The following is a 52,892-nucleotide window of genomic DNA, read 5'->3' as shown; positions in this document are numbered from 1 at the left end:
CCCCCCCCCCCCCCCCCCCCCCCCCCCCCCCCCCCCCCCCCCCCCCCCCCCCCCCCCCCCCCCCCCCCCCCCCCCCCCCCCCCCCCCCCCCCCCCTCCTCTTCGGCCGTCAGGACATACTCAGGACGTGTTCAGGACGCGTTCGCGCTCGACGGGCCGAAGAACTCGATCTCGGCTATCGACACCTGCTTGGTCCCGGACACCGAGTACGACGACTCGATCGTGAAGCGGACCTTGGTGACCTCGCCGACGCGGAACGCGCGCCGTTGACCGCCCGCGCTCTGGTCCAGCGTGAGCTCCCGGGTCGTGGTCCTGCCGTCCTTCAAGGTGATCGTCGCCTTGATGCGGTGGGGCAGGGCGGAGTCGTCGAGCTGGTCGGGCCGGATCGACGTGCCCGAGGTGATGATCAGGTCCAGCAGTCGCGTCGGCTGGTCGAAGCTTGCCTCTATCCACTCGCCCTCGCCCGACTGCGAGACCCCGGGACCCCACCAGGTGTTGTTGAGCTTGTCGAAGGCCAGTTCCGGCTTGTGCCCCGGGTAGGAGCGCGACGCCGCGAACGAGTCCGGGGTGACCGGCGCACGCTTGGCGAAGTGGTCGCGGGTGGCCTGGATCGCGTCCGGGGTGTTCACCCCGGCGATGATCACCAGCGTGAGGACGACCGCGGCCACCAGCCAGCTGACGATGCGGTCGAACGTACGGCGCAGGCGCGGGCGGTCGCCGGCCCAGGGCGTCTCGCCGTTGCGGTTGAACAGGCGACGCCACCAGGGCAGGCGGATCGAGGAGCGGTCCTCGAGGGTCATGGGCATCGCGCAGCGGACGCAGAAATGCCGGTCGGGGTTGTTGGGCGTGGCGCACCAGGGGCATGCGACGCCGTGCTGCTCGCCCTGGACCGGTCCGGGCGCGCGGACCTGCGGCCGGTCCGCGACCGGCCGGCCCGGCAGGACCGGCGCGACGGACGGGGGCGCGGCGGGGCGGGGCTCCGCGTCGGCGACGGGGACGAGGAGGGAACGGGCCCGCGCGGCCATCGTGTCGCCCAGCGCGGGGGGTGTGGGGGTGGGGGTGGCGGTGGGTGTGGGGGTGGTTGGCGTGGGTTCGCCGGGATTCGGGGTCGGGGTCGGTGCGGGGGGCGATGGGGCGGCGGTGCCGTCCTCCGGCGGGATGGCCGGGAGGGGAGTTTCCGTGGTGTCCTCGTCGTCCGAGTCGTGGTCGTCGTCCGCCGGGGCGGTGGCGGTCGTGGCGGTCGTGGTGGCGGGGGGCGTACGGAATACGGCACCGGCACCGGAACCGGCACCGGCACCGGCGTCGGCAGCGGTACTCGCGGTGGCCTCCGGCCCGGGCGTAACCGACGGTGGGTGCGGGGCCTCCTCGGGCGCTGACCCGTTGGCCGAGCCGGTGCCGCCCGATCCCGCGCCTGCCCTCGGACCTGCACCCGTGCCGGCACCCGTGCCGGCACCCGTGCCGGCACCCGTGCCGGCACTCGCACCGGCTGCCGAGCCCGAGCCCGAGTCGGCCGCCGCTTCCGACCCAGCCGCCGCGCCCGCCCGTGCCGTCGCTCGGTCTGTCCAGCTCAGTACGGCGCCGCAGGCGTCGCAGAAGGACTGGCCGGGCTCGGCGCGCGTGCCGCACTCGGGGCAGTTCTGGGTGGTCATCTCTCCGGGGTCCTTTCAGCGGCGGTCACCTTGACCGTGTACGGCATGTGGGCGGGTCGGGCGGCGGCCACCAGGGTGTCCAGGCGGTGCTCGTCCGCCGGGGAGGGGTCGGGCAGGCGGAGCGTGACGTGCAGGTGGGGGCGGTGGTCGCCCGGGAACGGGCCGAGGGGGCGGGCGCTCCAGCCCGATCCGCCGCTCTCGTCGATCTCCGGTTCCACGCCGAAGGCCAGCCGGATGGCCTCCGACAGGCCTCGGCGGGTGCCGCGCACCCGGTGCAGATACGCGGCCGCCGCGACCGCGGCCCGCAGCCTCGGCTCCGGTTCCGTGCCGTCGGTCTCCGCGCCGACCCAGCCCGTCAGCCAGCGGGTGAAGTCGATCGGGGCGAGGGCCGGGTCGAAGTAGGCGGGCAGGCAGTCCAGGGCGTTGAGGATGGGCGCCATGACCTCGTCGAGGCCGGCGACGAAGCGTTGCGCCAGGTCGTCGTCCGCGAAGACGGCCGGCAGCATCGCGCCGATCGGGACGGACGAGCCCAGCCCGTCCACGGAACCTCTCAACGCCCCTTCCCCTTACGTGAGTTCGAGCCCCTCACGAGCCGTCTCCGATCACGCGGACCCGGTGGTCGTAGGAGAAGACGAGGGCCGGGGCGGCCAGGTCGAGGCGGTCGGTGGCCTCGCCGCGCTTGCCCGTCAGGGGGTCGGCGGGGTGGAGGGTGACCTGGTCGACCAGCTCCACTCCGGGTACGCGTTGCAGGACCGCGAAGACCTCGCCCGACTGGACCGGACGGCCGAACGGCCAGCCCTTGCCGTCCGCACCGCCGGTCAGCGGGTCGAGGTGGCGGTAGAGGGCGTCGTGGGCCTGGCGGCGGACGCGGTCGGTGTCGACGCCACGGAAGGCGTGCACCGTCGCTACGACCGTCACGCCCTGGTAGTACGGCGGGCCGACCGCCAACCGTGTCCCGATCAGGCGGCGTTCGTCGAGGTGGCGGGTGATGCGGTCCAACAGCGAGTCGCCGGGCACGAGTTGCTCGAAGCGGAGGCGGCCGCCGGGGTCCGGTACGGCCTGCGGGACCACCAACACCCGTACGGCGTAGGAGCCGTGCTCGTCGGGCTCGCCCTCCAGGCAGGTGATGCGCGCGGTCTCCGGGGCGGCCCGGCGGGCGAGTTCCTCGTAGTCGCGCAGGGTCACCGCCCGCTCCTGGGCGCGCAGGGTGATCGGGGCGCGCAGCTTCGCCTCCTCGACGGTCTCGCCGTCCACCCCGCCGCGCGCGGCCTCGCGGTTGACGACCTCCGAGACGTACGGGACGGACGTACGCAGGACCTGGACCGCGCCGCGGGCGACGTTGCCGGACCGGCCGCCGCCCGTGCGGTAGCGGCGGGCGCGGATGACCGAGCCCTTGGGGGCGACGGCGCCGTACTGGCGCAGCCGGCCGTCGGGTTCACGGACGGACGGGCCGAAGGCGATCTCGCCGGTCGCCGCGTCGAGGGTGACATGGCGGTCGTGCGGGCCGGACGCGGCGAAGTGCGGAACCACCTGCCAGTCGGTCCAGCCCTCGTGTTCCGCGGTCTGGAGCAGCAGCGGCGGGTCGTCGCCCACGACCGGGGCGTGGGCGAGGGTCAGGCGCTGGCCCGGCAGGCCCGTCGACTCGCCGAGGGCCTCGTCGTGGACGGTCTCCGCGTGGACGGTAGGGGCGGTGCCGCCGATCGTGAAGACCTCGGCGGAGCGCACGGTCGGCGAGGTGGTGTAGAAGGGCTGGCCGGGGAGGGGCTCGGTGACGCGGCAGCGCAGCCAGCCGGCCTCCTGGCCGCCGGAGCGGGACAGGACATGGCCGCCGGGGATGTGCAGGACCACCTCGCCGGGGCGGTTGAGGCCGCCGGTGCCGTCGCGGTCGACCTCGCAACTCTGCCAGCCGTCCTCCGTCCAGGCCTCCCAGACGAGCGGGGGCTGACGGGGGTCGACGCCGACGCCGTCGACGCGGCTGTCGAGTTCCAGGACCACCGCGCAGTGCGGGACGGCGGCGCTCAGCCCGAACAGCATGCAGTCGCCGGGCTGCGGCGCCTCGGCGAAGCAGAGCAGGTCCTTGCCCTCGGTGAGGTCGGTGGTCCGGTCGGTGACCGGCTCGCCCCGGTGCTGCACCACGAGATGGCGCAACTGGCAGGGTACGACGGTGAGTTCGCGTTCCGTCGCGAAGACGACGGCGTCCTCGCTCTCCGTGCGGACCGTCGCCACCTCCGTGCCGACCGGCAGGAGCACCGGCTCCTCCTGGGGCGCCGACAGCCAGAACGTCACCTCCGTGCGGGCGGCGGACGGCGGGAAGAGGCGGATGCCGACCAGGTCGAGGAAGGCGAGGTGGTTCTTCTCGGGGACGCGGTTGAGGCGGTAGACGATCTGGTCCGCCATGTGGGCGACCGTCTCGACGAGCGTCACGCCCGGGTCGGAGACGTTGTGGTCGGTCCACTCCGGCGCACGCTGCTGGATGTAGCGCTTGGCGTCGTCGACGAACTGCTGGAAGCGGCGGTCGTCCAGGTTGGGGGAGGGCAGGGCCATCAGCGGTCGCTTTCGGAAGCCGTACCGGAGCCGGGCAGGTCCGGCTCGTCGTGGGACGGAATGACGTAGAAGGGGAAGACGAGGCTGCGCGGGTTGTTGGTGCCGCGGATCGCGTAGCGGACGTCGATGAAGAGCACGCCCTGCTCGGCGCCCGCGGTGACCTCGACGTCGGTGACCTCGATACGCGGTTCCCAGCGGTCCAGGCTGGCGTACACCTCGTGCTGGATACGGCCGGCCGTCGCCTCGTTGACCGGGGCGAAGACCAGGTCGTGGATGGCGCAGCCGTACTCCGGGCGCATGGGGCGCTCACCCGGGGCGGTGGCGAGGATGAGCCGGATCGCCTCTTCGATCTCGCGCTCCCCGCTGACCAGGGCGATGCCCCCGGTGGGGCCGATGCGGAGCGGGAACGCCCAGCCCGATCCGACGAATTGCTCGGCCATCAGACGGCCACCTGCCTTCTCCTCTTCCGGTGCCGCTCGGCCGTCCTCACGGGATCGGATACGGCTTGTTGTTGACCATGACGACGCCCTGCAGCAGGAGGGTGGCGGCCCGGATGCCCACGTTGGCGGTGGCGTTGACCTGGATGGTGCCGCCCGCGCTGACGGTCGCGGCGCCGCCCGCCTTGAGGCTGAGCGCGCCCATCGCGTCCACGTTCACCACGCTGGTCAGCGACTTGACGTTGACCATGCCGGTGCCGCGGATGTCGAGCAGCCCGCCGCTCTTGATGGTGAGCCTGCGGCGCGCGCTGAGCGTGAGGTCGGTGCCGGCCTCGATGGACACCGACCTGCTGCCGGTGATGCTGACGGTGCCCTTGCTGTCGACGGTGATCTCGGTCTTCGTCCGGTCCAGGTTGATGACGAGCCGGTCGTCGCCGGACGTCACCCGCACCCCCTGCTTGCGGCCGCCGGTCTTCTGGCTGAGCAGGTCGACGCGGTTGCCGTCCCGGTCGGACAGGGTGTGCCGGGCGGCGCGGCGGCGGGCGCCGTCGTGCAGCGGCACGTCCTTCACGGGGGTCGGCTTGTCCTTGCCGTTGTAGAGGCCGCCGATGACGTACGGGTGGTCGAGGGCGCCTCGGTCGAAGGCGACCAGCACCTCGTCGCCGACGTCGAGCGGGAAGATCGACCCGCCGTCCTTGCCGCCCCACTGCACGACCCGCGTCCAGTCGCTGATGTAGGCGTCGTCGAGCCAGGGGAACTGGAGCTTCACCCGGCCCTGCTTGAGGGGGTCCTGGACGTCCGTGACCAGGGCGTTGGTGGTGCCGGGGAGGTTCAGGCCGTTGGCCGCGTTCCCGCCGCCGGAGGACAGCCCGTACAGGGACCGCCACTGCCGTCCGCTGACGGTGACCCAGGCCTCGTAGTGCTTGCCGTCGCCGAAGACGTGCCGTACGGATGTCGCCGTGTACTTGCCCTCGAAGGGGTCGCCGACGTCGGCGAGGGCGACGGGCAGGCCGGGGCGCAGCTTCGGGGTGCCGCGCGCGATGACCTCCAGCTCGGCGAACGAGCCGGTGACGTCGTCGGCGAGGGCCTCGGCGGCGAACTTCACCTCCGACTGCCGGTCGTACGGCGTCTGCGCGTCGACCAGCTTGGCCGGCTTGAACTTGGCGGCGGCCTCGCCGGGCGTCGTGCCGATGCTGATGCCGGGGTTGGTCTTCGCGGGCGCGGTGGCGGTGAGCTTCTTCTTCGTCGTCACGTCCCAGCCGCGCGCCTCGACCGTGCCGACCTGCTCGGCGGCGGTGACGGCGGCGCGCAGGCGCAGGATGTCGGTGCCCGCCTCCAGGACGAAGGGGCTCTTGTCGCCGGGCGTGGAGGTGGGCGGCGCGCCGGACGCCGGGTCGGGCTTGAGGAACTGGAACTTGCCCTTCGCGTCGACCGACATGACCATCTCGTTCTCGTCGGCGAGCCGGGCGAGGAAGTCCCAGTCGGTGACGTTGGCCTGGCTGATGAACTCGTAGACCGTCTTCGTCGACTGGATCTTCCCGATGGGGACGCCGTCCTGCGCGGCCAGCTTGCGGGCGATGTCGGAGGCGCTCTGGTTGCGGTACGCGGCGACCCGGCGCTGGCGCATCAGACGGTGGCCGAAGTCGTAGCCGCGGATGACGGTGAAGGTGCCGGTGCCGTCGTAGTCGGCCTCCAGGCCGCACACCTCGCCGGTGAGGAGCGGGTCCGAGGCGCCCTTGCCGTCGGCGATCGGCGCGAGGACGACGGGCATGCCGAACTTGACGCCCAGTTTGCCCAGGACCTGACGGTGGGGGTCGCGGAACGTCAGCCGGAAGGCGGCCGGCACACCGAGACCCTGGTCCACCCAGCCCTCGACGAGCAGCGGCGCGAAGTCGACGGGGAGGGGACGGCCGCCCAGCGTGACCTGGATGACGCTGGAGAACGCGGACTGGACCACTAGGAGCGCACCTCCTCTGCGGCCGGCATGACGAGCTCGATGCCGGTCGGCAGCCGGGAGGGGTCGTCGATGCCGTTGACCTCGGCGATCGACCGCCACGCGGACGCGTCCCCGTACTCGCGCCAGGCCAGCGACTGGAGCGAGTCCCCGGCGACGACGCGGTGCACGCGTTGCGCGGTCAGCGCGCCCGAGGTCGGGTTCTGGCCCTTCGTCTTGCTGGGGATCTCGTGCAGATGCACCTGTGCCGTGGCGCGGATCGGGACGCCGGTGGTGCCGAACAGCGAGTACGTGACGTCGATGCTGCTCACGTAGGCGGTGAAGCGGGCCGTCGAGAACGAGCCCCACTGGAACACCACCCACGGCGGCGAGGGCTGCTTGGCCGCGATGCTCTTGGTCGTCACCTCGCAGCACTCCAGCAGCGACTCGACCTTCTTCAGGACGGTGTTGCTGCCGGGCTGGTCGGAGGAGTCGAGAAAGATCTCCACGGTCATCTGGCGCGGTTCCGGACCCATGAACTCCGGTACGGAGCCGTCGCGGACGGCCGCGGTCGGCGTGACCTTCCACTGGGCGCGGCGGCCGAGCTGGAGCTGCGCCGGGTTGAAGTCGAACCCGAAGGACTTGATCAGCCCGCCGGGGGTGGTGCTGGTGCCGACCGGCGGCTCGTGGATCGCGAGAGTGGCACGGACCAGGCTCTTGCCGGCGCCGCCTTTGCTTCCCTTGGCCATGTTCTGTGCCTCTTCCGTCCCGTTAAGTTCTGTTTCGTTCCGACCGGTTCCGACCCGTTCCGAACCATTTCGATCCGGCCCGTTCAGGTCCGTTCAGGTTCGTTCAGGTACGTTCGGATCCGTTCCGATCCGCTCGGTTCCGGCCTAGTCCGTGAAGCCGTGGTGGGTGATCTCCAGGACCTCCGTGGCCACGCCCGGGTTGTCCGGGCTGAGCGACGGCCCCTGCCAGCTGACCGGCAGCACGTCGATCAGGCCCCACCGGGCGACCTCCGAGCCGTCCGCCCGCAGCGCCGCGATCTGGGCGGTCGGCCGGGTCACGCCGGTGGTCACCGAGGAGATCCACTTGGCGACCTTGGCGGTGTCCGGGGTGAGCGGGCGGGTCAGCCGGATGTTGGAGAACGTGACGCGGGAGGGCAGCGCCCAGACGAAGCCGTTGTTCCCGCCCTCCTGGCGGTGCTCGATCTCCACCTGGGACGAGAGCCCCTCGCACCCGTTGAAGTAACCGAGGCTCTCGCCGTCGATGGTCAGGGTGAAGAAGATCGTGGAGCCCGGGTCGAGATCGGAGGGCATCGGAGCCGCCTGGCCTTTCTGGGAGAGGGGGAGGGGTGGGGGACTGGGGCCGGGGTGGAGGGGCCGGGGTGGAGGGGCGGGGGCGCGGTGATTCGGGTGACCGCCGGGTCAGCGGCGGGGGTCGCGGAGTCTGCCGATTCGTTCGCGGTCGAGTCGGAGTTCGGTGCGCAGGAGTCGGGTGATGCGACCGGTCAGACGGTGCGTCAGCTCGTCGAGCTGGAAGTCGGTGAGGGCGCGGGGGTCGAACGGCCGGTGCGGCTCGCCGCACTTGGGACATGCGGAGTGCGGGTCGCCGCCAGGAGGGGGCGGGGGAGCCTTCGGGGGGGTGGGTGCCGCGGTGGCGGCGGCCGGGAGGGCGGGGGCGACGGCGGTACGCCGCTGGATCGTGGGGGGCTGGGGCTGGGGCTGGGGCTGGGGTCGAGCCTGGCGGGTGGGGCGCGCGGGGGTGGCGGAGTGAACGGGCGGGAGTGGTGCGGCGGGGAGATGGGCTCCCGGGAGGAGCGGTGCGGCGTTCGGGAGGAGCGGTGCGGCGTTCGGGAGAGGGAGTGCGGGAGCGGCTGCTGCGGTTGCGGGTGTGGGGTACGGGCGGGCCACGGGACGGCCTGCGGGTGCGCCGGGTGTGGGGCGGCGCAGTGGTACGGGTGCGGTGGCCGCGCGGCGCTGTACGACGGAGGGGGAGGGGGAGGGGGATACCGGGGATGTGCCGGTTGTCGTCGTGGGGCGGACCGCGCGGGTGACGGAGCTGGTGGGGGAGCTGGTGCGGGAAGTGCTGGTGGTCGGTGTCGCCGGGGCGGGCAGCGGCAGCGGCAGTGCGGTGGACGCCGGCAGCGGGGTTGGGGCGACCGGGGCGGCGGAGGTGGGCGGCGGGAGGAGTGAGGTCGTGGGTGTTGCCGCGGTGCGTTGTACGACGGCGGGCGTGGCGGTCGGGGCCGTCGTCGTACGGGGGGCATCGGCCTTGGGCGCGACGGGGGCGGCGGCGCTCGGTGCGGCGAGCGGCTTGGCGTCGGCGGGGCGGGTGGAGAGGGGACTGCCCAGCACGGGGCGCGCGGGCGCGGGGCGGGAGGGCGGCGCGGGAGGCGTCGGTGCTGCGGCGCGCTGTACGGGGGCGCCGAGGGGGGTGGAGCGCTGGAGCGGGGGGAGCGGCTCCGTCCGTGAACTCGGGGTACTGGACGCGGGAGTGGTCGTACGGGGTGACGGCGCCGTGGCGTTGGGGGGTGTCGTCGGGCGCGGTCGGTCCGGGGGGAGGTTCGTGGGGGCGCCGAGGCCTGCGCGACGTCGGGGGGTGGGCGTGACGGAGGAGGACGGGGACGCTGCACCGGTACGGGGAGCGGGGGAGTCGGCTGCCGGGCGCACGGGTATCGCCGGACCGGTGTACGTCGGCGACGAACCGCTTGCGGCCACGGGCCGGGCGGGGCCGGCCGGGGCGGGCGGGGTGTTCGAGACGCGTGGCGTCGCCGCGGGCTCCCCGGCGGGGGGCGAAGTGCGGCCACCCACACTTGAGGCTGAACCCGAGTGGGGGCCCGGGGCGGCGGCCAGGTCCGAGGTCGAGCCGACTGCCGTTGCCGTCCGTTGCACGGCGGGGGACGACATACGGCCGACGTCGTTCGGGGCCGAGCTGGATGCCGAGCCCGGGGCCGAGCCCGGGGCCGAGCTGGATGTCGAGCCCGGGGCCGAGCCCGAGGTCGAACGGGGGGCCGAGGCGGATGCTGAGCTGGGGCCTGGGCCTGGGCCTGGGCCCGTGGTCGAGGCCCGACCGCTGTCGCTCGGGGCGGGGGCTGAGCTGGGGCCGGTGGTCGAGGTCGGTGTCGTCGCCGTGCGTTGGACGACGGGGGACGACGTCCGGCCGCTGTTGCCCGGGGCCGGGGTGGGGCCGGAACTGCGGGTGGCCGACGACCCGGTGTGGGTGTCGGCGGGGGTGGGGCGTCTGCTCGCGGCGCGGGGTGTGGCCGCGCTGGGCGGGTGCGCTGCGTTGGGCGCGACCGGCGTTGGTGACGGGCTGCCGCTCGGGGGCGACGAAGCCGTACGCCCCGTGACAGCGCGCTGCACGCTGTGCCCGACAGTCGCTGCAGGGGATCCGGCAAGGCTTACGGGCGGAACCGTCGCCGCCGACGACGCCCCCGGAGACGGCGAACTTCCCGACACGGCAGAAGAGGCATCCATGGTCGCCGGGGTCGCCGGGGAGGGCCGGACGGATCCGGTCGGCGCGGCGGGCGTGGCACCGCGCGCCGCCGAGGGACCGACGTCACCCGAGCCCGGCACCGCACGCCGTACTCGGACCGGGTCCGGACTGGGCGCCGTCGGACGGGAGTTGCCGGGCACGTCCTCCGCACGACGGGGTACTGCCCGCTGGAGTCGAACCGGCTGCTGAGCGGAGGGGGAGGTCGGGCCGCCCTCCGCCGGGCGGGAGTTGCCCGGGGTGGGGGCGTCGTGGCGGGGTCTCGCCCGCTGGAGTCCGACCCGTTGCTCAGCGGAGGGGGAGGTCGGGTTGGCCTCTGCTGGGCGGGAGGTGGTCGGGATGGACGCCTCGTGCGGGGGTATCGCCCGCTGGAGTCCGACCGGCTGCTGAGGAGCCGGGGAGATCGGGTTGGCCTCTGCTGTAGGGGAGTTGGCCAGGGTGGAAGCGGCGTGGCCGGGTATCGCTCGCTGGACGCCGACCGGCTGCCGTGCGGAGGGGGAGGTCGGGCTGCCTTCCGCTGTCCGGGAGTCGGTCGGCGTGGAGGTCTCGTGACGGGTTACCGTCCGCTGGAGTCCGACCGGTTGGTGAGTGGTCGGTGCGGAGACCTCGTGCTGGGGCGTCGCCGCCCGCTGCAGCGCCACCGGCTGTCCGCCGGCCGGCGGGGTCGGGGCCGCAGGGGTCGGGGCCGTCCTTGCCGCTGCCGGCCCCGCGACGGCGGCCGAGGGGGCCGGTCGCGGGCCCGGCGCGGGTTCCTCGCCGGTCGTCGGGCCTGCGCCGTCGGTGTCCGTGCCCCGGCCGGAGGCCTGCGCGGAACCGGTGCCGGGGGACGTCGACGCGGGTGCGGGCGTCGGCCGGGCAGGCAGCGTACGGCGCTGGACCGGTGCTGACGAGGACCTGGTCAACGGCGTCGGGGCCGATGTCGTCGCCGGGCCTGCCGGGGACACCCGGATGCCCCGCGCCGGGAGGGCGGCAGCGGGGGTGGGAGCGACCGGCGCCGTCGGTTGTGCCGACACCACGGGCACCGCCGGCCTTCCCGGGGGAACCGCGGCCGCCGGAGCCGCCGGACCTGCCGGAGTGGTCGGAACCCTCGCCGCGGTCGGAGTCGCCGGAACCCTCGCCGCAGTCGGGTACGCGGGTGCCGGCCGGCCGGACGGCACCGGTGCCCCGGTTGGAGGCGTCGTGCGCTGTAGGGGCGTCGGCCGGGGCGGCGCAGCCACCCGCTCGGGTTGCTCGACCGGTGTCGCCGTCGCCAGGCTGCTCATCAGGCCGCCCGGCCGCGCGTCCAGTACCGCGGGGGAGCGGGTGGCGGTGAAGGAGGGGTTCTGCCAGGTGGCCAGTCGGCCGCCGAAGCCGGCGTCGGCGACACCCGACGTACCCCCGGCCGCCGTCCGCTGGATGGGCGGAAGCGACGGCCAGGCGGCTGTCACGACGCGCGGTGCCGGTGCCGGTACTGACGTCGATGCCGGCGTCGGCGTCGGTGTCGTGTCGACCGCGCCGCCCGCCGCAGCCGACGGCGTACCCGAGCCGTCCCCGCGACCCTCACGATCCCGGCGATCCCCGCGTCCGCCCCGCAACCGTTGTAGGAACCCCATGGCTCAGCCCTCCGCCCGGCCCCTGGTCACCAGGGACGCGATCTGGTCGGCGTAACGGCGCCGGTCGTGGTGTTCCAGGTCCAGGATGTCGTCCTGGCTCCAGTGGAAGTGGTAGGCGACGTACGCGATCTCCTCGTGCAGCCGGTCGGTCGCGTACGTCACGATTCCCCCAGGCGGCTCCCGCCGAGTTCCACCTCGAAGGGCTCCGAGCAGTGGGGGCACTGCACCGAGGCGCGGGTGTGCCCCTCGGCGTTGATCTGGCGGTAGAAGTCCTGAAGGAACGCCAGGTCGGAGGCGAACATGTTCTCCACCACCCCGTCGTGGACGAGTGGGAGCGTGCCGAGGCGGGTGATGACCCGGCCGAGCAGGACCACCGAAAGGTAGGCGGGGTTCTCCTGGACGCGGATGTCCCGCAGCGGGACGAGTTCGTCCCGCGCCGTCGCGAGGCGCATCACGCCGTCGCGGTGGACCGTGCCCGCCTCGTCGACGTAGCCGCGCGGCAGCTCGAAGGGGAACTCCGTCTGCAGTCGCTGCTGCTGCACCGGGGCCGGCATCGGCGCGGGCGTGGGCGCCGCCGGCAGGAGCAGGGCGGCGGCCTCCTGAGGCTGCGCCCCGACGACCGTCTGCGCTCCCGCGTCCGCTCCCGCCACCGGCCCCCGTACAGCCGTACGCCGCATTACTCGATGACCAGTTCTTCGAACGTGATCGTCACGGTCTCGGTCAGCGCGGAGGCCTCGCCCGCCTTCACCGAGCTGGTGTCGATCTTGCTGCACCAGGCGTTGCGCATGTTGTACCGCTTGACCGGGTTGTTCTGGTAGTCCATCACCATGATCGTGGCGTTCTTGCGGGCGGTGCCCATGACGCCGTTGATCGACTCCGTGATCCACTGGTTGAACGCCGCGGACTGGGTCATGCCGCGCACGACCGTGCAGGTGCCCGCCTTCTTCACGCCGGGCAGCTTCTTGGTGACGGGCTTGCCCTGCGCGGAGACCTGCTGGTACTCGATGACGTCCTGTTCGAGGCTGAGGCCGCTGACCTCGGCGAGGTACTCGACCATCACGCCGTCGATCTGCAGGCCGAAATTGTGTGAAGTAAGGGCGTCACCCGGCTGGAGACTCATCTTCGGTTCCTTCTAAGGGAGTTGACTGCGGTCTGCGGTCTGCGGTCTGCGGTCTGCGGTCTGCGGAAGTGGAGGGGCGCGGCGCGGCGCGGCGCGGCGCCGTGCGCCTACTCCTCCAGCTCGCCGCTTCCGCTCTGGAACTGGGCCAGCCGGAAGATCACGAACTCGGCCGGTTTGACCGGCGCGATGCCGATCTCGCAGACCACCCGACCGAGGTCGACCGACTCCGGCGGGTTGGACTCCTCGTCGCACTTGACGTAGTACGCCTCCTCCGGGCGGGCGCCGAACAGAGCACCCGAACGCCACTCGTTCACGAGGAACGCGGAGACGTTGCGCCGGATCCGGGCCCACAGGGCGTGGTCGTTCGGCTCGAACACCACCCACTGGGTGCCGATCAGGATCGACTCCTCCAGGTAGTTGAAGTACCGGCGGACGTTCAGGTAGCGCCAGGCCGGGTCGGAGGACAGGGTGCGGGCGCCCCAGATGCGGATGCCCCGGCCCGGGAACGCCCGGATGCAGTTCACGCCGATCGGGTTGAGGAGGTCCTGCTCGCCGCGGGTGATCTGGATCTCCAGGTCCACCGCGCCGCGCACGACCTCGTTGGCGGGAGCCTTGTGGACGCCGCGCTCGGAGTCGTTGCGGGCCCACACGCCGGCCACGTGACCGCTCGGCGGGATCAGCCGGGCCTGGCCGGACGCCGGGTCGAAGGACTTGATCCACGGGTAGTACAGGGCCGCGTACTTGGAGTCGTAGCCGGCCGTCTCCTGGCGCCAGACCCGGATCTGACGGGCATTCAGGCCCGGCGGCGGGTCGATGATCGCCACGCGGTCGCCCATCAGCTCGCAGTGCGCGATCAGGCCGAGCTGGACGGCCTTGACCTGCTCCAGGTCGATCGCGCCGCGCTGGTAGGCGGCCATCAGGTCGGGCACCGCGACCATGGACACCTCGTCGACGGCCTCCAGGCCGCCGAAGCCGGTGCGGTCGGAGCTGTCGCCCAGGTACTGGGCCGGGCCGGCCGTGGCCGCTTCCTCCGACGGCACGGCGGGCGCGGCGGACGCCGGGGCCGACGGCAGCGCGACCGTCTGGTTCTCCGGGCGGGCCAGCTGCGCCGCCGGCGCGGCCTCGGTCACGGTGATGAGCTTGGAGCGCTCCTTGACCTGCGTGACGACGTAGGAGCGGTTGCCCTTCTTCGCCGACACGTCGAACGTCTCGACGGCCTTGTCGCCGTCCTTGACGATCAGCTTGAAGCGCTCGGCGGGGCCCTCGCCCTCCGCGTCCGCGACCTCGACGCTCAGGTTGCCGGGCGCCACGGCCGTCACGGCGAACGTGCCGAGCTGCCGGGGCTCGCCGGCCGGCAGCGCGGCGGGGGCGGCGGAACCGGTCACGGCCGCCGGGGACTTGGCGTCCCCGCCCGCGCCCGCCGGGGAACCGCCGACACGGACGACGTAGGCGGCGGAACCGCCGTTGTTGAAGAACCCGTAGACGGAGTGCGCCAGGTAGTAGCCGTCGGTGAAGTCACCGAACGCCGCCACGTACTGGGTCCAGTTGGTCACCAGGGTCGGCTCGTTGAGCGGGCCGGTCGGGGCGAGCCCGACGAAGGCCGCCACCGAGGTGCCCACCCCCTCGATCGGGCGGGAGCCGCTGGCCACCTCCTCGACGTATACGCCGGGCGACAGGTAGGACGGCATGCTGTGCTCTCCTCGGGGTACGCGTCAGGACGTCTTTCACCGTCACGCGCGAAGCGCGTCCGTCGAAACGGCCCCGGGTGCACGTCTGGGGGCACGGTTGGTGTCCTTGGGGGCAACCCTGCCTGGCCGTACCCCGGTGGGCGGCTTCCTCAGTCGGTCGGTCCACGCTCCTCAGGCGCGTCGCCGGGTGGCTGTTCGACGACGAAGGACCCCTTGCCGCGGACAGTGACGATCAGCCCGCGCTCGCGGAGTTCCTGTGCGGCCCGCCGTGCCGTCAGTCGCGCTACGCCGTACTCGTCAGCGAGGTGGTTCTCCGAGGGGATGGGCCTGTCCGGAGCCAGTTCCCCAGACGCGATCTTCTTGGCGATGACGTCGGCCAACTGTGCGTAGAGCGGTCTCGCGCTCATCGGATCAAGGATGGCTTCCGACTCTTCTGCATCGCTCATATGTCCAACGTAGAGCGATAGCGACCTGCACGATCGTGTGGATCCCTCTGTACTTGTATGTAGAGGTCTGTATCTCGGTGTAGCTTCGAAACAGAACAAGACCCCGGCGAGGTGGCTAGACCTCCCGGGGCATGGCCAACGCTGCTCAAGGAGCGTCGACATGCACGACCTTATCCGCCGCGCCCTCGAATGGGTGCGCCTTCTCTTCGCGCCCGGCACAGGCAAACGGCGCCGTACCCACCGTCACCCCCGCCTCTGCCTTCACATCACCGCCGTACGTCACCACCCCACCCCCCTGCCCCCGCAGCTCCCCCTCCACCGCTCGCCGTACGGCCTCGTCACCCCCCTCGACGGCACCGACTCCCTCCTCGTGCGCCCCTACCTCGCCGCGCACGACCGGGAAGCCGCGCTCCAGCAGCGTCGCCGTCTCGCCCTCGTCCTCGCCGCCGACTTCGGGATCGACCTCGACCAGCACATCGTGGGCGCGCAGGAGGTGGCTGCCTGATGGAATACATGAACGGCGTGAACGGCGTGACCACCCCCCGACTCCTGCCCTGGCCGTCCCCCGAGGGCAAACCCTGCTACCTGGTGACCGAGGACAAGGGCAGCCGCCTCTCCCGTCTCGCCGACGACCTGGAGGCCGTCCAGCTCGCCACCGGCAGCGCCGTGCTCGGCCTCGCACGCCAGGTGCTGGACGACTCCGCGTCGCCGTACACCGAGGTCCGCTACGCCGGCATCCGGCTCGCCGAGTGCCTGACCGACGCCCTGCGCGTCGCCGAGTCCCGCGGCATGCGCTTGGCCGTAGCGGACACCGAGGATGCCGTAGAGAACGAAGGCGGACGATGACCTCGGAAACGCGCTCGCTCTGGAGCTCGTAGCTCGTTCATACCGCCAGGGACCGAAGTTCACGACGAGGTGTATCTCACCTCTTGGTTCGTGGCGGGAACCTTCCGTGCGGCGTAGGAGGTGCGCAACATGGCCTCGCTGCCGGAGCGCACTGCTCTCAGAGGCACTCAGGAAAGCAGGGCCGCGTCGAGGTACTCCCTGGGGCACCCAAGCGAGATCGGCCAGATTCTCGATGCCAGCGACATGGGCGGTGCGGCCCGGAACCTGGCAGGCCGTGTACGACATCAGCCGGGCGGTCTTCGGTTGACCCCGCTCGCGGAGCAGTTGCACAGCCGTCACGGTCAGGCCGTCTCCTCCTGAGGATCCCGTACGGCCGCATCCTCGTCCGACTCGACCTCACCCAGTTGGAGGCCGGCTGGGCCCGCCGCCACGTGCGGCCCGGATACGGGCATCCGGGTCGTACGGGGGGCGGGCCGCGTGTTTCGCCGGTGTCAGAGTGGTCGTGGCCAGTGGGTTAGCCGATGGCCTGGTAGCCGGTAAAGGCTTCGGATGCCACGGTGACCTGCTCTGTTCCGCTGGCGGTTATGCCACGGAAGGCTCGGATCCTGCCGGAGTTCGGCGTCATGGCCCAAAGGTCGAGTTTGCCGTCGTTGTCGGCATCGGGTGCGGCTGTGAAGGTGGGCACGGTGCTGGTGCTCCAGTTGGTGCCGATCGTTGTGCGGTTGGTGACGCCGATGTCGTAGCCGTTGTCGTCTTGCACGCCGTGGAAGACCCAGAGTCCTCCGACGTCGGGGCGGTCGTATCGGACGACGAGGTCGGCTTGGCCGTCGTTGTTCCAGTCTCCGGGTGCGGCCAGGGTGATCTCGTTGATCTTTGAGGTTCCTGTGGCGAGGGGGTCTTCGGGGCCGCCCAGGAGGACCGGGTCGCGGTCGCTGTCGAGGCGGTCGTCGCTGTTGCCGTAGTAGAGCCAGACGAAGGTGCCGTCGTTGACGACGAGGTCGGGGTAGCCGGGGGTGTCCGGGGTGCCGTCGGCGTCGATGTCCAGCGGTCCGTCGACGTCGCCTACGGCGAGGATCTGCTTGACGCCGTTGCTCCAGTGGTTGTTGGCATCGTCGTAGACGGTGAGTTCGCGCTGGTCCTTGCCTGTGCCGGGGCAGTCGGTGCAGGCGAAGCCGGAGCCGTCGTTGGGATGGATCCGCAGCCGGTTCGTGTCTGTGGTGGCGTCGTGTTCGAGGGAGATGAGGTCCTCGTAGCCGTCGCCGGTCCAGTCACCTCGTCGGGTGATCTTGGTGCCGGTCCAGTTCCCCGTGGCGGCGGCCTCGGCACCTTGTGTCAGGGTTCCGTCGCCGGCGCCGTAGAAGCGGTTGAGGGTGCCGTCCTTGGCGATGCCGTACAGGTCACTGTTGCCGTCGCCGTTGACGTCTCCGGCCTTGTCGGCTGTCTTGAGACCGTTGGCGTAGAAGGGGTAGTCGGCGGTGTCCGACTTGTTGCCGGCCCTGTCCAGGCTGCGGGCGTAAAGGTGGTTGGTCCCGGCGTTGGTCGGTGTGAACGTGACGTTGACGTTGCCACCGGCGCTGCCGGGTGTGGCGGTGCGTACGGTGGGGTCGGTGTCCGTCCAGTACTCGTACTTGGTGACGTCGGTGATGCCTGCGCCGGAAAGGGTGAAGGTTCCCTTGGTGCGCACGCTGCCGGTCACGGCGGGCCAGCCGTCGCTGCCGTCGGGAAATTCCGTGGAGGTCACCCCGGGCGGGTTGGAGGGGCGGGTGGAGTCGAAGCCGAACCCGCAGGTGGTGGTGGGAGTCCAGGCCGAGTAGGCCGCGCCGTCGTAGGCGCGGACTTTCCAGACGAAGGTGCCGTGCGCGACGGTCTCCTTCGCGGCCAGTGTGGCCTTGGGGACGCGGGCTCTGGCGACGGTGCCGGAGGTGACGGACACGGTCTGGTCGAAGATCTCGGAGCCGCTGGAGAGGTTGTTGCTGCCCCACAGGCGGAATTCGGCCTTGACGGTGCCGCCGTCGGCGTCGGAGACCTTGGCGGTCAGATAGACGTCGGTGTTACCGATCACGGAGTACGGCGCAGCAGTGTCACAGCCGCCGACGCTGGGGGAGGTGTCGAGGCCGGTGGGGGCGTTGGGGACGGTGTTGTACTCGGTGGAGAGCACGGCCGACTTGGCGTCGAACTTCTTCCAGCCGTACACGTCGGACTCGTTGGAGGCCGCGAGTTCGAAGGTGATGGTGCTCCACTTGCCCGCTGCGGCGTCCTGGGCTCCCCCGGTCACGTTGAAGGCGAGGTTGCCGGCCGGGCAGCTGGAGCTCCAGCCCTTGGCATCGGTGACGGTGGCCATCTTCTCCTGCCGGGCGGGGCGGTTGTTCCACGTGGTGGAGGAGGTGATGGCGGAGGTGCGCCACAGCTCGACGGGCTTGGCGGTGCAGGACCAGGACCAGGTGTTCTTGATCCGGAACGTGGACTTGGTGACCTGCTTGTTGGTGCTCCACAGGTTCTTGGTGTTCATGCGGAAATAGGAGCGGGCCAGGCCGTTGGTCTCGTTCTCGTAGCCTGCACGGGCGGTGGTGGTGCCGCCGTTGAAGCCCGCGCCGTTGTAGTAGGCGGTGGTGGGGGTCTTCTTGTAGGCGATGGTCCAGGAGTAGCGCGACCCTTCGACGTAGGGGTCGATGTACACCGGGTAGGTGGTGTCCTGGCCAGTCATGACATCCGCGTCGGGCGTGAGCTTGAGCTCATGGGCGGTGACGGCGACGGGTACGGCCGCCTGCTGGGCGCCAGGCCCGGGCTCGAACTCATCGGTGGTTTGCGGTCCGGACGAGGATTCCTGCGCCGTGTGGGCCAGTGTCTGTGTGCTGGCTTGGGTGGTGGAGCTGTCCCACATGCGGGGGGTCGGCGCGGTGAAAACCTCCTGCCCTGCCGGGTTGGTCACTCGCAGGTTGCCGTGATCGTCCGCGGCTGCGGTCAGACCTGCGGTGCTCAACGGCAGGCTGATCGTAGCGAGCGCCGGGTCGTCGGCGGCCGCCGCGCTCTTGACCACCAGAAGTTCGTTGAAACCGGCTGAGTTCGCTTTGAGCTTGAGGTCGACGTCGTTCAGCACGTTCGCGTATGTGATCGTGTCTCCGTCGACGACGGGCTTGGGCAGCGGCTTGGGCCAGCCGATCGACAGGCTCCGGCCGTCCCGGGTCACGGTCGCCAGCGGGCCCTCGCCCCCGCCGGAGAACTTGACCCCGACTTCGGTGGCGGCGGGGGAGAAAGTTCCGTCCGCATTCGCCTTGAGGGCGGTGTCGATCGGCACCAGTTTGCGGTCCTTGCGCACGAACTGGGCCAGCGCATAGGTGTCCTGGGTGAAGGAGCCGTCCGGATTGGCGAAGACCTGCACTGTTTCCGTCCGGTGGGCGATCACCTCCACCGGTTCGCCCGACGTGACGGCCTTCGCCAGCGCGCGGGATTCCGCTGTGCTCTGAGCAGTCGTAGCTGCGCCGACGGACGCGGCGGAAGCACGGTCCGCGGTCTGGGTGGCCAGCAGCGAGGCGGCGAGTGCCAGTGCGGCGGCGACTGCCGCGGTTGCGGGCCGTTGCCCGCCGATGCGGCGTCTACGACGCCGTTGATGCAAGGTCGGCATTTATTTCCTCTCGCGAATTAGATGTCCTGCTGTGTGGCAAATTTCTCGGCCAGCCTGGGGCGCAATGGTTCTACGCGAATCCCGGACCACCCGCAATGTCGAATTTCTGGAGGAATTAATTCCGCTTTCTGTCGTCCCCGACGCGTATGCCATTGATAATCAGCCAATCATCGAGCAGATCTTTTTTATCGACCTCGGACATTGATACCTTCCGTTCGATCTTCATGCAGGCGGGCTTCCGGCGGGGGGAATTGTGTCCGGTTTACGAGTGAAAGGGACGAGACGTCCCGGCCGTACGGTGACGAGACATGCGAAATGGGTCCGCCGGATCGCCGTGTCTTTGGTCGCCTATCTGACGGTCGGCCTGCTGGGCGGCCCGGTGGCCGAAGCGGCAGAGCTGTCGCTGGCCAAGCTGACGAACCCGCACCCGGTACCTGTCGCATCGGCAGAGCAGCACCGGATCTCCCGTCCGGATGAGACGGCTGCCCACCGCTGGAAGGCGGTGCCGAAGCCGTCCTGGCCCAAGCCGGCCACCGCCACGGTCACTGTCCCGGCAGAGGGCAGCACGAAGACCGAGGCGGGCACTCTTCCACTGAGCGTCAGCTCCCCCCAGAGCAAGGCCGACGAGAAGACCCGTGCAACTGCCCCGGTGCAACGCAGGGTCCAAGTACAGGTGTTGGACCAGACGGCGGCCAAGGCCGCAGGCGTGACGGGCGTGCTGCTGGCGGTACGCCCGCTGCAGAGCGGCAAAGGCACGCTTGATGTCACCCTCGACTACTCCGGCTTTCAGAACGCCTACGGCGGCGACTGGGCCTCGCGGCTGACGCTGCACCGTCTGCCGCCGTGCGCGCTGACCACACCCAAGGCCGAAGGCTGCCGCACATCGGCTGTTCTGCAGAGCGACAACGACGTCAAGGCCGCGACGCTGTCGGCCGCCGTCCCCATCGACGCCGCGGCTGAGGACACGCCGTCCACTGTGCCGGTGACGAAAGCACCTGCCGCGACGCCCTCAGCCAGCGGCCTGGCAGCGAGTGACGGCACGGTCCTCCTGGCCGCCACCGCCGCCGCCTCGGGCGCATCCGGTGACTTCAAGGCCACCCCACTCGCCCCGTCAGCGTCCTGGACGGCAGGCGGCTCCAGCGGCGGCTTCTCCTGGAACTACGGCATCGACACCCCGGACGTGCCCGGCGGTGTCGTGCCTGACCTGAGCCTGTCCTACAGCTCCCAGTCCGTGGACGGCCGTACTGCGGCGACGAACAACCAGGCCAACTGGATCGGCGACGGCTGGTCCATGGAGCCCGGCTCCATCGAGCGCCGCTATGTGTCCTGCTCCGACGACACCAAGGACAGCAACGGTACAGACAAGAGCGGGGACCTGTGCTGGAAGAAGGACAACGCGGTCCTCAACCTCAACGGTCAGTCCAACGTTCTCGTCAAGGACGACACCAACGGTGAGTGGCACCTGGAGAGCGACGACGGCACCAAGATCGTCAAGCTTGCCAGCAGCGACCGCGGCAACGGCGACGACAACGGCGAGTACTGGCGCGTGACCACCCCGGACGGCACCCAGTACTACTTCGGCTACAACCGTCTGCCGGGCTGGGCCGACGGCAAGGCCGAGACGAACTCCACCTGGTCCGTCCCAGTGTTCGGTAACCAGACCGACGAGCCGTGCCATGCCAGCGCGTTCAAGGACTCCTGGTGCCGGCAGGCATGGCGGTGGAACCTCGACTACGTCGTGGACCCGCACTCCGACGCCATGGCCTACTACTGGAACAAGGAGACCAACTACTACGGCCGCAACGTCAATCCGGACACCAGCGCCTCCACCGCCACCGCCTACGACCGAGGCGGCTACCTGGATCACATCGAATACGGGCTGCGGTCCGACTCCGTCTACAGCCAGAAGGCCGCGGCCAGAGTCGACTTCGCCGTTGCCGAGCGCTGCCTGGGCGGCTGCGACGCTTTCGACAAGGACCACGCCAAGAACTGGCCCGACGTACCGTTCGATCGATCCTGCAAGTCGGGCGAGGAGTGCAAGGACCGCTACTCGCCCTCGTTCTGGACCCGCAAACGCCTTATCAAGATCGACACTTCCGTGCTGACCGGAGGCGCCTACAAGAGCGTCGACACGTGGACGCTGGCGCACCAGTTTCCGTCCACCGGCGACGGCACGGATCCGGCACTGTGGCTGGCCTCCATCACCCGCACCGGGCACACCGGTACCGGTGACGCGTCTCTGCCCGCGGTCACCTTCAAGGGTCAGCAGCTCGCCAACCGCGTGGACGGCGCTACCACGGGCGGCAAGCCGGACCCTGTGCCGCCGCTGGTGCGCTACCGCGTCTACGGCATCGACACCGAAACCGGCTCCACCATCGGCGTCACCTACTCGGCACCGGACTGCAAGGCCGGCGACGTTCCCACGCCCTCCTCCAACAACCGCCGCTGCTATCCGGTGATGTGGTCGCCGCCGGACGCACCGGCCGCCGACTACGAGCCGTACCTGGACTGGTTCCACACCTATGTGGCCACCCAGGTTCTCGAGGCCGACAACACCGGCGGAGCACCGGCGAAGGAGACCGACTACGCCTACCTGGGCGGCATGGCCTGGGGCAAGGACGAAGACGAATTCACCAAGGCCAAGTACCTCACCTACGGCGACCGCAAGGGATACGGCCGCGTCCAGGTCCGCATCGGTGCTCCGGCCACGGATAAGCAGACGCTGAGCGAATATCGCTACTTCCGCGGGATCGACGGCGCTGGCGTCGCCGACCACTCGGGCGTCGAGATCACCGACCACACCGCGTTCGCCGGAATGACCCGCGAGGAAGCCGCGTACGACGGGGACGGCGGAAAGCTGCAGAAAACCACCAGCTACACCCCCTGGCACTCCGCAGCCACCTCCACGATGACCCGCACCGGCCTGTCCGCCCTCAAGGCATACGCCACGGGAACCCAGGCAGAGGAAGCCCGCACCGCCGTCGGCGACACCTGGGACACCACCCGCATCGTGCGCACCTTCGACGACTACGGACTGGTCAAGACCGAGTCCGAACTAGGCGACACGGCCAAGACCGGTGACGAGGAGTGCACCACTACTGCGTACGCCCGCAACGAGGGCAAGAACATCCTCACGCTGGCCAAGGAGGTCCGGACGGTCGCGGTGGCCTGCGGCACAACGCCGCAGTTGCCCGCCGACCTGATCTCGATCGAGCGGCACTACTACGACAAGGCCGTCAGCCTGGACACGGCCCCGTCCAAGGGCGACGTGACCCGCCTGGAGGAGCAGGATGACAAGGGCACTGGCTACCTGACCACCGCCACCCACACCTACGACATCCACGGCCGTGAGCTGACCGAGACGGACGCGGAAGACAACACGACCACCACCGCGTACACGCCTCTCACGATCGGGGCCCCCACCTCGATGACCGTGACCACAGCACTGGACCAGACCACGAAGACCGAGTACGACCCGGCCCGAGGCGTGCCCACGGCGGTGATCGACGCCAACGGCAGGCGCACCGACGCGACCTACGACGGTCTGGGCCGCACGCTGCAGGTGTGGAAACCCGGCTGGGCCAAGACCGACCACCCGGCCCAGCCCTCGGCCGAGTACAGCTACACCATCTCCAAGACCGTAGCCAACGCCGTGTCGACGAAGTCACTGCAATACGACGGCTCGTACGCCACCAGTCACCAGCTCTATGACGGCCTGCTGCGCGCACGCGAGACCCAGGCCCCGGCCATCGGCACCTCGAACCGGATCGTGACCGAGACCCTGTACGACACCCGCGGCTGGGCGTGGAAGACCTACGCCGCCTACTACGCCGACGGCGCGCCCGCCAAGAGCCTGAAATCAGCAGCCGACAACGAGGTGCCGGCGATGATGGAGAACGTCTACGACGGCGCGGGCCGCGTCACCGACGCGATCGCACGCAAGTACGGCGACGAGCAGTACCGCACCAAGACCGTCCACGACGGTGACCGCACCACGGTCATCCCACCCAAGGGCGGCACAGCCACCACGGTGATCACCGATGCCCGGGGCCGCACGACCGACCGCCTCGAATACAGCGACGTGGCCCGTACCTCCTCGCAGAAGACTCACTACACCTACGGCAAGTGGGACGAGCCGCTGACCGTCACCGACCCGGCGGGCAACATCTGGTCGTACACCTTCGACGCCCGTGGTCAGGAGACCGACGTCGACGACCCCGACAAGGGCAAGAGCCACACCGGCTACGACAAGCTCGGTCGCCCCGTCACGGTCACAGACGCCCGCGGCATCACCCTGACCACCGACTACGACGCCCTCGGCCGCCAGATCGCGCTGAAGAAGGGCAGCACACTGCTGGCGAAGTGGACCTACGACACCGTCGCCAAGGGCCAGCTTTCCAGCAGCATCCGCTACATCGACGGCAAGCAGTACGTCTCCGCCGTCGACTCCTACAACGACGCCTACCAGCCCACCTCCAGCACGATGACCATCCCTGCCGAAGCGGGCGCCCTGGCCGGCACATACACCTGGACCTACGGCTACAACGCCTACACCGGCCAGCAGGAATGGATCAAACACCCGGCCGTCGGCAACCTGCCCAGCGAGCGCCAGACCACCGTCTACGGCGAGGGCAACCTCCCGCAGAAGACCACCGCCGGCCCCGTCACCCTCGTCAACGCCACCAGCCACGACGTCTTCTCCCGCCCCGTGCGCACCGAATACGGCACTCTGGGGAAGAAGGTCTACAAAAGTCAGGCCTACGACGAGTTCACAGGCCGCCTGGCGCGACAGACCACCGACCGTGATCTCGCCCCACAGCGCATCGACGACGTGACCTACGCCTACGACGACGCGGGCAACGTCACCGGCCTCACCACTGCCAGCGGCCAGGACTCCAGCAAGACGGTCGACATCCAGTGCTTCACCAACGACGCCCTGGACCGTCTGACTGAGGCATGGACCGCGAAGGCCGACTGCACCGCCCAGCCTTCCGCCACCACCGTGGGCGGCCCCGACGCCTACTGGCAGTCCTTCACATACGACCCGGTCGGCAACCGCATCGGACGGACCGACCACGGCACCGGAGCACTGGCCGGCGCGGACGCCACCACCACCTACACCCACAATGACCCCAAGACCGACCTGCCGCACGCCGTGCGGACCGCCACCGTCCGCGGCGGTTCCGACGACGGACAGAAGAGCAGCTTCGACTACGACGCCGCGGGTAACACCACCAAGCGCACCACCGGCGCCACCACCCAGGACCTCACCTGGGACGACGAAGGACACCTCGCCACCCTCACCGAGGCCGGCAAGGCCACCAGCTACCAGTACGACGCCGACGGCAACCGCCTGATCGCCAAGGACGCCGACGGCACCCAGACCCTCACCCTGCCCGGCAACAACGAGTTGAAGATCAAGGCTGACGGAACCAAGGAGGGAATCCGCTACTACACCCACGGAGGGGAAACCGTCGCCGTCCGCACCAGCAGCGGCTTCTCCTTCCTCCTTCCCGACCAGCAGGGCACCGCCATGGCCGCCGTCGCCATGACCACCCTCACCGTCACCCGCCGCAAGCAACTCCCCTTCGGCCAACTGCGCTCCGCCCAGACCGAAACCATCCCCGGCACCCGCGGCTACGTCGGAGGCACGACCGACCCCACGGGCCTGGTCCACCTCGGCGCCCGCGAATACGATCCTGAACTCGGCCGCTTCCTCTCCGTCGACCCCGTCATCAATGTGGACAACCCGGGCCAGATGAACGCCTACAGCTACGCCCACAACGACCCCGTCACCAACTCCGACCCCACCGGCGAGTGCGCAGGGCCCGACTGCCCGACCCGCAACTGCCCCTACTGCCTCAACTACACCCCAGGCGACAAAAGCGGGGCCAGGAAGGCAATGAGGGACCGCCCGGGCTCGGGCAGCACCCCCAACAACACCAAGGCATACGCCAGGAAGTACGCCAAGCAGTACAAAGCCGATGTAGCCGCCGCAGGCCACTACAACCCCCAGGCAGCAGCAGCACGAGCCAAAGCCGAGGCCGCCGCAAAGGCCAAAGCCCAGGCCATCGAACGAGCCAAAGCAGCCCAAGCCGAACGCCGTAAGAAGGACGGGATCTTTGGCAGCATTATGAAGGGCCACTTCGGCGATGCCTGGCAGAAGACAAAGGACAAAGCTTCAGACAAGCACTGGTTGATTGACAAGGGAGTGGGATTCATTGCTGCGACAGGCACGGGCTTTTGTATCGTTTCCGTGTACTGCGGTGCCGCCCTCCTCACCGTCGGAGCAGCTGCTCTATTTGCTGGCGGACTAACGGCACATTATGCCGTTTCGTCGAATGCAGAGCGACGCGATGGAATGTCGAACTACCTCGCAAGTACAGCCAAGGCGGAGGGCGTAGGAATACTCTCCGGAGCCTTGTGCGGAAGAGGTCCGGGGGGTTGCTTTGCTTTTGGATCCAAAGCCGGACTCCCACTTCAAGGCACTGCACGCGCCGCCCTACCACGCGCAGCAACAAGTCAAATCGGAAGAACTTTGAAGGACTGGATGTTCTGATATTTTCCGCGGTTTCCGCGCTCCTCTGGGCAACGGGGAGCGCGGTCTCCGATATAGGAGGACGTCTCGGACAAGATAAATCCGAGATCTGACAAGATCGAAACAGTTGAGGATGCCATGCCTGAACGTTCATACCCGCGCGTGATGAAAGGGTGGAGCAATCCTCCGATCTCATGCCCGGATGGGAAGTGGGTATCCCAACATGAGGCTGCCCAACTACTGGGGATCTCCGTGGTCCGGGTAGGATGGAGAATTGTTTGCGGTTATTTGACCCCTGCCGAAAACAGTCGGGGCGAGGCCGGAGTCACGCGGGCGAGTGTTTACAGGGACCGAGAGTGGCTCGCGTCGGCCTCACTGGGGGCCAAGGCTTTCAGGATATTCAAAGGACTGGTGCGCTGGTTCTGAGCCTAGATTCACCGCGTGACGATCGGCCTGTGGATGGAGAAATAGGCGCGATCCACTACATCGACGTCGCCCACCCCGGATACTTCACCGTCGACCCCACGCAGGCGCGAAAAAAGGACGCTGTTTAATTACTTCGCTCCGTTACTCCTCAGAACAGTAAGTATCAGATCCAACTCATCCGGCATCACGGCAATGAGAACAGCACCTTCGGAAGAGGTGCACTCAATTACCCTGGACCTACCGTTGATCTTCATAGCTTCGCGCAACGAAGGTGAACGCAGGCCTACTTGCCGCAACCCTGCCGGAAGTGATATTGCTGCACCGGCCCTGGTGCGGGGCTTCCAGGCCATCGTGGTGGGGCCGATCAACATCCGCCCTCGCAGCCACCGGCCTTCAAGTGAGGGATGCCTGAGCAGGCAGGGAACATTGATCGCATTTCCCTGAGCGACGCTGTCTGCGCGCTGCTTCACCTTCCGGCGCAACAACCAGGCCGTCACCCCGGCCGCTATAAGAAGACCCACTAGTTCGATCACTGGAGCATTCAAGCAGCGCTCAACCCAAATGCCCACCCCCTCCTCAACGACCGGCTCCTGCCAGCAACTCAGCTTCCGGCCCGCTACCGCCCCTGCTCACCGCGTTTCGCTCCCTGCCCTCTGACGCCCAAGGCCTGGTCCGGTACGGCGTGGTGGAGCGGGAGGCCGTCGACCACACAGCCGCCCTGGTCGGCATGACAGCGCAGGACGTCACATACGGAACGGCCCCCCGCCCTGGCTCAAACCGCTCTCCGCCTGCGCCTCGCCACCTCCGACGATCCGCGCTGCGCGGGCTTCCGCCGGCCGATCGAGGAGTCGCCCCGTCCGCGGGGCGCGCGAAACAGCCTCGATCTGGACGCCCATCGCCCGTACTGCGCGACCTCTCCTACGAGGAGCAGCGGACATTGCGTGACGTTTCGCGCGGGGCGCTGGCAGAGGGGACCAGCTGCGGGGTGGGGGGAGAGCCTGACCCTTTACGCCGCGTTCAGTTCGCACCACACCAACTTGCCTCGATGCCCCATGCGGGACAGCGGCTGCCAGTGCCAGTCGTCGGAACAGTCCCGCACCAGGGCCATGCCCCGGCCGCTCTCGGCGTCGCCGAGTTCCTCCAACCCACTTGGCGGTTCCGGTGGTTCGGGGTCGGCGTCCCAGGCCCCGATCTGCAGGACGCCGTCCCGGAAACGGATGCGCAGGCATCCCGGCCCCTTGGTGTGCAGGACGGCGTTGGACATCAACTCCGAGGCGAGCAGCTCCGCCGTGTCGGCAAGGTGGCCGAGTCCGTGCAGGGTGAGGATCAGGCGGAGGGTGCGGCGACAGACGGTGACGGCGCCGGGGTCTTGGGGGATGTAGAGGGAGTACTCCCAGGGTTCGGACATACGTCAACTCCGGGTGGGCGTTGGGTCGTCGAGGGCGCGGTGGCAGTGCCGCAGCCGTCATCGCAGGACGGGGCGGTGCGCTTCCGCGGCGTGAACGTTGCGTCACTGACGGTAGACTTAACTTTTTAGGTTTCACAAGCGGAGCGCGTAATCTGACCCCGAACGAGTCGCGCCCACAGGCGCATTGAGAGGGGCACGCAATGGCATTGCGGCAGGACCCGACGGCACGTCAGATGCGCTTGGCGACCGAATTGCGCCGGCTCCGGGAGGCGGCAGGGCTGACATCCCGGGAAGCGGCAGCACTGCTCGGAGTCAATGGCTCGCAAATCAGCCAGATCGAAGCCGGTCTCACAGGCGTGAGCGAGAAGCGACTACGTCGCATGGCAGCCCAGTACGTGTGCGTTGACGAGGCGCTCGTCGACGCCTTGGTCGCATGGGCGACGGATCGAACGCGCGGCTGGTGGGAGGAATACCGGGGACTGCTGCCCACGCCGTTCCTGGACCTCTCGGAACTGGAGCACCACGCTGTCTCCGTACGGGAGGTCCAGTTCCTGTTCGTCCCCGGCCCGCTCCAGACAGCGGACTACGCTCGCACGGTCTTCGCCGATCGGATTCCTGAACTTCCCGCAGAGGAACTGGAGTTGCGCGTCCATCACCGCCTGGCACGCAAAGTGATACTCGAAGGCCCCGATCCGACCTCCTACGAGGCGATCATCCACGAGGCGGCGCTTCGCATCATGGTCAGCGACCGCTCTGCGTCACGAGCCCAGCTCGGGCATCTACTCGAACTCTCCGAAGCAGCCCACATCACCGTGCACGTCATCCCGTTCGAGCTTGAGGGATTCACCGGCGCCGCAAATGCCATGACGTATACCGAGGGTCCGGTGCCGAAGCTGGACACCGTGGTACGCGATGGCCCCCAAGGTGCGGCCTTCATCGACTCCGAAGCCCAACTCAACGCATTTCGAACGCTCTTCCGTAAAGTAGAGGGCGTGTCGCTTGAGGCCGAGCGGTCCCGCGACTTCATCCACAAACTGGCGAAGGAGCTGTGAGGCATCCCATGGGCACCCCCGACAACTGGCGGAAGTCGTCTCACTCGGGGCCCGGCGACGGCGACTCCTGCGTCGAACTCGCCTCCACCCCCACCACCCTCCACCTCCGCGAATCCGACGACCCCACCACCGTCCTCACCACCACCCACACCCCCCTCACTCACCTCCTCCACGCCATACGCGTCGGCTCCCTGTGAAGGAATACGACGCGGCCGACATCCGCATCATCGAGTTCGACGAGCACGTGCGCCAAAATCCCGGCATGTACTTCGAGGTGGGACGGAGCAGCCCGGAACTGGCTACCCGGGTACTGTGCGCGGTGCTGAGGCACGCGCTGCATCCGGCGACGCGGGTCGGACCGGCGCATACCCTGCGGGCCGAGGCGGCGATCTGCGGTGATCTCGCCTTCTGGGTTGCCGATGACCAGGCGGACGCCCTGGACCCGCGGGGGCGGCCACGCCTCGGCTACTACGGCTCACTGCTCGGTCCCGACCGATGGCTCAGCTTGGCAGCGGGGGCGGTGAGTTCCCGCACGGTGGTCGAGGTCCGCAGGGAGGGAGTCGGCTTCCGTCAGCAACTGGCCGGTGGCCGACCGGTCGGCGATCCCGAACAGTTCACGCCGCCGTCCGGTACGGGAACACGTGTGGCGTTCGAACTGGACGAGACCTATGTCGGACCCCACTCCGTCATCACCCCCGACCTGAGCTCACTGGACCTGCACGGGCCCCTGTGCGACGAGCCCGACGGACCGGGCTGCGTCGTCCTCCGTGACATGCGTGTTCACGCAGACTCGGCCGTGCACCGCTATCGATAAAGGAGTTGGCCGTTGCTACCTGCGCCGGGACAATTCCCGTGGGCTGGGGTGGGACGGGGGAGGACGCTTGGCCGTATTCGTGTGTGCTCAATGCGACGCCTTGTTGACCGCCCCCGTGTCGCAGATCGCGCTTCCTGTCCATGCCCATCACTCGCTCTGGGAAGAACTGCTCCCCCCGCTCATGGAGCCGGGGACATACGCCGTCGACCCGGAGCCTTCGGGACCGCCTTGGCGGCCGTGCAGCGAGATCAGTGCCGCCGAGGCGGAAGCCCGCGGTGTGTTCGCGCCCGCCCATCACCACCTCTCCTTCGGCGCGCCGGGACAGATCGTCGTCACGCCGGGCGACACCCGCGGCATGCGACTGATCCCCGAGCGCTGCGACGGCTACTGCCGAGGGGTGGACGGGAGGGACGGCCCGAACCTGGCGTGTGTGCACTGCGGGGAAGCGGTCGCCACTCGCGTCGACGACTGCTCGGTCTGGCAGGCCGTGTGGCTCGCCCCGGACGCCGTACGACGCCTCCCCGTCGCCGGCCCCGCTGACCGGGCGGTCGGCTGGGCGGCCCTGGTGGAGGAGCGGCCCAGCACACCGCCGGTCGAGCAGCTCGGGTGGTGGAGCCCGAAGTGGGAGGCGGCAGTCGGCGCGGCGCTGGCCCATGTGGTGGCGGCTTCGGCCGGTTGCGCCGTGACCGTCCCCGGCGGCCTCCTCGCGGACACGTTCGGCCGCGCACTCGACGCACTGCTCCCGCCGGGGCCGTCGGCGAAGACACTGGACTTGGCCGGACCCGGCCTGCCTGCCCACGGCTCCTCCCCCGACATCGCTCTCGTGCCGCGCCATCCGCAGACGGGGGAGGCCTGGCAGCCGTCCGGCGACTCGGCCGTCGTGCCCTTGGACGTCGACGTGTGGATGCATCTGGCCTTCCCGCCCGCACCGTTGCCGATCCCGGTCACGGGCGGGATGCCCGACGGCGTCTTCCGCGACGATCCGCTGCCGCTGCGTCCTCACTACCGGTTCCGGCCGGACGCGTATCTGTTCCTGCACACGCTCGCGCGGCTGCCCGCCGTTCGTGAACCGTGGCTGCGCGAGATCTTCGACCGTGTGAACGGCCGCCCGTAGCTCCATCCGTTCTAGGGCGTGGCCCCGCCGTCCACTGTCCTCATCGTGGAAACCCGTTGGCTGGATTTCTCGCGGTGACTACTCTGGGCCGGCCCTCTGACCAGCAGAGCCGCTGGGCCAGTCACGTCGTCCGTTCGTGAGGAGCCCCGTGGCACACTCCCCCGCTGCGACCGCCGTCCCGTCCCGGCTCGCCGATGTTCCCGTTCTGTTGGTCGCTGTCGTGTGGGGGTCCAGTTATCTCGCGGCGAAGGGGGTCACGACCTCCGGGACCGTGCTGGCCGTGCTGGTGCTGCGGTTCGGCGTGGTGTTGCCGGTGCTGGTCGTGGCGGGGTGGCGGCGGCTGCGGGCGTTGAGCGGCACGCAGGTGCGTGGGGCCGGGGGGTTGGGGGTGATCCTGGCCGGGATCTTCGTGCTGGAGTCGTACGGGGTTGTGCACACCTCCGCGACCAACGCCGGGCTGATCATCAGTCTGACCATGGTGTTCACGCCGGTTGGTCCGGGGCGTGCGGCTGCCGGGCGCGTTCCTGGCGGCGGCCGGGCTGTCGGTGCTCGGCGTGGCGCATGTAGGCATCGAAATTCATCGTCGCCTCCGAAGTGGTGGGTCTTTGTTGATTGAGGGGTGGGTGCCAGTAACCTGCCCCTCGGCATGTCGATCTTGGATGTGAATTCATGGGTGGATATTCTGCCTTCTTTGTGGGTGTGGTCGTCGGGCTTCTGGTGGCTGCGATATTCGTGGAAAGGGGAGAGAAGCGCGACATCAAGGTCATGGCGACTCTTCGGGTGGTCATGATGATCAGTGCCCTGATTGCGCTCGGAGTGGCCATCTTCACCTGACCGTGTGGTGAGGTGGACGAAGCGTGGGTCGCACGGAAGCGGATTCGGTTCAACCGAACACTTCTATGGGGAGAGCCCGAAGGCGGACTCTTGGTTTTGTCGGAGTCCTTTCGCCGCGGGAGTAGCGGCGACCCGGACCTGCTTCCAAATGTCCCGCCGCGACCCGTCGTCCTTGGCCGCACCTCGGACACCACGAGGGCAGTCGGGACGGTCCCTGCGGGCACGCACCCTGCCCCCCGGCCTCTGACCCCGCCCCCGCCCTCGCCGTAGCGTCGGTGTGTGAGCCTGTGGACTTCTCTCGAACCCTCCTCCGTCACCGTCGATCCCGGTAGCCGGGCAACCGTGCGGCTGCGCGTGCGCAACACCGGTGACGTCGTCGACGAGTACCGTTTCGAGCCCGTGGGCGCGGTGGCGCCGTGGACGACGGTGGAGCCGCAGACGCTGCGTCTCTTTCCGGGGACGACGGGCACGGTGGAGCTGACGTTCGCGCCGCCGCGTACTTCGGATGCGACGGCGGGGCCGAATCCGTATGCGGTGCGTATTACGCCGACGGAGCATCCGGAGGCGGTGACTGTTCCGGAGGGGAATCTGACGGTCACGCCGTTCACGGAGGTGCGGGCGGAGCTTGTTCCGCCGACGGTGAAGGGGCGGTTTCGGGGGCGGCCGCGGCTGGCGATCGACAATCTCGGCAATACGCGGGTGACGGCGTCCGTCGCGGGCGCCGACACGGGTGATCACCTGGGGTATGAGTTCAGTCCGGGGAGTGTGCAGATCGAGCCGGGGCGGGCGGCGTTCGTGGACACGACGCTTCGTCCGCGTCAGGTCATCTGGTTCGGGTCGAAGGAGCAGCGGCCGTATGCGTTGAGTGTGCAGCGGTCGGGTGCGGTGCCGTTGTCGGTGGACGGGACGTTCGTGCAGCGTGGTTTCCTGCCGCGTTGGCTGGCGACGGCCCTCAGTCTCAGCGTGGCGCTGGCGATCGCGTTCGTGATGATCTGGCTGGCGTACAAGCCGCAGGTCGGCACCAGCGCCAGGGAGAAGCTCGCGGCCGGGGTCAGCACCCTGGCGCCCAGCCCCTCGGCGGCGCCCAGCGCCCCGGCCCTGGTACCCACCCCGACCGCCCCCGCCGTGGTCGAGGCGCCCGCCAGCAGCCAGGCCCCGGCCGACGGCGGGGGTGGGGGCGGGGGCGGCAACAGCGAGTCGAAGGCCCCCGCGAAGCCCAAGCAGGAGACGGCGGCCGACGCCGTGAACAAGCTCGCGGCGCGCAGCGACGGACGGCACATCTGCTACCGCGCCTATGTGGCGGACCAGGGCTGGCAGGCCCCGGTCTGCGACGGCGCGATCGCCGGTACGACCGGCAAGAACCTGGCCATCAAGGCCCTCAACATCGCCACGGCGAGGACCGGCGGTGTCACGGGCAACGCCGCCCATGTGGTCGGTGGCTGGCTGACCGGCGACAAGTGGTCGAAGGCTGGCGACGGCGTCAACATGTACATGGGCTCCAGCAAGCCGGCGGTCGCGGTGATGGAGGGCTACACGATCAAGACGTTCGAGGGCTCCGTCTGCCAGAACCCGCACATCAAGGACAAGGGCTGGCTGGGGAACGGCTGCACCAAGGCCGGAGACTGGATCTACGGCGGCAGCCCCATGGAGCAGAAGCTCCAGCTGGAGGCGGTCCGCTTCACGGTCTGAAACCGTGTGTGGGGGCACGGCCTGCCGTCCCTTTCGGGCAGCGGTCGTGCCCTGCGGCTTCCTGACGGGCCCTCACCCCGCGTCGTAGCGTCGCCAGGTGACTCTGTGGACTTCTCTGGAGCCGGCCGCGGCGACCCGGGCCGACTCCTGTCCCGTATACGGCAGTTACCAGTTATACGGGAGTTACCAGGTGGCTTCGCCCGGGACCAGGCGGCCCGCCTTGCGGTACTCGCGGCGGGCGCCTTCCAGGAGGTCGCCGTCGCCGACGGGCTCGTCCCGGGCGGCGGCGAGGTAGGCGGCGGTGACGACCGCGCTGCGGATCGAGCCGCCGGCCAGTTCGAAGTCCTTGGCCAGTGGCTCGGGGTCGATGTCGTCGGCGCAGGGGACGTGGACCAGCCCGTGCCGCCACAGCGCGAGGCGCTGACCGGCGTCGGGGAACGGGAAGTCGACCACCAGGTCGAGCCGCCGGGTGAACGCCTCGTCGATGTTGGCGCGCAGGTTGGTGGTGAGCAGCGCGATGCCGTCGAACGACTCCAGTCGCTGGAGCAGGTAGGCGCTCTCCATGTTGGCGTACTTGTCGTGCGCGTCCTTCACCTCCGACCGCTTCCCGAAGACGGCGTCTGCCTCGTCGAAGAGCAGCACGGCGTCGGTGCGGTCGGCCTCGGTGAAGATGCGCTCCAGGTTCTTCTCCGTCTCGCCGACGTACTTGTCGACGACGGAGGACAGCTGGACGACGTAGAGATCGAGCCCGAGTTCGGCGGCGACGACCTCGGCGGAGAGGGTCTTCCCGGTGCCGGACTCGCCGGCGAACAGCCCGAGCACCCCTCGCCCGCGCCCGCCGCCGGCGCTGAGTCGCCAGTCGCCGAGGACACGGTCGCGGTGCCGGGCGCGCAGGGCGAGTTCCCGCAGCTGGGTCAACGGCCGTTCGGGCAGCACCAGATCCTCCCAGCCGACGTCGGGCCGGATCCGCCGCGCATGCCGCTCCAGACCCGACGCCGACTGCTGCCGCGCGGCCAGCCGCACATGCTCGGCGGTGACCGGCCCGCCCTCGAAGGCGGCCAACGCACAAGCGGCCCGAGCCGCCCGCGCGACCCGCTCCCCACCGAGCCGGTAGGGGGCGACGGTGGCGGCGAGATCGAAGCCGGGGGTGGGGGCGGCGGAGGCGTCGGGGGTGGTGGTGTCGCGGCTGGGGGCGGTGGCGCGGTCGGGGGCGGTGCCGGCCGGGCCGGAGCCGGTGGCGTGGCCGGATGCGCCGGCGGGACCGGTCGGCCCTGTGGCGGTGCCGGGCGCGGTCGTGACGCCGGTCGCGGAAGTGCCCGCGGTCGCGGAAGTGGCGCCGGTCGTGGAAGTGGCGCCGGTCGTGGAAGTGGCGCCGGTCGTGGAAGCGGGGGCTGTCGTGGTGGCGGGGGCGGTGGCGGCCAGGGTTGTTGCGGCCAGGGCTGTTGCCCAGGTGGCGGTTCCGCCTGCTCGGCGGCGGGGGGCCTCCAGGACGAGGGGGTCGTGGGTGGACCAGTGCGGGTCGTAGGGGCGCGGGTCCGTGAGGAGGACGGTGACGTCCGTGGCGTCGGTCAACGCGCCGATCAGCGCGGCCGGGTGGTCCGGCAGGCCCGACAGGACGACCGCCCGGCCGCCGAGGCGCGCCTCGCGCAGAAGGCCGGGGAGACGGTCGGCGGACCCGGTGAAACGGAGGGCGTCGACGTCTGCGGCGTGCAGGGCCGAGGTGATCGCGGCGAGGCCGTCGCCCTCGCGGTGTTCGCGCAGGTAGGCGGTGAGCGGGCCGCCCTCCCGCAGTCGGTGCGTCAGCCGGTGGACGAAGTCCTCGTCGTCGGCGGACAGGGGCAGCGGAGGGGGAAGCGGTTGCAGGCTGCCGTGCAGGGCGGCGTCCGGGGTGTCGTCGCCGAGGAGGTGGGCGAGCACCCGGTCCGGGACGCGCAACGAGCGGGACAGGAAGGGCCGTTCGGGTTCCTCGACGTCCAGCAGGCCGTACCCGCGCAGGGGCGCCGAGGAGTGGAAGCGGGCGCGGGCGGTGGCCCGGTGCGCGGGCGCCCCGCACAGTTCGAGGGCGAGGCCGACCGTGGCGCGCCGTCTGCTCACGTCGTCGTTGAGGTAGCCGTAGAGCGGCTCGAAGGCACGGTCCAGATCGGGCGCGAGCGCGATGAGGAGGATCGCGGCGTCGAGCTCGGTGAGGCGGAGCCGGACGGCGAGGGCGGTGAGAGGGTCGGCGGGGGCCGGGGCGGCGCCGGGCGGGATGGCGGCGGTGAGGTCGTCGCCGGGGACGGCCGTCCCGCCGGCGAGCAGCCGACGCACGGCCTCCTCGGAGAGGTACAGCCCACGGAGCGGATCGGCGGCGGTGGGATCGCCGGCGGCCCGCCGGTCGACCACAGCGGCGACCCGCTCCCGCAGCGCGAAGAGGCGGGAGAGCAGCAGCCCCCCGTCCTCACCCTCCGGGACCGGGGCGGCGACCACGTCCTGCTGTTCCCCGGCGTACGCCCCGTTCGCGGCCGGCTCGCTCACCGCCGGCCCGGGTTCCGGGTCGCGGCCTCGCGGGCGGCGCGGGCCGCTGCCACCTGGTGCGGGCGGTGGGCGCGTTCGCCGGACTCCGGAGGGTCGCCGTCCATGCCGCGCAGGCGGACCGCCGCGCCCTCGGTGACCGGCGGACCGGCGTCGTACTCGGGGTACGCGGGGAAGGGCGCCGTCACCACCAGGTCCAGGGACGGCTTGAGCTCGCCGCCCAGCGCCGACCAGATCTCGGCGAGGGAACGGGATTCGCTCTGGACGCTGGCCACCGTCACCGGCACCGCCAGCCCCAACGCACCGAGCGAACCGGGAAGTTCGTCGGCGGTGAGCAGCTCGCGCGGGAGCAGGGTGGCCAACACGGCTGACAGCAGCCGGTGTTCGTCCTTCGGGGTCCGCGTCCACGCGGTGATCAGATACGACAGCCGGAACCAGCGCGGCGGCTGACGGCGTTTCACGACGATGTCCCGTTCGTCGCGCACCGCCATCTGGCCGCGCTGCCGCCGGGACACGTCCTCACGGATGTCGTACAAGTAGGTGTTGATCACGGGGGCGTTGCGCCGGGCGGCCCAGTCGCGGGTCGGGGCGTCGAAGGAGACGTCGATGCCGGAGCCCGCTAGCGCGCCGCCCTCGAGCAGGCCTTTGAGGACTTCGTCCACCTCGTGGATCACCGTCGTGCTCCTCAATTGCCGTACAGCGGCGAGCTGTCAGCGGCAGCCCTTAGGGCCTGTCCGGCGGATCATGCCGCAGACACTCCCTAGCCGATCGTGCCCTTTCCGGGCCTGTTTCCGCAGGTGCTGCGGGGTCGGTGGGCGGGCACGGCACGCTGCCCGCGTGTCCGCCTTCGATTGCCCGTTCGGTCAGATGTAGCCTTCCCGCAGGGCATATGCCACTGCGTGCGCCCGGTTGCGCAGATGCAGCCGCGTCGTGAGTCCGTGCATGACGTTCTTGACGGTTCGTTCGGAGTAGGACAGCTTGCTGGCGATCTCTCCGGTGTCCAGGCCCTCGGCGACCAGCCGCAGGACGTCCACCTCCCGTGGCGCGAGTCCCAGGGAGGGGGCGCCGGGCCGGCCCGCCGCACCGCGGTGCATCGTGCCCACCTGGCTGATGAGTCTGCCCAGCAGGTCGGCGGGCAGGTCGCCGTCGCCCCGGTGGGCGGCCAGCACCGCCTGCACCAGCCGGTGCGCGGTGGCCTCGCGGCGCCAGACGATGGCCCCGACCCCGCACTCGATGACGTCCAGCAGTTCGGTCTCGCGGATCGTGCCCACGACGAGCACCGCCCGCGCCCCTTCGCTGCGCACGATCCGCCGCAGCCGGGCCAGCGCCGCCTCGTCGAGGGTGTCCTCGATCAACAGCACCACCGTGCCGGCGACGGCCGGGAGCTCTTCGTGGACCTCGACCTCGGGGCGGACGCGTAACTGGCTGACGGCGCCCTCGCGGGAGAGGGGATCCGGCGCCTGGACGGCCACGGGAACCCGCCGCCGGGCAGCGCTGGCGGCGCCGGTCTCTGGTGTCCGGGGTGAGCTGAGCAACCGTATCCCCCAAGTTCACGGGCCCGTCGTCCGGCGGGGACCGGTGACGGGTGGGTCGGGCCCAGACTTCTGCGCCTCCTGCGGCGCGCGCAATCGTGGAGCACCACGAGGCGGACCACGAGAGCAAGCCGTCCACGACCACGGTTCGACAGCATCTGCGCAGGTCGGACGCGGTTCCTTCGCCGCCGTCCGACCCGTCGTGAGCCTCGCCACAACGATCGCGTGGACCTTTATCCCACCGAACCGCCTCTACACGTACACGCCCGACGTTTCCGAACACATTGCCGAGCACGTTTCTGACGACGTTTCCGACGACGTCCCCGACAGCAGGAGGCAGCGATGACCGGACCCTTGCGGGAACGCGACGACGCGCACGCACTGCTCGCGGCGGAGGCGAAGAACGCCCGCGCCGGCGGCGGCCGTCTCGTACTGCTGCGCGGGGCCACCGGCACCGGCCGCTCCGCGCTCCTGGAGGCCGCCGCCACGCACGCGACCCACCTCGGCCTGCGCGTCCTGCGCGCCCGCTGCTCCCCCGAGGACACCGCGCTGCCGTTCTCCTCCGTCCTGCATCTCCTCGGCCCCGTACCGGAGTTCGCGGATGTCGCGCCCGGCATCGACGACCGGGACAGTGCGGCCCGGCTCTGGCGGGTGCTGCGTTCGTACGCCGACGAGGCGCCGCTCATGGTGGCCATCGACGACGTCCACCTCGCCGACGAGGCCTCGCGTCGCTGGTTCGTGGAGGCGGCCCGCCGGATCGACCGATTACCGGTACTGCTGGTGGTCACCGAGCGCAGCCAGTACGACATCGACTCCCAGCCCGCCGGTCTCACCCACGTCCTGTCCCCGTCCCTCGTCCGCACCCACACCCTGGCCCCCCTCACCGACGACGCCTCGGCCGACCTGGTCCGCGCCGCCTTCCCGGCCGCCTCCGACCGGTGGATCGCGGACGGTGTGCGCGCCGGCGCCGGCAATCCGCTGTTCCTGCACGCCCTCCTCGACGACCTCGACGGCGCCCCGCCCCCGGCGGCCGTCCCGCTGACGTGCGCCGCGCTGTACCCGGGCTCGTACCCGGCGGCCGTCTCCTGGTGGCTGGACAACGCGGGCCCGACGACGGCGGAGACGGCCCGCACACTGGCAGCCCTGGAACAGGCGGAGGAGGCGCAGAGGACGGAGAGGACGGAGAAGGCGGAGTCCCCGGCGGCGTTCTCCTCCCTCCTCGCCGACGCCTCCGGCGCCGACCACGCCCGGGTGTCCGGTTGGCTGACGGCGATGACGCGGCTCGGAGTGCTGCGCCCGGACGCGGCCGGCCGCCCCCGCTACGCGCACCCCCTCCTGCGGGACGCCGTCCTCGGCGGCTGGTCCGCCGCCCGCCGTCAGGACGCGCACCGGGCGGTCGCCCAGGCGATGCTGCGCCGGGGCGACCATGTCGACGCCGTGGCCCGGCAGTTGCTGGGCAGCACGCCGGCCGGTCTGCCGTGGGCGCTGCGCGCGCTGCGCGAGGCCGGTACGGTCGCCGCGCGCGAGGGCCGCCCCGGCGACGCCGTCCGCTATCTGCGCCGAGCCCTGCAAGAACCCCTCCCCGACGACCTGCGTCAGCGCCTGCTCACCGAACTCGGCTCGCTGGAGTACGCCTGCGCCGACGCCCCGGCGGGCATCCCGCGGCTGACGGAGGCGCTGGACCTGCCCGCCGACCCCCGCGACCAGGTCCGTACGGCGATCGCTCTGGGCACCGCGCTCGCGGGCCGCGGGGAGGTCCGTACGGCCGTGGAGGCGTTGCGGCGTCTGGAGTCCCGGCTGGCGGCCGGCCACGTCGACCTGGCCCGGACCCTTCAGACTGCGTCCACGCTCCTGTCCGACCAGGACCAGACGGTCCGCGCGGAGGCCTACCGCTGGCTCGCCGACACCGCCGAACGCTCCCCGGAGCTCGTCGGCGCCTCCGGCCGGGCGCTCCTCGTGCGGTACGCGGCGACGGCCGGGGAGATCCCTGCGCGGGAGGCGATGCGACGCCTGCGCACGCTCCTGACGGAGCCCGCCGACCCCCTCGCCGAGCCGTTCCTGCTGGGCACGGCCGCGGCGGTCGCCCAGTGGGCCGACGAACTCGACGAGGCGGAACGCCTGGTGGAACGCGGTCTGGCCGGCCAGCACCCGTCCCTGCTGCACCCGATGGAACAGGCCCTGCTGGACACCAGATGGGACATCGCGGCGGCACGGGGCGCCTACGGCGCGCTGCTCGCCGCGCATCCCGCGGCTCCCGTCCGCCGGCACACCGGCGGCGGCCCCGCCAACGCCGACGCGCACACGGTGCTGGCCCTGGTGGAGACGGGTCGTACGCAGGACGCCCGCCGTCTCGTCGATGCCTTCGACCTCCGTGCCACTCCCGACTCCTGGGAGCTGAACCGCTTCCTGTACGCGCGGGGCGTGCTGCGGTTCACCGAGGGGGATGTCGCGGGCGCTCTCCACGACTTCCTGGAGTGCGGCCGCCGGCAGTCCGCCCGCGCCGTCCTCAGCCCGGTCGTCACACCGTGGCGGACGGCGGCCGCGGAGTGCCGGCTGGCGCTCGGCAACCCGCAGGAGGCGCTGGCCCTGGCCACGGAGGAACTCCGACTGGCCCGGGTGTGGGACACCCCGCGCACGGTGGGACGGGCGTTGCGCGTCCTGGGCCGTGCGACCCGTGGCCGGCGGGGCCTGGAACTGGGCGAGGAGGCGGTGGCGGTCCTGCGCGGCTCACCGGCCGAAGCGGAACTGGTCGCCTCCCTGCTCGCCCAGGGGCATCAGCTGATCGCCGCCGGCGAGCGCACGCGGGGCCGCGACCACCTCCGCGAGGGCGCCGAGCGGGCCGAACGCCTCGGCAGCGCACGGCTGCTGCGGTACGCCGACGACGCGCTGCGCACCGCGGGGGCGCGACGCACCGCCCCCGCGCACACCGGCTCCGCTGCGCTCACCGGCAGTGAGCGCCGCATCGCGGAACTCGCGGCGGAGGGCCGCACGAACACGGAGATAGCCGCACTCCTGCACGTGGCCCGCCGCACGGTCGAAACCCATCTGACGAGCACCTACAAGAAACTCGGAATCCGAAGGAGGGGAGAACTGAGGGGCGCGCTGAAGGAGTGACGAACGGAGGGACTGACGAACTCCTCGGTGGGCGGATCGCCGAGTTGCACCCCTTTCCGGTGGGCGTGATTCTGACGATATGACTCTCCTTCCTTCGGACATGGTCATAGACGATTCATCCGTGGGCTTCTTCTTCAACTGCTCCGATCAGCAACCGACCCCGGCGCGCTATCAGTTCAAGTCCTTCACTCCCGGAGGAGTCCTGACATCCGAGCAAATGCAGCTCCTGGCCGTGAACATGACCCGGAACGCCCCGAATTCGCGGGACGACATTCCGGAGCGCGTCTCGGACGCCGTCCTCGAAACGCATTCCGACGCCCCGGCGACCTGGGCCCTGGCTGACCAGAACATCAGACTCTGGCTCGGCGGCTTCATCGTGGGCGACTGGGACGTGACGTTCACCGCCCCCGTCGAACCGTTCCGCCTGGACGGCACATGGACAAGGAAGGCCTAGCGCGAGCCCCTCTAGATCCCCCGGGCCTACGATGAGGAGGCATGACAGTCGACCTCTTCGCGGGCATCCCCGTCAACGACTTCTCAGCGGCCCTCGCCTGGTACGAGCGGCTGTTCGGCAACCCGCCGGTGTTCTTCCCGAACGACAAGGAAGCCGTCTGGGAGCTGGCGGAGCACCGGTACCTCTACATCGAGCAGCGCACCGGCCACCACGCCGGCCACGCCCTGCACACCGTCTTCGTCGACGACCTCGACGTCCGCATCGCGGCCATCACGGCCCGCGGCCTGACCCCCACCCGCCGCGAGACCTACGCCAACGGCGTCCGCAAGATCACCTATCACGACCCGGACGGCAACGAGATCGGCTTCGGCGGAGCTCCTACGGCAGGGAGCGAGTGAGCCACACCAGTTCGCCACGGTCGTCCGTCGTCACGTGGTCGCGCTGGAAACCGAGCTTGTCGAGGACGCGGAACGACGGCGCGTTCCAGGGACGCACCGACGACCACAGCCGCTTCCGTCCGGTCGCGATCGCGGCGGCGAGCACCGCGAAGGCCGCTTCGGTCGCATAGCCCTGTCCGTGCACGCGCCGGAACAACTCGTACGCGATCTCCGGTTCGTCGACGGTGGCCCGACCGACGGTGAGCCCGCAGTATCCGATGAAGTCACCCACGTCGCGGCGGACGACGGGCAGCAGAGCGATGCCCGACCGTGTCACGGCGGCGCGCTGCTCCTCGATCATCCGCCGGTTGTCCTCGACCGACGGCAGGCCGAGACCCCGCTCGGCGACAAGCTCCCGGTGAGCGTCGATGTCGGCTTCGGTCCACGGACGCAACATCAGCCGAGCGGTTTGAAGTTCGAGCGCCATCGGCGTGTACGGCATGCCCACACCCTAGGACAGGTCCTGGGAACCCAGGGCCACAGGCCGGGGCCGCACTTACGGGGCCGCACTTACGGGGTCGGAGGCCTACCGCTCGAACCGCCACGTCAGCCGCGCCCCCGACACCCGCACCACCCGCACCGGGATGTCGACCGTCGTCCGGTCGTTCCGGCAGGTGACGTCGACGTCCATGCCGACCCAGGGGAGCGTGGCCAGACCGCCCAGAACGAGCGGCCGCCCCGCCCACGAGCCCGACGAGGAACTTGCTGTCCGGCGGAACAGTGGCTTCCGTCACAGCCGGGGGGACCGGCACATGGTGGGGTGAGCGGATGCGCTCCGCCCTCTCCGCTCTGCGGAGCTGTCTGCCCCCGTTTCTGGTGCACCTGCTGATCGGCCTCCCCACGGCCGTCGTCGTGCTGTGCGCGCGCTGGTACCTCGCCCACGGCCACTGCGGCTACGGCGACCTCGGCCGTCGCGACCTGGACAACTGCACGTACGACCAGATCGAGAACAGCGGGTTCGTGCTGACCGCGCTCATCGTCCTCGCCGCGTTCGTCGCTCTGCTGCTCGTCCTCTTCGACGGCCTCCGCCCCCTGAAGACGGGCCGTTCGCTCCGCCCACGGCTGCTGACGCTCCCCGCGATCCTGCTGCCGTACGCCGTGTACGCCCTGTACGCGGCGAGCAGCGGGTGACGGGCGACGAGCAGCCCGCTCGACGCGCCGGCCACGGTCGTGCGACGCATTGACCCCGCAGCGCCGTCAGACGTGTGCGGGCCGCCTTGAGCGCCACGGTCATGGTCGGCGCGGTCACGACGGTGCTGCCCGGAGCGGCTTCGGCCGAGCCCATGACCGCGGGCTCAGGTGAGGGCGGCGACCAGCAGGGCGAAGGCGGCGATGATGACGGCGACGCGGGCGTAGTGCCAGCGGTTCCAGCGGTTCAGCTGCTCCTTCCAGTCGGCGGGCCGATTGCCAGGGGTCCACGTCCTGTTCCGGTTGTTGATCGGGACGAGCAGCAGAAGCGACATGACCACGCTGAGGATCAGCAGCGCGGCGGCGGTGACGACGAGGCCGGTGCCGTGGTCGTGCCATCCCGCGACAGCCCAGACCGCGACGAGGACGAGTGAGCCGATGTACCAGAACGGCATCACGGCGCCGAGCATCCGGCCCCCGTGGGAGTGGGCCTGCTGGTTACTGTCCTCCGGGAGGGCGTTGAAGATCGGGTTCATGACGAAGGCGACGGAGAACTCCACCCCCACCATCACGCCGACGACCACGGTGGTGACGACCTCAAGTGCGCTGAGCATGATGACCCTCTTCGCATCTAGTGTTGCTAGCTGATGAGGCAACGCTAGTACTGCTGCCGCTCGATTGTCTAGCGGTGCTAGGATCGAATCATGTCGGTACAGGAACGCAAGCAGCGCGAATGGGCGGAGCGCGAGCGCCTCATCGTGGCGACGGCCCGCGAACTCGCCGAGCAGCAGGGCTGGGGCGCGGTCACCACCCGCCGGCTCGCCGAGCGCATCGAATACAGCCAGCCCGTCCTCTACAGCCACTTCCGCGGCAAACGGGAGATCATCGGCGCCGTCGCCATCGAGGGCGCCGCCGAGATGGCCGTGGCGGTGCGGGCCGCGACCGCCGGCGCGAACAGCCCGCGCGGGCGGGTCGCCGCCCTCGCCCGCGCCTACCTCGACTTCGCCGCCCGCAACCCGGCGGTCTACGACGCCTTGTTCCAGCTCGACGGCGGCCTGGCGTTCGCGCGGGAGGACACCCCGGAGTCGCTGAAGGATGCCTTCGCCGCGCTGCTGGAGAGCCTGGGCGAGGTCGCCGGGGACGGCGTCGACCCGGGACTGTTCACCGAGCTGTTCTGGGCGTCCCTGCACGGGCTGGCGACCTTGACCCGGGCGGGACGGCTGCCTCCGGAGGACATCGAGCCGAGGGTGGAGCTGCTGGTGGACCGCCTCGCCGTGGTCTGACACACCAACCCGGCGGAAACGCGGCCGGGCCTTCGGGCCACCTCCCGGGGGCCGATTACTTCTCCCCGCACCGCCGGTCCTATGGACATGACGACACCCGTGAATGGCCCCGTGAGTTACTTCCCGGCGATCGAGAAGAAGTACGGCCGTCCGATCGCCGAGTGGAAGGCGCTGATCCGCGCCTCACCGCTGACCCGGCACATGGAGCTCGTCTCCTGGCTGAAGGCCGAGCACGGTCTGGGACACGGCCACGCCAACGCACTGGTGGCCCACACGCTGGCGGAGGACACCAGCGGGTGAGCCACCCCGGCGCGGGCCACGCCTGTGCGGGCCCCGGCGGCAGCGGGTCTCAGCGGCCGTTCGCGCCGGGACGGTTTCCGTTTCCGGCGCTGTTTCCGCCGCCGTTCCCGTTGCCCTTGGCGGGGGCGCGGCGACGACCCTGGGAGGCCGGACGCCCGCCCTGGGACGCGGGTCGGCCTCCCTGAGCGGCGGCACGTCCACCCTGGGCGGCGGGACGGCCACCCTGGGCGGCGGGACGGCCGCGTCGGGCGCGCGAGGCGGAAGCTGTGCGCTCGGGGCGCTTGTCCGCGGTGGGCGGCGGGGTGAGGACGACGGGCACGCCCGAGGGCGCCTGCGCGCCGGTGATACGGCTCAGTTCGGTTCCGCCCGAGCGGACCCGGGTGGTCTGCGGGGTGATGCCGGCGTCGGCCATCAGCCGCGTCACCTCCCGCCGCTGGTGGGGCAGGACCAGCGTGACGACGGTGCCGGACTCGCCGGCGCGGGCGGTACGGCCGCCGCGGTGCAGGTAGTCCTTGTGGTCGCCGGGCGGGTCGACGTTGACGACGAGGTCGAGGTTGTCGACGTGGATGCCACGGGCCGCGACGTTGGTCGCCACCAGCACCGTGACATGCCCGTCCTTGAACTGGGCGAGCGTGCGCGTGCGCTGGTTCTGCGACTTGCCGCCGTGCAGCGAGGCCGCGCGCACCCCGACCGCCAGCAGCTTCTTGGCCAGCCGGTCCGCCGCGTGCTTGGTGTCCAGGAACATGATCACGCGTCCGTCGCGGGCGGCGATCTCCGTCGTCGTGGCGTGCTTGTCCTCGTCCTCGACGTGCAGCACGTGGTGCTCCATCGTCGTCACCGCACCCGCGGACGGGTCGACGGAGTGGACGACCGGATCGTGCAGGTAGTTCCGCACCAGCCGGTCGACGTTACGGTCCAACGTCGCCGAGAACAGCATCCGCTGGCCGTCCGGACGCACCTGGTCGAGCAGCTGCGTCACCTGCGGCATGAAGCCCATGTCGGCCATCTGGTCGGCCTCGTCGAGGACGGTGATGGCGACCCGGTCCAGCCGGCAGTCGTCCCGGTCGATGAGGTCCTTGAGCCGGCCGGGCGTGGCCACGACCACCTCGGCGCCGCCGCGCAGCGCGCTCGCCTGCCGGCCGATCGACAGCCCGCCGACCACCGTGGCGAGCCGCAGCCGCAGCGCACGGGCGTAGGGGGTGAGGGCGTCGGTGACCTGCTGGGCCAGTTCCCGGGTGGGGACGAGGACCAGGGCCAGCGGCTGCCGGGGCTCGGCCCGCTGCCCGTCGATCCGGGCGAGCATGGCGAGGCCGAACGCGAGGGTCTTGCCGGAACCCGTCCGGCCGCGGCCCAGGACGTCCCGGCCGGCCAGCGAGTTCGGCAGCGTCGCCGCCTGGATCGGGAACGGCGTGGTGACGCCTTCGGCGCCGAGGGCGGTCAACAGCCGCTCGGGCATGTCGAGTTCCGTGAACGCCTCGACCGGCGGCAGCCCCGGCGTCAGGGTCACGGGCACGGCGAACTCACCGCCGGACGCGGCGGGACGACTACTCGTACGTCCGTTGCGGCCGGCGGGCTTGGCCGAACGGGAGGGAGCGGCGCCGCCCCGGCGGGAGCGGACGGAGCTGTTGCGGTTCATTCGGAACCTTCCTCGATGCGGCACGTATCGAGGAATTCCTCCCGACATGAGGATTCACAAGAATGAGCCGAAAAAATACAAACAGATGCGCGGTGGAACTCAAATGCGCGGTAGAACGCCATGAGCCGGGGCTCGCACTACAAGAGTGCGAGCCCCGGCCACGTGATACGCGTAGGTCGCGTCAGCGTCAGGCGGGAACGATGTTCTCGGCCTGCGGGCCCTTCTGGCCCTGCGTGACGTCGAAGGTAACCTTCTGGCCTTCCTGAAGCTCGCGGAAGCCCTGGGTGGCGATGTTCGAGTAGTGGGCGAAGACGTCGGGGCCGCCACCCTCCTGCTCGATGAAGCCGAAGCCCTTTTCCGCGTTGAACCACTTCACGGTGCCAGATGCCATATTGAATCTCCCTTGGGGCAGTGCCCGGTGTCCGCACCTTGCGGAACCGGCGTCGCAGGATCAGAGATAAGCCCCGGAAACAAAAAGAGTGCCCGTCGACGGAAGGTCGAAGAGCACTCACAAGCCTCTGGTAACCGAAACTGCCACTTTTATCACGGTAGCACAGGTCGGAGCGAAAGGCCCGCGAAGCACTCCGCCACTTCCCCCGAGCCGGGCCCGCTGCCCGGAGGGGCAGGTCCCCGGGAGGGCCGGCGGCGACGAGCACGAGTAGGCGTCGAACGTCTGTTGTATAACCGGATCATGATTTATCACGTCGTACCGCTCGACGAGTGGAACGCCGACGCCGACCGGCCCTACGCGCCCGCCTCCCTCGCCGAGGACGGCTTCGTGCACTGCTCGCCCGACGAGGAGACCACGCTCACCGTCGTCAACGCGTTCTACCGCGACGGCCCCCGGCCGCTGCTGGCGCTGGTCCTCGACGAGGAGCGGCTCACCGCGAGGTGCGAGTGGGAGGCGGCCGCCCCCGCTCCGCCGCCCGGAGTCGCCGAGAGCACCCTGTTCCCGCACGTGTTCGGCCCGGTCAACCGCGACGCCGTGACCCGTGTCCTGGAGGTCCGCTGGGACGAGGACGGCCGGGCGACGGGGCTGACGGGCACCGTCACCTGAGGACGATCGCGGTGCGTGAGAACGGCCGAGCCCTCACGCACCGCCAGCCACTCCGGACGGTCACCGGTCACCGGTCACCAGTCACCGGTCAGAGGTCATCGGTCAGAGGTCGAACTCGTGCGGCGGGAGTTCGAGGGTGAAGCAGGCTTCGCGGACGATGGCCTGTTCGGTCTTGTCGAAGTCGCCGTCGGCGCCGCCGATGACGATGCCGATCTGGATGACGGCGCGGGCCTCGGCCGGCTTCTTCTTCGCCTTGGCGATCTCCTGCAGCACGCTGACCTTGCCGAAGGCGAAGTCGGTGGTCAGCTTGTTGAGGTTCTCGTCGAAGCGTCGCTGCAGGTCCATGGCGTCGAAGTTCTGCAACACCTCGTTGGTGGCGATGAGTTGAGCCACCCGCTGCCGCTCGGCGGGGTCGATGGTGCCGTCGGCGGCGGCGACCAGGGCGCACATGGCCATGCTCGCGTCGCGGAAGGCGCCGCTCTTGAGGTCGTTCTTCTTCGCCACGAGCTGGGTCTGCATCGTCGACGCGGACTCCTTGATGCGGTCCCACAGGGCCATGAGAACTCCAGAGGTCGGTTCGGGTCGTCTACAGCACCGTAGAAACTAACAGCCGCCTCGATAAGTTCCGTTGAACAGATCCTGTTGCACCGATGTCCGTCCCGGACACGTATGGGCAGAGCGAGTCGCCCGTCGGGAATGCCGGATCAGAGGCAGATCAGGCCCAGTACGCAGATGTTCGACGGTGAGGTCGCGGCGGGGGCGGGGTTCGTCGATCCGGTGGATGTCGATCCCGTGGACGTCGACCCCGTCGACGTCGACGACTCCGTGCCGCCGGTCGTGGGGGGCGCGGGTGGCTGCTGCGCGGTCGTGCCCGTCGTGCCGGTCGTGCCGGTCGTGCCGGTGGACGTGGTCGTGGTGCTGACCGTTCCGTTGTAGGACGAGGTGCCGGTTCGCTGGTGGGGGACCGAGGACGTCCTGGTGGAGTTCGTGGGGGGTTTGGGGGTGGAGGCCAGGGAGTCCGGGTGGGTGTTCGCCCGGGACTGGGGCTGTGACGGGAGAGTGGATGACGGAGTCGACCGGTGGGCGTTGGAGCGGGTCACCGTCGGGCGGGTGTGGTCCGACGTCGGCTGCTCGTCGTTCGACGTGGTCGGGAGCTCCGGTGCGGTGGCCGCCTGGGTCTGGTCGCCGGTCCCTCGGTCCAGCGAGGCGACGGTCAGCCCGCCTCCGACGAGGGCGACGGCCGTCGCGACCACGGCCCGGCGCTGGTTCTTCTTCCAGCGGGCCAGCTGCCGTCGGCGCGCCGCTCGTCCCTGCGGCGCGGGCAGCGGCACGGGCGGCGTCACGCTCTCCAGGCCGGGTGAGTCGGGTGAGTCAGATGAGTCGGGTGAGCCCGGCGAGGAGAGTGAGTTCAGCGGGGCGGGTGCGGCGGAGGGCGCGGCGATGATCTGGGGCGCGATGTCCGGGGCGTAGGCGCCGCATCCCGGGCACACCAGGGCGCCGTTGAGATGCCGACGACACGTGGAGCAGTAGTCCATCTGTGTTCTTCCTACGCGGGGATCCGTCGATACGCAGGGATCCGATGGCCGCACACGTTAACGAGTCGTTCGAAGGACTGTGTGCAGCCTGTGTGATGCTCCTGCACGGATCCCTTGAGGGGATCGCGTACGCGTCGGCACGCACAGCGGTGGACGCGCACGGTCCGCGGCCGTCGGCGCGTCTTGCCCACCCTTCGCGTCCACCTACGTGAACAGTAAACAAGTACGCGACTCTTGACGTGCTCAGGCCAGGCCCCTAACTTCCGGGAGAAAGCGCTTTCCAGTTCGGCCGACCCGCACTCGTCCCGTTCCTGGAGATGAACCCATGCAGCTGAGATCCGTCATGGCCTGCGTCAGCCTGGTGGCAGGCACGCTCGTCGCGCTTGCCGGCACCGCGCCCGCGCAGGCAGCCACCACCACCCGCTACGAGGCCGAGGCCTCCCCGGCGGTCTGCACCGGCACCATCGACTCCGACTGGACCGGCTACTCCGGCAGCGGATTCTGCAACGGCACCAACTCGACCGGCGGATACGCCCAGTTCACCGTGAACGCGGCCACCGCCGGCACGGCGACGCTGAACGTCCGCTTCGCCAACGGCACCGCCGCCGCCCGCCCCGCCTCGCTCGTCGTCAACGGCACGACGGTGCAGACGCCGTCCTTCGAGGCCACCGGCGCCTGGACGACGTGGGTCACCAAGACGCTCACGGTGTCCCTCAACGCGGGCAGCAACACCGTCCGCCTCAACCCCACCACCGCGGACGGCCTGCCCAACGTCGACTACGCCGAGGCGACGACGGCCGACAGCACCACGCCCCCGGCCGGCGGCGCGCTCTACGTCTCGCCGACCGGCACCGACGGCGCGGCCGGCACCCAGTCCGCGCCGACCACCCTCACCTCGGCGATCAGCCGCGTCGGCGCGGGCGGAACGATCTACCTGCGCGGCGGGACGTACGCCTACTCGTCGACGGTCACCATCCCGGCGACCAGCAGCGGGACGGCGAGCGCCCTGACCACGCTGTCCGCCTACCCGGGCGAGACGCCGGTGCTCAACTTCTCGGCGCAGACCGAGAGTTCGTCCAACCGCGGGCTCCAGCTCTTCGGCTCGTACTGGCATGTCTACGGCCTCGTCGTCGAACGCGCCGGTGACAACGGGATCTACGTCGGCGGCAGCCACAACGTCGTCGAGCGGACGATCACCCGCTTCAACCGTGACACCGGGCTCCAACTCGGCCGGATCGCCTCCAGCACCCCCGCCGCCCAGTGGCCGTCCGACAACCTCATCCTCTCCGCCGAGTCGCACGACAACGCCGACTCCGACGGCGAGGACGCCGACGGCTTCGCCGCGAAGCTCACCACCGGCACCGGGAACGTCTTCCGCTACGCCGTCTCCCACAACAACATCGACGACGGCTGGGACCTCTACACCAAGACGGACACCGGCGCGATCGGCCCGGTGACCATCGAGGACTCGCTGTCCTACAACAACGGCACGCTCAGCGACGGCACCGTGAACTCCAACGGCGACCGCAACGGCTACAAGCTCGGCGGCGACGACATCGCCGTCAACCACGTGGTGCGGCGCAGCATCGCCTTCCACAACGGCCATCACGGGTTCACCTACAACAGCAACCCGGGCTCCATGGCCGTCTCGAACAACCTGAGCATCGACAACGCCGAGCGCAACTACTCCTGGGACGCCGGGACTTCGGTGTTCCGCAGCAACACCTCGTGCCGGTTCGGCGTGAGCGGCTCCAACGACAAGACCATCGGTGACGCCGACAGCACCAACCAGTTCTGGACCGGCGCCAACGGCTCCCGCTGCGCCTCGTACTCGGGCGCCCTGGGCTGGTCCTTCGCCTCGAACGGGAAGCTCGTGGTGACGTTGGGGGGCAAGCAGGTGACGTTGTAAGGGACAGGGAACAGGGGGGCGCACGTGAGGGGCCCGGGTCGGGCAGGGCGGTTTTCGCAGACGACCCGGGCCTTCTCGTCAATGCGGGGGATGGACCGGCGGATAGAACTGCGCGTACCAGCGCCGGAGTTCTCTGATGCCCTTCTCGTGCGGGAGCAGGACGGGCCGCGGCTGGTGGATCTTGTGGTCCCAGATCCTGACCTCCTCGCGCACCTCGCCGAGGGCCTCCGCGCGGAAGACGAGCTTGAGCACGGGCGTCAAGAAGGGGGCCCGTGCCGGCTTGCGGAGGTAGTACAGCATCCGCAGCTCGCTGGTCCGGTCGTCCACGGGGGTGGAGAGCGCGACGGCGGTCACGGAGAGCGCCGGGCCGTGGGTGCGGACCACCATGACGCCCGGGCCGTACATGAAGGCGTCGAAGGTGTTGTCGATGTCCCACCCGAGCACGCGCCGCCGGATCCGGCCGCGGACCTCGGCGAACGGACCGTCGGCCTTCCAGTCCTGGACGGGGGGTTCGCTCTGGCCGTGGATGTGGTGGAAGTGGGACTCGTCGACGATGTTCTCCCGCATCTCCTGGACGTGGATGCGGGCCCGGCAGGTGTCGTCGACGGGGGCGGCGAACTCCTTGGACGTGGTCTCCGGGATGTCGGGGACCTCCCAGGGGGGCTCGTCGGAGGTCTCGCCGGAGCTGGTGGCGGAGGTTTCGTCGGGACCGGTGTACACGAAGACGAGCCCGCTGTGCTCGCGGACCGGGAAGCCGCCGAGGCCCACCTTGGGCGTCCGGACCGCGAAGGGAGCGTGCACGCACCGCCCGTCGGCCCCGAACCGCCACCCGTGGAACGGACACTCCACCGTCCCGTCCACGACCTTCCCGCCGACGCCCAGATGCGCGCCGTAGTGCGGACAGTGCGCGTCCCGCACGGCCGCCCGCCCGTCGGCCCCGCGGAAGGCGATGAGCGCCCGCCCGAAGTAGTGCAGGCTGACGACCCGCCCGGGCCGCAGCTCGCGACTACGGAGCACGGCGTACCACCCGTAGGGCACGGACGGCATCGGATACGCGTCGGCTCGTGGGTCCCGCCCGGGAGGCGAGTCCGTGAGGTCGTGACCGCGTCCGTTGTCATGGCTCCGTCGTAAAGGCATGCGGCCGATGCTAGTGGGGGCTGTGCGTGTCCCTCGTCCGGGCGATGGCATCGTGGCGAGTTTCGAAGTAATTTCAAAGTCATGAGCAGTGAGAGCGCCGCCGTGAACTTCTCCGAGCTGGTGAACAAGAACAAGCAGACGCTTGCCCGGCTCAAGGAATCGTCGCGGCTGTTGTTGCACCGCAGAGACGGCGAGGATCTGGTCCTCACCACCGCTGCGCGGGCCGAGCAGGACCAGACCGTGGTGTCGGCCGCCACCCGGATGCTGGCCGCGATGGCACGGCGGGAGCCCGGCAGCACGGAGCTGCTCCTCGACATACTGCCGGACGCCTTCCCGTGGGTCCGTTTCCTGCCCGAGCCCGATCTGCACGCCTTCGCCGTCGAACTGGTCGACACCATGCGTGCCGCCGACTCGCTCGGCAACAGCGCGTCCGTCGCCCAGTTGCTCATCGCCTGGCAGCACACAGCCGAGGTCCACTCCGATCCCGAACTGCTGGCCGCACTGACCCGGGACCACAGCGAGAACTAAGTGGTCGGCTCCGGAAGTCCTTCGGGGGTTGACGTCCAGGCCGGGCGGTGCGTGTCGCATTGTTGGATGTCCAGGGTGGCGGGGTGGCGGGGTGTCTCGGCTGCCTGCAGAAGGGGGCTCTGGGAGACCCAGGTTGTTTTGGGCCTGGTTGGCCCGAAGGCTGGTGGCGAGGCTGTGGTCATGACCGACAGCAACAGCGATGTGACCGGCTTCCACAACCGTGTCGTCCTGATCACCGGCGGAACCAGCGGGATGGGCCTGGCCACCGCGCGTCTGCTCCTGGAAGCCGGCGCCAATATCGTCATCACCGGCCGCGACGATGCCCGCCTCGACCTCGCGGCCGAACAACTGGACAACATGTCCCACCAAGGTGCCCGGCTGTTCACAGTCCGGGCCGACTCCGCCAGCCTCACCGATCTCGACCGCTTGGCTGCCCTGATCCGTGAACGCCACGGCCGTCTGGACGGGGTGTTCGCCAATGCCGGGGTCGGAGTGTTCCAGCGCAGCGGCGAGGTCACTGAGCAGGACTTCGACCTCAGTGTCGACGTCAATTTCAAGGGGGTGTTTTTCACGATCCAGAAGGTTCTGCCGCTGATCGAGGCGTCGGGTGGCGGTTCCATCGTGATCAACGCCTCGTGGACACTGCACCGGGGCCTGGCCGTGGCACCGGTGTACGCGGCCACCAAGGCCGCCGTCCACAATCTGGCCCGCACACTGGGCAGTGATCTTGCCGAGCGCGGCATCCGGGTCAATTCGATCAGCCCGGGTTACATCGTGACCGAGATGTTCGATGCCGCCAACCCGGACCCCGCCTCGCACGATGTCATCCGCTCCCAGGTGCCGCTGAGGCGACTCGGCCAGGCCCAGGACGTCGCCGAGACCGTGGCCTTCCTTCTCTCCCGGCGGTCGTCGTACATCACGGCCCAGGACATCGCCGTCGACGGGGGCCTGGTGACCGCCATCCCCGCCTCCTGACGGCGGGGGGGGGGGGGGGGGGGGGGGGGGGGGGGGGGGGGGGGGGGGGGGGGGGGGGGGGCGGGGCCGGCGGGGGCCGGGGGGGGGGGCGCGCCGTCGGGGAAGGGGGT

Annotated in this window: 45 protein-coding genes and 1 pseudogene; 21 read left to right on the top strand and 25 right to left on the bottom strand. The window is 70.3% G+C overall.

What is annotated here, in order from left to right; all coding sequences use genetic code 11:
* Positions 1-130: 130 nt before the first annotated feature.
* The 8 genes from ACIBTS_RS24025 to ACIBTS_RS23990 form a co-directional block, all read right to left on the bottom strand.
* Positions 131-1,648, bottom strand: coding sequence for a zinc ribbon domain-containing protein (locus ACIBTS_RS24025; RefSeq protein ID WP_399321987.1), 1,518 nt, complete (start codon positions 1,646-1,648; stop codon positions 131-133).
* On the bottom strand, positions 1,645-2,202 hold the full coding sequence (locus ACIBTS_RS24020; protein WP_079661051.1) for a phage tail protein: 558 nt from the start codon (positions 2,200-2,202) through the stop codon (positions 1,645-1,647). Before ACIBTS_RS24020 ends, ACIBTS_RS24025 begins: the two co-directional genes overlap by 4 nt.
* 31 nt (positions 2,203-2,233) lie before the next feature.
* On the bottom strand, positions 2,234-4,192 hold the full coding sequence (locus ACIBTS_RS24015; protein ID WP_399321985.1) for a putative baseplate assembly protein: 1,959 nt from the start codon (positions 4,190-4,192) through the stop codon (positions 2,234-2,236).
* Positions 4,192-4,632: a GPW/gp25 family protein gene (locus ACIBTS_RS24010; RefSeq protein WP_319677128.1), complete on the bottom strand. Its 441-nt coding sequence runs from the start codon at positions 4,630-4,632 to the stop codon at positions 4,192-4,194. Before ACIBTS_RS24010 ends, ACIBTS_RS24015 begins: the two co-directional genes overlap by 1 nt.
* Positions 4,633-4,678: 46 nt before the next feature.
* Positions 4,679-6,586 carry a VgrG-related protein gene (locus ACIBTS_RS24005; RefSeq protein WP_399321984.1) on the bottom strand — a complete coding sequence of 636 codons (1,908 nt, stop codon included), beginning with the start codon at positions 6,584-6,586 and terminating at the stop codon, positions 4,679-4,681.
* A complete protein-coding gene (locus ACIBTS_RS24000) occupies positions 6,586-7,311 on the bottom strand; it encodes a LysM peptidoglycan-binding domain-containing protein (RefSeq protein WP_079661047.1) in 726 nt (241 codons plus the stop codon). Before ACIBTS_RS24000 ends, ACIBTS_RS24005 begins: the two co-directional genes overlap by 1 nt.
* Before the next feature lie 144 nt (positions 7,312-7,455).
* Positions 7,456-7,881, bottom strand: a complete 426-nt coding sequence (locus tag ACIBTS_RS23995) for a phage tail protein (protein ID WP_079661046.1) — start codon at positions 7,879-7,881, stop codon at positions 7,456-7,458.
* A gap of 108 nt (positions 7,882-7,989) precedes the next feature.
* The gene (locus tag ACIBTS_RS23990) at positions 7,990-8,919 is read right to left on the bottom strand and encodes an extensin (RefSeq protein WP_399321983.1); all 930 of its coding nucleotides are present in this window, start codon (positions 8,917-8,919) and stop codon (positions 7,990-7,992) included.
* 700 nt (positions 8,920-9,619) lie between these two features.
* Here ACIBTS_RS23990 and ACIBTS_RS23985 point away from each other — a divergent pair.
* On the top strand, positions 9,620-10,249 hold the full coding sequence (locus tag ACIBTS_RS23985; protein WP_399321982.1) for a hypothetical protein: 630 nt from the start codon (positions 9,620-9,622) through the stop codon (positions 10,247-10,249).
* Positions 10,250-11,652: 1,403 nt separating this feature from the next.
* Here the strand turns inward: ACIBTS_RS23985 and ACIBTS_RS23980 are convergent.
* The 5 genes from ACIBTS_RS23980 to ACIBTS_RS23960 form a co-directional block, all read right to left on the bottom strand.
* Positions 11,653-11,811 (bottom strand): DUF6760 family protein, encoded by a 159-nt coding sequence (locus ACIBTS_RS23980; protein ID WP_099936383.1) that lies wholly within the window; start codon positions 11,809-11,811, stop codon positions 11,653-11,655.
* On the bottom strand, positions 11,808-12,326 hold the full coding sequence (locus ACIBTS_RS23975) for a hypothetical protein (RefSeq protein WP_399321981.1): 519 nt from the start codon (positions 12,324-12,326) through the stop codon (positions 11,808-11,810). Before ACIBTS_RS23975 ends, ACIBTS_RS23980 begins: the two co-directional genes overlap by 4 nt.
* Entirely contained in the window at positions 12,326-12,769 is a 444-nt protein-coding gene (locus tag ACIBTS_RS23970) for a phage tail protein (RefSeq protein WP_020132887.1), read from the bottom strand. The genes ACIBTS_RS23975 and ACIBTS_RS23970 overlap by 1 nt, the downstream gene beginning before the upstream one ends.
* A gap of 107 nt (positions 12,770-12,876) precedes the next feature.
* A complete protein-coding gene (locus tag ACIBTS_RS23965) occupies positions 12,877-14,457 on the bottom strand; it encodes a phage tail sheath subtilisin-like domain-containing protein (RefSeq protein ID WP_399321979.1) in 1,581 nt (526 codons plus the stop codon).
* Between the two features lie 149 nt (positions 14,458-14,606).
* Positions 14,607-14,864: a GntR family transcriptional regulator gene (locus ACIBTS_RS23960; RefSeq protein WP_399321978.1), complete on the bottom strand. Its 258-nt coding sequence runs from the start codon at positions 14,862-14,864 to the stop codon at positions 14,607-14,609.
* Positions 14,865-15,063: 199 nt separating this feature from the next.
* Here ACIBTS_RS23960 and ACIBTS_RS23955 point away from each other — a divergent pair, with 199 nt between their 5' ends.
* Together ACIBTS_RS23955 and ACIBTS_RS23950 are read left to right on the top strand one after the other, a co-directional pair.
* Positions 15,064-15,408 carry a hypothetical protein gene (locus ACIBTS_RS23955; protein ID WP_399321976.1) on the top strand — a complete coding sequence of 115 codons (345 nt, stop codon included), beginning with the start codon at positions 15,064-15,066 and terminating at the stop codon, positions 15,406-15,408.
* Complete coding sequence (locus ACIBTS_RS23950) at positions 15,408-15,749, top strand: hypothetical protein (protein ID WP_399321974.1); 342 nt, start codon at positions 15,408-15,410, stop codon at positions 15,747-15,749. The genes ACIBTS_RS23955 and ACIBTS_RS23950 overlap by 1 nt, the downstream gene beginning before the upstream one ends.
* A gap of 514 nt (positions 15,750-16,263) precedes the next feature.
* Here the strand turns inward: ACIBTS_RS23950 and ACIBTS_RS23945 are convergent.
* Entirely contained in the window at positions 16,264-19,371 is a 3,108-nt protein-coding gene (locus ACIBTS_RS23945) for an FG-GAP-like repeat-containing protein (protein WP_399321973.1), read from the bottom strand.
* Between the two features lie 298 nt (positions 19,372-19,669).
* Between ACIBTS_RS23945 and ACIBTS_RS23940 the strand changes: the two genes are divergently transcribed.
* On the top strand, positions 19,670-25,930 hold the full coding sequence (locus ACIBTS_RS23940; protein ID WP_399321971.1) for an RHS repeat domain-containing protein: 6,261 nt from the start codon (positions 19,670-19,672) through the stop codon (positions 25,928-25,930).
* A 1,411-nt stretch (positions 25,931-27,341) separates the two neighbouring features.
* Here the strand turns inward: ACIBTS_RS23940 and ACIBTS_RS23935 are convergent.
* On the bottom strand, positions 27,342-27,743 hold the full coding sequence (locus tag ACIBTS_RS23935) for an ATP-binding protein (RefSeq protein ID WP_399321970.1): 402 nt from the start codon (positions 27,741-27,743) through the stop codon (positions 27,342-27,344).
* Positions 27,744-27,943: 200 nt separating this feature from the next.
* Here ACIBTS_RS23935 and ACIBTS_RS23930 point away from each other — a divergent pair, with 200 nt between their 5' ends.
* From ACIBTS_RS23930 to ACIBTS_RS23900, 7 genes and pseudogenes are all read left to right on the top strand, one after another.
* Entirely contained in the window at positions 27,944-28,795 is an 852-nt protein-coding gene (locus ACIBTS_RS23930) for a helix-turn-helix domain-containing protein (RefSeq protein WP_399321968.1), read from the top strand.
* 8 nt (positions 28,796-28,803) lie between these two features.
* On the top strand, positions 28,804-28,992 hold the full coding sequence (locus ACIBTS_RS23925; RefSeq protein ID WP_399321967.1) for a DUF397 domain-containing protein: 189 nt from the start codon (positions 28,804-28,806) through the stop codon (positions 28,990-28,992).
* Positions 28,989-29,609 carry a hypothetical protein gene (locus tag ACIBTS_RS23920; RefSeq protein ID WP_399321965.1) on the top strand — a complete coding sequence of 207 codons (621 nt, stop codon included), beginning with the start codon at positions 28,989-28,991 and terminating at the stop codon, positions 29,607-29,609. The genes ACIBTS_RS23925 and ACIBTS_RS23920 overlap by 4 nt, the downstream gene beginning before the upstream one ends.
* 103 nt (positions 29,610-29,712) lie before the next feature.
* Positions 29,713-30,723 carry a hypothetical protein gene (locus ACIBTS_RS23915; RefSeq protein ID WP_399321963.1) on the top strand — a complete coding sequence of 337 codons (1,011 nt, stop codon included), beginning with the start codon at positions 29,713-29,715 and terminating at the stop codon, positions 30,721-30,723.
* A 136-nt stretch (positions 30,724-30,859) separates the two neighbouring features.
* Positions 30,860-31,280: pseudogene (locus tag ACIBTS_RS23910) on the top strand (EamA family transporter); the annotation flags it as partial.
* 112 nt (positions 31,281-31,392) lie between these two features.
* Positions 31,393-31,557, top strand: a complete 165-nt coding sequence (locus ACIBTS_RS23905; protein ID WP_399321962.1) for a hypothetical protein — start codon at positions 31,393-31,395, stop codon at positions 31,555-31,557.
* A gap of 279 nt (positions 31,558-31,836) precedes the next feature.
* Positions 31,837-33,246: a hydrolase gene (locus ACIBTS_RS23900; RefSeq protein ID WP_399321961.1), complete on the top strand. Its 1,410-nt coding sequence runs from the start codon at positions 31,837-31,839 to the stop codon at positions 33,244-33,246.
* Between the two features lie 183 nt (positions 33,247-33,429).
* Here the strand turns inward: ACIBTS_RS23900 and ACIBTS_RS23895 are convergent, their stop codons facing one another.
* The 3 genes from ACIBTS_RS23895 to ACIBTS_RS23885 all read right to left on the bottom strand — a co-directional run bounded on the left by ACIBTS_RS23895 (position 33,430) and on the right by ACIBTS_RS23885 (position 37,292).
* Positions 33,430-35,760 (bottom strand): AAA family ATPase, encoded by a 2,331-nt coding sequence (locus ACIBTS_RS23895; protein ID WP_399321959.1) that lies wholly within the window; start codon positions 35,758-35,760, stop codon positions 33,430-33,432.
* The gene (locus ACIBTS_RS23890; RefSeq protein ID WP_399321957.1) at positions 35,757-36,431 is read right to left on the bottom strand and encodes a DUF4255 domain-containing protein; all 675 of its coding nucleotides are present in this window, start codon (positions 36,429-36,431) and stop codon (positions 35,757-35,759) included. Before ACIBTS_RS23890 ends, ACIBTS_RS23895 begins: the two co-directional genes overlap by 4 nt.
* Before the next feature lie 189 nt (positions 36,432-36,620).
* The gene (locus ACIBTS_RS23885; RefSeq protein ID WP_399321955.1) at positions 36,621-37,292 is read right to left on the bottom strand and encodes a LuxR C-terminal-related transcriptional regulator; all 672 of its coding nucleotides are present in this window, start codon (positions 37,290-37,292) and stop codon (positions 36,621-36,623) included.
* Between the two features lie 339 nt (positions 37,293-37,631).
* On the opposite strand from ACIBTS_RS23885, the gene ACIBTS_RS23880 reads away from it, so the two are divergent.
* From ACIBTS_RS23880 to ACIBTS_RS23870, 3 genes are all read left to right on the top strand, one after another.
* Complete coding sequence (locus ACIBTS_RS23880) at positions 37,632-40,403, top strand: AAA family ATPase (RefSeq protein WP_399321954.1); 2,772 nt, start codon at positions 37,632-37,634, stop codon at positions 40,401-40,403.
* 79 nt (positions 40,404-40,482) lie between these two features.
* On the top strand, positions 40,483-40,857 hold the full coding sequence (locus tag ACIBTS_RS23875) for a hypothetical protein (RefSeq protein WP_399321952.1): 375 nt from the start codon (positions 40,483-40,485) through the stop codon (positions 40,855-40,857).
* Positions 40,858-40,898: 41 nt separating this feature from the next.
* Positions 40,899-41,255 carry a VOC family protein gene (locus ACIBTS_RS23870; protein ID WP_319675451.1) on the top strand — a complete coding sequence of 119 codons (357 nt, stop codon included), beginning with the start codon at positions 40,899-40,901 and terminating at the stop codon, positions 41,253-41,255.
* Here the strand turns inward: ACIBTS_RS23870 and ACIBTS_RS23865 are convergent.
* Entirely contained in the window at positions 41,236-41,736 is a 501-nt protein-coding gene (locus ACIBTS_RS23865; protein ID WP_399321949.1) for a GNAT family N-acetyltransferase, read from the bottom strand. The genes ACIBTS_RS23870 and ACIBTS_RS23865 overlap by 20 nt on opposite strands.
* A 326-nt stretch (positions 41,737-42,062) precedes the next feature.
* Between ACIBTS_RS23865 and ACIBTS_RS23860 the strand changes: the two genes are divergently transcribed.
* Positions 42,063-42,425 (top strand): hypothetical protein, encoded by a 363-nt coding sequence (locus ACIBTS_RS23860; protein ID WP_399321948.1) that lies wholly within the window; start codon positions 42,063-42,065, stop codon positions 42,423-42,425.
* A 164-nt stretch (positions 42,426-42,589) separates the two neighbouring features.
* Here ACIBTS_RS23860 and ACIBTS_RS23855 read toward each other — a convergent pair whose 3' ends face one another.
* Positions 42,590-43,036, bottom strand: coding sequence for an anthrone oxygenase family protein (locus tag ACIBTS_RS23855; protein ID WP_399321946.1), 447 nt, complete (start codon positions 43,034-43,036; stop codon positions 42,590-42,592).
* Positions 43,037-43,126: 90 nt separating this feature from the next.
* Here ACIBTS_RS23855 and ACIBTS_RS23850 point away from each other — a divergent pair, with 90 nt between their 5' ends.
* On the top strand, positions 43,127-43,705 hold the full coding sequence (locus ACIBTS_RS23850; RefSeq protein ID WP_399321945.1) for a TetR/AcrR family transcriptional regulator: 579 nt from the start codon (positions 43,127-43,129) through the stop codon (positions 43,703-43,705).
* A gap of 87 nt (positions 43,706-43,792) precedes the next feature.
* A complete protein-coding gene (locus tag ACIBTS_RS23845) occupies positions 43,793-44,005 on the top strand; it encodes a DUF4287 domain-containing protein (RefSeq protein ID WP_399321943.1) in 213 nt (70 codons plus the stop codon).
* A 49-nt stretch (positions 44,006-44,054) separates the two neighbouring features.
* Here the strand turns inward: ACIBTS_RS23845 and ACIBTS_RS23840 are convergent, their stop codons facing one another.
* Entirely contained in the window at positions 44,055-45,641 is a 1,587-nt protein-coding gene (locus tag ACIBTS_RS23840) for a DEAD/DEAH box helicase (protein WP_399321941.1), read from the bottom strand.
* 187 nt (positions 45,642-45,828) lie between these two features.
* Positions 45,829-46,032, bottom strand: a complete 204-nt coding sequence (locus tag ACIBTS_RS23835) for a cold-shock protein (RefSeq protein WP_031482971.1) — start codon at positions 46,030-46,032, stop codon at positions 45,829-45,831.
* A 300-nt stretch (positions 46,033-46,332) separates the two neighbouring features.
* On the opposite strand from ACIBTS_RS23835, the gene ACIBTS_RS23830 reads away from it, so the two are divergent.
* Positions 46,333-46,698 (top strand): DUF952 domain-containing protein, encoded by a 366-nt coding sequence (locus ACIBTS_RS23830; protein ID WP_399321939.1) that lies wholly within the window; start codon positions 46,333-46,335, stop codon positions 46,696-46,698.
* Positions 46,699-46,800: 102 nt separating this feature from the next.
* On the opposite strand, the gene ACIBTS_RS23825 is transcribed toward ACIBTS_RS23830, so the two are convergent.
* Positions 46,801-47,256, bottom strand: coding sequence for a tellurite resistance TerB family protein (locus ACIBTS_RS23825; RefSeq protein WP_079661027.1), 456 nt, complete (start codon positions 47,254-47,256; stop codon positions 46,801-46,803).
* Between the two features lie 146 nt (positions 47,257-47,402).
* Positions 47,403-48,233 carry a hypothetical protein gene (locus tag ACIBTS_RS23820; protein ID WP_399321937.1) on the bottom strand — a complete coding sequence of 277 codons (831 nt, stop codon included), beginning with the start codon at positions 48,231-48,233 and terminating at the stop codon, positions 47,403-47,405.
* Between the two features lie 325 nt (positions 48,234-48,558).
* Between ACIBTS_RS23820 and ACIBTS_RS23815 the strand changes: the two genes are divergently transcribed.
* Positions 48,559-50,142, top strand: coding sequence for a carbohydrate-binding protein (locus ACIBTS_RS23815; RefSeq protein ID WP_399321935.1), 1,584 nt, complete (start codon positions 48,559-48,561; stop codon positions 50,140-50,142).
* A gap of 78 nt (positions 50,143-50,220) precedes the next feature.
* Here ACIBTS_RS23815 and ACIBTS_RS23810 read toward each other — a convergent pair whose 3' ends face one another.
* Positions 50,221-51,279, bottom strand: coding sequence for a Rieske 2Fe-2S domain-containing protein (locus ACIBTS_RS23810; RefSeq protein ID WP_399321934.1), 1,059 nt, complete (start codon positions 51,277-51,279; stop codon positions 50,221-50,223).
* A gap of 81 nt (positions 51,280-51,360) precedes the next feature.
* Here ACIBTS_RS23810 and ACIBTS_RS23805 point away from each other — a divergent pair, with 81 nt between their 5' ends.
* Positions 51,361-51,807, top strand: a complete 447-nt coding sequence (locus ACIBTS_RS23805) for a hypothetical protein (RefSeq protein WP_399321932.1) — start codon at positions 51,361-51,363, stop codon at positions 51,805-51,807.
* A 180-nt stretch (positions 51,808-51,987) separates the two neighbouring features.
* Positions 51,988-52,782 carry an SDR family NAD(P)-dependent oxidoreductase gene (locus ACIBTS_RS23800; RefSeq protein WP_399321930.1) on the top strand — a complete coding sequence of 265 codons (795 nt, stop codon included), beginning with the start codon at positions 51,988-51,990 and terminating at the stop codon, positions 52,780-52,782.
* Positions 52,783-52,892 lie beyond the last annotated feature (110 nt).

The sequence above is a fragment of the Streptomyces sp. NPDC050121 genome (assembly GCF_044460385.1).
GTDB classification, from domain to species: Bacteria; Actinomycetota; Actinomycetes; order Streptomycetales; family Streptomycetaceae; genus Streptomyces; species Streptomyces soliscabiei.
The sequence above is the reverse complement of the archived record's forward strand: the minus strand, read 5'-3'. Positions and strand labels throughout refer to the sequence as shown.

Bases quoted from the DNA above. Each gene is read 5' to 3' on its own strand.
- ACIBTS_RS23870 (WP_319675451.1), top strand. From the start codon at position 40,899: ATGACAGTCGACCTCTTCGCGGGCATCCCCGTCAACGACTTCTCAGCG.
- ACIBTS_RS23880 (WP_399321954.1), top strand. From the start codon at position 37,632: ATGACCGGACCCTTGCGGGAACGCGACGACGCGCACGCACTGCTCGCG.
- ACIBTS_RS23860 (WP_399321948.1), top strand. From the start codon at position 42,063: ATGCGCTCCGCCCTCTCCGCTCTGCGGAGCTGTCTGCCCCCGTTTCTG.
- ACIBTS_RS23875 (WP_399321952.1), top strand. From the start codon at position 40,483: ATGACTCTCCTTCCTTCGGACATGGTCATAGACGATTCATCCGTGGGC.
- ACIBTS_RS24025 (WP_399321987.1), bottom strand. From the start codon at position 1,648: ATGACCACCCAGAACTGCCCCGAGTGCGGCACGCGCGCCGAGCCCGGC.
- ACIBTS_RS24000 (WP_079661047.1), bottom strand. From the start codon at position 7,311: ATGGCCAAGGGAAGCAAAGGCGGCGCCGGCAAGAGCCTGGTCCGTGCC.
- ACIBTS_RS23825 (WP_079661027.1), bottom strand. From the start codon at position 47,256: ATGGCCCTGTGGGACCGCATCAAGGAGTCCGCGTCGACGATGCAGACC.
- ACIBTS_RS23830 (WP_399321939.1), top strand. From the start codon at position 46,333: ATGATTTATCACGTCGTACCGCTCGACGAGTGGAACGCCGACGCCGAC.
- ACIBTS_RS23810 (WP_399321934.1), bottom strand. From the start codon at position 51,279: ATGCCTTTACGACGGAGCCATGACAACGGACGCGGTCACGACCTCACG.
- ACIBTS_RS23975 (WP_399321981.1), bottom strand. From the start codon at position 12,326: ATGCGGCGTACGGCTGTACGGGGGCCGGTGGCGGGAGCGGACGCGGGA.
- ACIBTS_RS23805 (WP_399321932.1), top strand. From the start codon at position 51,361: ATGAGCAGTGAGAGCGCCGCCGTGAACTTCTCCGAGCTGGTGAACAAG.
- ACIBTS_RS23855 (WP_399321946.1), bottom strand. From the start codon at position 43,036: ATGCTCAGCGCACTTGAGGTCGTCACCACCGTGGTCGTCGGCGTGATG.
- ACIBTS_RS23820 (WP_399321937.1), bottom strand. From the start codon at position 48,233: ATGGACTACTGCTCCACGTGTCGTCGGCATCTCAACGGCGCCCTGGTG.
- ACIBTS_RS23845 (WP_399321943.1), top strand. From the start codon at position 43,793: ATGACGACACCCGTGAATGGCCCCGTGAGTTACTTCCCGGCGATCGAG.
- ACIBTS_RS23960 (WP_399321978.1), bottom strand. From the start codon at position 14,864: ATGAGCGCGAGACCGCTCTACGCACAGTTGGCCGACGTCATCGCCAAG.
- ACIBTS_RS23850 (WP_399321945.1), top strand. From the start codon at position 43,127: ATGTCGGTACAGGAACGCAAGCAGCGCGAATGGGCGGAGCGCGAGCGC.
- ACIBTS_RS23950 (WP_399321974.1), top strand. From the start codon at position 15,408: ATGGAATACATGAACGGCGTGAACGGCGTGACCACCCCCCGACTCCTG.
- ACIBTS_RS23955 (WP_399321976.1), top strand. From the start codon at position 15,064: ATGCACGACCTTATCCGCCGCGCCCTCGAATGGGTGCGCCTTCTCTTC.
- ACIBTS_RS23800 (WP_399321930.1), top strand. From the start codon at position 51,988: ATGACCGACAGCAACAGCGATGTGACCGGCTTCCACAACCGTGTCGTC.
- ACIBTS_RS23925 (WP_399321967.1), top strand. From the start codon at position 28,804: ATGGGCACCCCCGACAACTGGCGGAAGTCGTCTCACTCGGGGCCCGGC.
- ACIBTS_RS23865 (WP_399321949.1), bottom strand. From the start codon at position 41,736: ATGCCGTACACGCCGATGGCGCTCGAACTTCAAACCGCTCGGCTGATG.
- ACIBTS_RS23840 (WP_399321941.1), bottom strand. From the start codon at position 45,641: ATGAACCGCAACAGCTCCGTCCGCTCCCGCCGGGGCGGCGCCGCTCCC.
- ACIBTS_RS23905 (WP_399321962.1), top strand. From the start codon at position 31,393: ATGGGTGGATATTCTGCCTTCTTTGTGGGTGTGGTCGTCGGGCTTCTG.
- ACIBTS_RS24010 (WP_319677128.1), bottom strand. From the start codon at position 4,632: ATGGCCGAGCAATTCGTCGGATCGGGCTGGGCGTTCCCGCTCCGCATC.
- ACIBTS_RS23995 (WP_079661046.1), bottom strand. From the start codon at position 7,881: ATGCCCTCCGATCTCGACCCGGGCTCCACGATCTTCTTCACCCTGACC.
- ACIBTS_RS23970 (WP_020132887.1), bottom strand. From the start codon at position 12,769: ATGAGTCTCCAGCCGGGTGACGCCCTTACTTCACACAATTTCGGCCTG.
- ACIBTS_RS23965 (WP_399321979.1), bottom strand. From the start codon at position 14,457: ATGCCGTCCTACCTGTCGCCCGGCGTATACGTCGAGGAGGTGGCCAGC.
- ACIBTS_RS23935 (WP_399321970.1), bottom strand. From the start codon at position 27,743: ATGTCCGAACCCTGGGAGTACTCCCTCTACATCCCCCAAGACCCCGGC.
- ACIBTS_RS23815 (WP_399321935.1), top strand. From the start codon at position 48,559: ATGCAGCTGAGATCCGTCATGGCCTGCGTCAGCCTGGTGGCAGGCACG.
- ACIBTS_RS23930 (WP_399321968.1), top strand. From the start codon at position 27,944: ATGGCATTGCGGCAGGACCCGACGGCACGTCAGATGCGCTTGGCGACC.
- ACIBTS_RS23835 (WP_031482971.1), bottom strand. From the start codon at position 46,032: ATGGCATCTGGCACCGTGAAGTGGTTCAACGCGGAAAAGGGCTTCGGC.
- ACIBTS_RS23945 (WP_399321973.1), bottom strand. From the start codon at position 19,371: ATGCCGACCTTGCATCAACGGCGTCGTAGACGCCGCATCGGCGGGCAA.
- ACIBTS_RS24015 (WP_399321985.1), bottom strand. From the start codon at position 4,192: ATGGCCCTGCCCTCCCCCAACCTGGACGACCGCCGCTTCCAGCAGTTC.